Below are 56,026 nucleotides of genomic sequence, written 5' to 3' on the forward strand. Positions count from 1 at the left end.
AACCGAGGCAATTTTGTCATCGAGGTTATACAGCACCATCGCCTGTTCTAAATCACCCTGCGCCTCACTCTGCAGGCGATCGCGCTTGCTCGCGACCTCGGCGCCATGCTCATCGAGCAGGACAAAGCGCGGGCTTTTATCAAAGTGCCTGCCGTCGCGCAGCGTCTGCAGGGCGGGAAGGGTGATAGTGACCGACTGCGCCTGAGTGGTGAAAGTGACGATTTGAGGAGCAGAAACCCAGTGGGTTGCCATAGGCGTTTGATTTTCCAGCGTGCGCTCAATGCGGAACAGCAACTGATGTTCCCCGCGCTCCAGTTCCAGGCCATCCGCGCCCTTCAGCAGCGAGCCGGAAATCTTATGTCCATCCAGTACCAGCAGATCAATATCCGGCGATAACTTCAGCGTGGTCGCCTGCACATGGGCAGCGAACAGCACTGTTATCAGTCCGATGATGACCCCGCGTAGCTTCATTGTTTCTCCGGCATGGTGAGTGATGGCTGGTCGTTGAATGTATCAAAGTCTTTCAGTATGACAGTATAGTAACATTTTAACATACTTATTCGTGCTATAAATCATGAAACGCAGCAGACGCTATTTTCCATGCGCTGACCAGGCCACAATTAGCGGCAGGCAGGTTAACCAGGTTAAGGGAGGCAACAATGAGTGATGAGACGATTGCACAAGTGCTGAAAACCACCAAAACTATTGCGCTGGTCGGGGCCAGTGACGATCCCTCGCGCCCCAGCTATGGCGTGATGGGCTATTTACTGGCTCAAGGTTATCAGGTTACGCCGGTCAGCCCGAAGCTGGCAGGGCAGACGCTGCAGGGGCAAAAGGTGTATGCCACGCTGGCAGATATTCCGCATCCGGTGGATATGGTCGATGTGTTTCGCAATGCACAGGCAGCATGGGGCGTGGCGCAGGAGGCGATAGCCATCGGTGCGAAGTCACTGTGGTTGCAGATTGGCGTTATCAACGAGCAGGCGGCCGTGCTGGCGAAAGAGGCGGGTTTGCAGGTGGTAATGGATCGCTGCCCGAAAATAGAGATCCCGCGCCTCGGCCTGACGAAGCAGGCATAAAAAACCCCGCAGCTGCGGGGTTTTATCAGTTTCTCAGGCGGGGAGCGGTCAACTGCTGGCGGATGGATGCCGCAAGCTCGTCCAGCGAGGAGTTATCCGGGTGTTCGCCGGGCAGTTTCCACGACAGCTGCGCTTCAGCCAGATAGGTTTGCACCGTCTGGCCATCATCATCTTCCATCACCACGTGATACCAGGGGGCTGAACGCATAGCATCGCTATCCACGACGTCATCAATGGCGGGTTCTTCCAGTGAATATTCCGGGTCGACATCCACCACTACACCGAGAAAACCGAGCAGCTGATGGCGTACCTGTTGTCCGATACCAAATTTGCTGGCAATCATTATTACCTCCTGAGAAATATTGCTCTTACCTGAAATGGGGGCGCGAGCAACGTTTTCAAGTCACAATACGCGGCAGGCAAAACCTTTCAAATACATCCCTTCAGGATAGCTGGTAATCACCGGGTGATCGGCGGCCTGGCGGAATTGCTCAATAAACTGCACGTCACGCCCCGCATCCACGGCAGCATCCGCGATAAGCTTCTGGAACAGATCGGTGGACATCAGGCCGGAGCAGGAGAAGGTCATCAGCATCCCGTTAGGGTTAAGCAGCTGCATGGCCAGCATATTGATATCTTTGTAGCCACGGCACGCGCCCATCAGCTGATTTTTATTCTCAACGAATTTTGGCGGGTCCATGATGATCAGATCAAACTTCTCGCCTTCATCACGGTAGCGACGCAGCAGCTTGAACACGTCATCGCGCAGGAACTGGGCCTTAGAGAGGTCCAGGCCGTTCAGCTCAACGTTCTGACGCGCCACGTCCAGCGCCGCCTGCGACGTATCTACGCTGATCACTTCAGCGCAGTTACCCATCAGTGCGGACACGGCAAAGCCCCCGGTATATGAGAAGCAGTTCAGCACGCGGCGGCCTTCGGCATAGCGGCGCGTGGCCAGGCGGCTGTCGCGCTGGTCAAGGTAGTAACCGGTTTTGTGCCCGGTCTGGATATCGACCAGCAGCTTCATGCCGTGTTCAGTAATCGGCAGCAGTTCCGGTGGCATCTCCCCCAGCACTAAGCCCTGGGTCAGCTCCAGACCCTCTTTCTTGCGCACGCTGACGTCGGAGCGGTCATAAATGGCGCAGCCCGGATAGCAGGTCTGCAGCGCAGCGATCAGCGCGGCACGCTGATACTCTGCACCGGCGGACAGTAGCTGCAGCACGAGGAAGTTGCCGAAGCGGTCGATGGTCACCCCTGGCAGTCCATCAGACTCACCGGCGATAATACGGTAGCTGTCGAGATTATCACGCTGTGCCAGCCAGTCGCGCAGCTGCTGAGCGGCTTTCAGGCGGCGCACGAAGAAGTCGATATCAATCGATTCATCCGGCTGCCAGCTCCAGACGCGGGCGCGGATCTGTGATTCAGGCGACCAGGCGGCGCGCGCCAGCCATTTACCGCTGCTGTCGCAGACATCAATCGTTTCACCGGAGGAGGCTTTGCCCTCCATCCGGGCAACCGCGCCAGAGAAAACCCATGGATGGCGGCGAAGTAAGGACTTTTCACGTCCCTTGGCAAGAATTAATCGTACGGTCATGTTTTGCTATGCTTACTTTCAGAGAGTCAGGCGATATTGTCCGGTGCCGACCGTCAAAAAGCAATCGGTGATAGGCAGAGGAGGAGAAATGGCAACGATCTGTGTGCGCGTATGGGTTCATGGCAGGGTGCAGGGGGTAGGATTTCGCTACAGCACCCAGCGCGAAGCGAAGCAGCACGGGCTGAGCGGCTATGCTAAAAACCTGGATGACGGCAGTGTGGAGGTGCTGGCGTGCGGTGAACAGTCTGGAGTGGAAGCCCTGTTGGCATGGTTGAAAGCCGGAGGACCACGCAGCGCCAGAGTGGATAAGGTGCTAACTGAACCTCACCACCCCACGCATTTTCCGCAGGGTTTCAGCACCGCTTAGCTTTACAGGCACTTAGCCGGTTTGGGTAAACCGGCAATTTTGGTGGCCTGCTTTGCCGGACCTTTCGGGAACAGGCGGAAGAGATAACGGCTGTTGCCTTTCTCCTCGCCGTACTTCTGCGCCATCGCTTTTACCAGCATGCGCACCGCCGGGGAGGTATTAAACTCCAGATAAAATGCCCGCACGAAGCGCACCACTTCCCAGTGGGCCTCGCTCAGTTCGATGGACTCTTCTGCCGCCAGCGCCAGCGCCAGCGTCTCATTCCAGTCCGCAACTGATTTCAGATAGCCCTGCGCATCGCGCTCAATCTCTTTACCTTCAAACTGCACTCTCTTGCCCCACGCTATTTAACCGGCGCCCAGTTTAGCAAACTTTTAGCGGCAAAAAAAAAGCCCCGCGCTGCGGGGCTTGATGCCAACCGGTCGCGGCTTAGTTATTACGCGACATGCCGAGCAGGCTCAGCAGGCTGACGAAGATGTTATACAGCGACACATACAGGCTCACGGTGGCGCGAATATAGTTGGTTTCGCCGCCGTGAATGATGTTGCTGGTCTCCCACAGGATCGCACCGGCAGAGAACAGAACAAACAGCACGCTGATCGCCAGGTGCAGAGCAGGGATGTTGAGGAACAGGTTGGCGACAACAGCCACCAGCAGCACCACAAAGCCGGCCATCATCATGCCGGAAAGGAATGACATATCCTTGCGCGTGGTCAGCACATAGGCAGAACAGCAGAAGAACACCAGCGCGGTGCCGCCAAGTGCCAGGCCGATCACATCGCCCATGCCGGCAGACAGGAAGCTGTTTAGAATCGGGCCAAGGCTATAACCGAGGAAGCCAGTGAAGGCAAACGCCGCCAGGATGCCGGCCGGGCTGTTAGCCAGACGGTAGGTCAGGAACATCAGGCCGTAAAAACCGACCAGCATCAGGATCAGTCCCGGTGCCGGTAGGGCATATACGGTGCTCAGCGTGGCGGTGAGCGCGGAAAATGCCAGCGTCAGGCCGAGCAGGAAATAGGTGTTGCGCAGAACTTTGTGCGTGCTGAGCAGCGAGCTTTCACGTGTGCTTGAAACGATGCGATCCATAAAACACCTCTTCTGGGTCACTAAAAAATGGCGATGGTAATATAGCAGCGAGAATAAGGAGCACAGCGCAGCGGGGAAAGGCGTTTTACCCTTCTTTACGCGCTAAAACGCTGATTCCGTGAGCAGGCTGGTGATAATCTCAACAAACAGCTGTCGATTGACGTTTTTTCACGCGATTGAAACAAAAGCCACTTTACAAGCTCTACGGGGATGTTTATAGTGCGCCCCATTGTGGAAGCGTGGCCGAGTGGCTGAAGGCACCGGTCTTGAAAACCGGCGACGGGAAACCGTTCTAGAGTTCGAATCTCTACGCTTCCACCACCAAATTCAAACGGGTTAGCGAAAGCTAGCCCGTTTTGCTATGCGCGCAATAAACAGGCCGACCCACGCCTCTCTCTGCTGCTTTCTTATCCATTTTGCTACGCGTTGCTGGTTTTAGCGGCAAACGAACACAAATGCTCACAAAATCAACAAAATAGATAAAAATAGTCTTGGCAAATGCGCAAGCACCCCCTATACTGCGCCCCATCAGTTAGCGAGACACGTCTCAACAGCTGGTACGTGTGGAAGCGTGGCCGAGTGGCTGAAGGCACCGGTCTTGAAAACCGGCGACGGGAAACCGTTCTAGAGTTCGAATCTCTACGCTTCCACCATCAAATTCAGAACCCCGGGCTTAAAAGTCCGGGGTTTTTTGTTTAGCGCATTCCAGCCAGTCCGTGCTCCACGGTGGCCAGATAGATGCAGAAGTAATCTTTAACCATCTCGATAAACGTTGGTGACAACGTCAGGTCATTGGCACCCTCTTCGATCTTCAGCAAGCCAATCTCTTCAGCGGCCTGCAGGCAGCGCCGGATATGCGAGCGGGAAACGCCGCAGCAGAATGCCGATTTCAAAATATTGAACTTGATGGTCAGGCTCTGCTGCTTAATGGTTTCCAGATAAAGATTAAACATCATCATATGCCCGCCGTCGCGGCTGAGAAACTCAGCGCTGCCGGGCACCATATCGTGGATAAAGAGACGGTTAAGCGTGATCTCCGCATAAGTGCGGAAAAATTCAGGCACGAAATTTTTGTGCTGCTGATAAAATTCAAGGTCAAAAGAGTCGGTCAGCATCGCGCAGGGGATAATCATGGTGTTGATCATACGCTGCGTTTCTGCCAGCGCCTTCGGCGTTGGCTTATAATTCAGTTTGCGCTTATCTTCACTGTCGCGATAAACCTCCAGTCTTCCTCCCACCCGCAGAAAAAGCAGGAATGAATCCAGAGAGTTACTGCTGAAAAGATCGTTACTGATACAAAAGCGTTTTACATCTTTAAAGGTACTGCTTTTACGAATGTAGTAGATGCCGAGTATTGCCGATCCGACAATAAATCGATTCGCTTTAAATAGCGTTTTGAAGTAAAGCGGATTAGTTAAGTACAGCTTAAGTAAAAGCTCATAATGACACTGGATCGCGTCATTGAGTTCCCCTCGTGCTTTGTACTCTTCAGCTTTGCATTTTAGCTTTTTTTCTAATTCTGGCTTCTTTTTGCTTATAAAAGGCATATATCACTTTCTTAGTTATATTATCTTCCGTGGTGTAAGAATTATCTTATTTTGCTATTTCGACTCTGTCAACCGAAGTGGGGTTTTTTTACTTATTTTAACATGACTAAGTGTTAATAGTAGCCGTAAAACATTTGTATTACATGCACTTAAGTTGCGTAAGATCTTTCTTAATTGCCAATATTTCTGGCTGGGTAATCTTAGGCCTTCGTAACATATTGTTTTTGATCTGATTTAAATTAACAACAAAAATGGACAGTGACTTGGGTAGTGGACTGATTAGTATTGCCTCGCTTTTAAAGGAATACCGGGGATGAGGTGGTCGATTATTGTAATTAATAACCGACGGCACTTTCATGACGAGGCTCATTCTTTCAGTTAAATATCAGTCAAGGACAATTAAATGGAAATCAAAAAAATCACCGCTGTTGCACTGTTCGCTTTGGCCACTACTGGCGTCGCTCATGCAGCCGATCAGGGCAACGGTAAAGTCACCTTTTACGGTTCAATCGTCAATGCTCCCTGCTCAATCGCACCAGGTGTGGACGATCAAAAAATTCCATTGGGTCAGGTCTCTAATTCGGACCTGGCGAACGGTGGCGAGCAGAAAGCCGTCGACTTCACCATCGATCTGCAGAACTGTGACGATGCAACCAAGCACACGGTAACCGCGACCTTCACCGGTATGGCGGGCGTTGATGGCCGTCTCGGTATCACCGGGGAAGCGAAAGGCGCCAGTATTTTACTGCGCGACGGCAGCGGTAAGAAAATCGAGCTGGGCACGCCAACCACCGCGCAGACGTTAAACGGTAACGCGAACACGCTGCAGTTTACCGCCGCCCTGAAGGGTGATGGCACCAAAGATGCGCCAGTTGAGATTGGCACCGGTGCATTTACAGCAGTTACTAACTTTACACTGGCCTATCAGTAATTCACCTCCGCCAGATAAATAACAGAGCGCCTGCAATAGCAGGCGCTATTTATCGCCCGTTGAGCATCAACCAGTGACGATTTGTGGGACCATGGGAAAAATGACCTTTACAATCAAATCGCCAGCATTCCTGGTTATTTCCATTTTTCTGGCGCTAAGTTCAACTTTGAATAGGGTTCATGCTGAAGATATTCAGTTTAACACCGATCTTTTAGACGTCGACGATCGTAATAATATTGACGTCACTAATTTTGCGCGCAAAGGCTACATTATGCCTGGCCGCTATACCCTTAATGTCCGGCTGAACGGTGACGCACTGGGCGACCGCAGCGTGGATTTTTACACCCCAAAAGAGCATCCCGATGAGAGCCTTCCCTGCCTGACACCGCAGCTGGTGGATGAACTGGGTCTGAAATCGGCGGCGACCGATGCCCTTAAATGGTGGCACGGCGGTGAATGTCTGGCAACCAGCAGCCTGGCAGGAACGCTGGTGCGCGGCGAGCTGGCTAACTCGACGCTGTCGATCAGTATGCCGCAGGAGTTTTTGCAGTATCAGTCCGCCAACTGGGACCCGCCCTCGCGCTGGGATAACGGCATTCCCGGGCTGCTGTTTGACTACAACTTCAATACCCAGGCGCGCTTTAACGCCCACTCCGGCGACCAGCGCAGCCTGAGCGGCTCCGGTGTCGCGGGTGCCAATGCCGGCCCCTGGCGTTTGCGTGCTGACTGGCAGGGGCGGCGCGACAGCCAGCGTGGTGAAACGCGCAGCAGCTTTGACTGGACGCGCTATTACGCCTACCGCGCGCTGCCGCAGCTGGGGGCCAAGCTGACGCTGGGCGAGGATTATCTGGTCTCCGATATTTTTGACAGCTTTCGCTTTGCTGGCGCCAGCGTGGTAACCGACAGCAATATGCTGCCGCCCAACCTGCGCGGTTATGCACCGGAAGTGACGGGCGTCGCCCGTACCAATGCCCGCGTGGTGGTGATGCATCAGGGCCGCGTGCTCTATCAGTCCCAGGTCGCTGCCGGACCATTTCGCATTCAGGATATTGATGATTCAGTGATTGGCGAACTGGATGTGCGGGTGGAGGAAGAAGACGGCACGGTGCAGACCTTCACGCTCAATACCGCCACGGTGCCTTATCTGACGCGCCCGGGACAGGTACGCTACAAAATGGCGCTGGGCCGACCGGTAAACTGGCAGCACGCGGCCAACGGACCGGAATTTGCCAGCGCGGAGTTCTCGTGGGGAGTCAACAACGGCTGGTCGCTGTACGGCGGCGCAATTGGCAGCGATAAATACCAGGCGCTGGCCGGCGGTATCGGTCGCGATCTGCTGGCATTTGGCGCGATGTCGTTTGACGTCACGCACTCAATGGCGCAGCTGGCGACGGGGGAGTCGCGCGCGGGAAATTCCTATCGCCTGAGCTACTCAAAGCGTTTTGATGATTACGGCAGCCAGGTGACCTTTGCCGGTTATCGCTTCTCTGAAAGCCAGTTTATGACCATGGACGAGTTCCTGGATGCGCAATCGCAGCGGGACCGCACCAGCAACAGCCGCGAGATGTATATGGTAACCCTGGCACAGGATATCCGCCCGCTGGCCGCCAGCGTGCAGCTGAGCTATAACCGGCAAACCTGGTGGGACAAGCCCGATACGGAACGTTTTAGCCTGGCCATGTCACGCTATTTTGATCTGATGGAGTGGCGCAATCTCAGCCTTTCGCTCTCCGCCTGGCGCAACCGGGATAATCAGAGCAGTGACAAAGGGCTCTATTTATCGCTCTCGCTACCTTTTGGCGACAATAAGACCATCAGCTACAGCGGTTCAACCGGGCGTGATAACAACACTCAGCAGGTCAATTATTATCAGCGGCTGAATAATAGCGACAGCTATAGCCTGAGCGCCGGCAGCAGTAATAACAGTGCTGCGATGGCGGGATATTACATTCATGAAGGTAATGCCGGCCAGATGACCGCCAGTGCCAATATTCAGCCGGGTAATTATCAGGCGTTTGGCGCCACGATGAAAGGGGGCATAAGTGCCACAACTGAGGGCATGGCGCTACACCGCCAGAATAGTCCTGGCGGCACGCGCTTATTACTGGATACCGACGGCGTGGCGGATATTCCGGTGAAATCAACTTCAGGCACGGCCCGCAGTAATCGCTTTGGCAAAATGGTTATTTCCGATGTCAGCAGCTATTACCGCAACCAGGTAGGCATTGATATTAACCGATTACCTGAAAATGCCGAAGTCACCTCCTCAATGGTGCGGGTAACCCTGACCGAGGGGGCCATCGGCTACCGGCACTTTTCCGTGCTGGCAGGGCAGAAGGCTATGGCGGTTATCCGCCTGGCTGATGGGAGCTTTCCGCCTTTTGGTGCGCAGGTATTTAACGCGCGCCAGCAGGAAGTGGGGCTGGTCGCTGATGGTGGCAGTGTGTACCTCAGCGGGCTGCAGTCCGGGCAACAGATGTCAGTGCACTGGGATGGAAAAACGCAGTGCACGCTGACGCTACCGCAGCTGGATTCAGCATCGCTGGCGAACCTGCTGCTGCCTTGCTTCAAAGCCGTAGCTAAAAACACCGAACTTTCGCAGGCTGCAAAATAAAGGAACAGTAAATGAAATCATTAATCAAGCCGGCTGCGCTAAAAACCATCGCGGCCACCACTCTGTTTATCTCCTCATTCTCATGGGGCGCTATCGCACTGGACCGCACGCGCATTATTATGGATGCCGATAATCCCTCCGTCAGCCTGACTGTCACCAATGAGAGTCAGCGTTTACCCTATCTGGCGCAGGGGTGGCTGGAAAACGAGCATGGAGAGAAAATAACCACGCCCTTAACTGTCTTGCCACCGGTTCAGCGCATTGAGCCGGGCGAAAAAAGCCAGGTTAAAATCCAGTCGCTTCCCAGCGCTAATTTACTGGCGCAGGATAAAGAGACACTTTTTTATTTCAATCTGCGCGAGATCCCACCGCGCGCCGATAAGCCGAATACTTTGCAAGTGGCGCTGCAAACCAAAATAAAGCTGTTTTACCGCCCGGCATCGCTGCAGCTGTCACCAGGTGCCTATGCCAATCCGGTACAGCTGCAGGTCAGACTGACGCGCGTTGGCGATGATTACCGTATTGAAAATCCGACGGGATACTACATCACCTTCGTCGGAGCCAGCCGCCATGAGGGGGAAGAGTCGGTCCGCGGGTTTGCGCCGCTGATGGTCGGCCCGCGGCAGAATGTGATGCTGGGCGGCAGCGCGGCCGCGCTGGGAGATGCCCCGGTGCTGCAGTACGTTAATGATTTTGGCGGACGCGTCGCGCTGCACTTCCGTTGTCAGGCGGGCAGCTGCAGGGCAGTGGCTAAATCATGAGGCGGGCACTGGTTCTGCTGCTGGTACTGCTGCTGCCGATGAAAGCGCTGGCATTTGCCTGTATTGATAAGCGTGATGGTAAACCGTTTAACGCCGTGGGGCAGCGCAATATTGACATCACCGTCAATCTGTCACCAGAGATTATTATTGGCGACGTGGTGGTGTTTGATCTCGCCAATTACTTTACCTGTAAAAATGAGCTTCCCAACAGTTACGTCGACTATATGCGCCTTAACTCGGGGACCTATCAAACTTCGCTGGATGAGTCATTCAGCAGCGGACTGGAGGTTAACGGCACCCGCTATCTTAATCCGATCAACTCGCCGATTACCGTATTCGAGCTGCGCGACGGCAACTGGCACGATCTGCAGGTAAAAGCCTTTTACCAGTTAAAGAACAGCCCGGGGCGCGGCGTGTTTATCAAGGCCGGGACGGTGGTCGCCAGCATGCAGATGTACAAATGGAGTGCGCCAGCGGGCGGGGTGTTTACCGCCAACTGGCGCATTCTTGCCGCCAACGATGCCTATTACACCGCCGGCACCTGCGAGATCAACAACAGCCAGGACATTAATATCGATTTTGGCTTTGTCGCCCGCAATCAGCTGACGCAAAGCGCCAGTCTCAGTCCGTTCAGGCAGCAGGTGAATATTCCCTATCGGTGTAAAGACACCAGTGACTGGGCGGTGAAGCTGACGCTGTCGGCGGATGCCAGCAGCTTCTCCTCGCAGGCAATCAAAACCACCAACCCCGATTTGGGGGTAGAGCTGTACCACAACGGCCAGCTGATCAAGCCTTTCGACAGCATCAATAGCCGTATCGTAAACGGTATCGGCAGCGACGATTTCACCTTTGCTCTGGTGAGGTCGGGCAATGCTCAGGTGGCGACCGGCGAGTTTAACGCCACCGCGATATTAGTGATGAGCCTGCAGTAGGGGCCGGAACGCTGGAACAAGGATGCACTATGACCGACCGTGCTTATATTACCGTCATGATGTTGGACAGTGACCGCTATTTTCAGGAGGGCGTAGTGCAGGTGCTGAAGAATCAGCTGCCGCACACGGTGGTCAGGCACAGCGCACAACTTCAGGGCAACGTCGATCTGCTGATCGCCGGGTGTGACGCGGTTTCGCTCTGTGCCGCGCAGCATTTCGCCGCAAGCATGTCGCCGCACGGCCAGCTGATCACCATCACCGATACCGCGCAACAGCGCTGGCAGTCGTTACCGCCCCTGCTGCAGGCCTGCCCGCAGTGGCTGTTGCATCGTCGCCAGTCGGAGGCCCAGCTGGCAGCGCTTTTGCGCCGGGTTATGCCGCCCGATACCCGGCTTATCATGATAGTCGACCCGCGTGCGCACAGTGAAGAGAAGCTGACGCCGCGGGAAAAAATGCTGATTGAACTGCTGCGCGTTAATGCGACACCGCACCAGATAGCAAGGTGTATGGCGCTGCATCCGAAAACGGTCAGCACCTATAAACGGTCGGTAATGCACAAGCTGGGGATGCAGAAGAATCTGGAGCTGTATCACTGGTTACTTTATTCATAAGGATGCAAATCATGAGCGGATACAGGCAGTGGCTGTGGGCCATCATGCTGGCGGCGAGCGGCGCCGTGGCGGCGGATAACAGTAATGGGTTCGGTAAAATTAATATGCGCGGGGTGGTGATCGATGCGCCCTGTTCGCTTGCACCGGAGTCGGCCAGCCTGGAAGTGGACTTCGGCCAGCTGAGCAGCGCCGCGCTGCGTAACGGGCGTGAATCTCAATCCGAAGAGTTCGTGCTCATTTTGCAACGCTGTTCCAGCATGCTGAAAAATCAGGTACGCGTCACCTTTCAGGGGACCGCCTATTCAGACGGCCTGTTTGCAGTCGGCAGCGGCAACGAATCGATCGGACTGGTGCTGCGCGACCGTAATGGGCAATCGGTATTAAATAACCAGCCGGTTGCCTGGCAGCGCATTAATGATGGCGATAATAAGCTGGTTTTTTCTGCGGCAGTGAAAGGGCGCGCGGCCACCATCGATACGGGGAATTTTCAGGCCCAGGTATTATTCCTGGTTGAGTACAACTGAAGCTGAATAAAAGCGCTGATCACCGTGCTTAACGTCTTCTGTTTTGCCCGACATCCTGCTATTTTCTTGCGAGGTGGTGATGATTAGAGCATTCCTAAAAACATCCTGTTTCTTTTCAATCCCCTGAAGCCACTAAACCGCCGGGGTCAGAGTCTGCTATATTCTCAATATCAATGACTAAACCCAGTCTCTGGCCTTATCTTGAGAGCGGTGGTGGTGAGTCAGCGCAGCGCGCTGCTCTTCTTTCTGCGCTGCAGGTTTTTGCCGGCCGGTAAGTTCACCCTTTGAATCAATGGAATAAATAGATGATCAACAAGTTCAGTCTCTGCGCGTTAGCGGTTTACTCCGCACTCTCCGGTGCTTCTGCCTGGGCTGCCGACGGCGATTATCAGCTGGAACAGGTGCTGATGATGAGCCGCCATAACCTGCGCGCCCCGCTGGCAGATAACGGCAGCGTACTGGCGCAGGTCACTAAAAAAGCCTGGCCGAAATGGGAAGTTCCGGGCGGCCAGCTGACCACCAAGGGTGGGGTGCTCGAAGTTTACATGGGGCGTTATACCCGCGAATGGCTGGCGCAGCAGGGGCTGGTGAAAGAGGGCGAATGCCCATCTTCTGACGACATTTACGCTTATGCCAACAGCCTGCAGCGCACCGTTGCCACCGCGCAGTTCTTTATTACCGGCGCTTTCCCGGGCTGTGATATTCCGGTTTCGCATCAGGATGAGATGGGCAGCATGGACCCGGTATTTAATCCGGTGATCACCAACGACAGTGAAGAGTTCAACAAGCAGGCGCTGGCGGCAATCAATGCCGAAGGCGAAAAGCTGGCCCTGAAGCCGGCCTTCCAGCGTCTGGAAAAAATCATCGATTACAAAAACTCCGCGGCTTGCAACGGTAAGAAGCAGTGCGACCTTTCCAGCACCAATCAGAACCAGTTCAGCGCTGATAATGGCAAAGAGCCAAATGTTTCCGGCCCGCTGAAGGTGGGTAACTCGCTGGTGGATGCATTCACGCTGCAGTATTACGAAGGTTTCCCAATGGAGCAGGTGGCCTGGGGGCAGATAAAAACGCCTGAGCAGTGGCAGGAGCTGGCCGCGATTAAAAATGGTTATCAGGATGCGCTGTTCACCTCCCCGGCCGTCGCGCACGAAGTCGCCGCGCCGCTGGTGGACTACATTCGCAGCATGCTGGTCGACCAGGATAAAGCCAGCGCGCCTAAAGTGACGCTGATGGTGGGGCACGACTCTAACATTGCTTCACTGCTGACCGCTTTGGATTTCAAACCGTATGACCTGCCGGGCCAGAATGAGCAGACGCCAATCGGTGGCATGGTGCAGTTCCAGCGCTGGCACGACAAGAAAAATGACAAGGAGCTGGTCAAAGTGGAGTACGTCTACCAGACATCCGGCCAGCTGCGTGATGCAGAGCCGCTGTCGCTGGACAATCCACCGAAGCGCGTCACGCTGCAGATGGCCGGATGCCCGACCGATGCCAACGGCTTCTGCTCGTGGGATAAGTTTACCGAAGTGCTGAACACGGCACTGCAGGGCACGCCGCTGCAGGTGGCTACCCCGGCTCCCGCTGCTGCTGCGCCTGCTGCCGATGCCAAACCGGCCGACGAGAAAGCCGTAGTAAACAAAGCCCTGGCCGATAAAGCGGCCGCGGATAAGGCCGCAGCGGAAAAGGCAGCGCAGGCGAAAGCATCAGCTGAAAAAGCAGCGGCAGACAAAGCCGCTGCGGAAAAGGCCGCGAAAGAGAAGGCCGCAGCCGACAAAGCTGCTGCCGACAAGGCAACGGCGGATAAAGCCGCCAGTGACAAAGCCACGGCAGAGAAAACCTCCCCTGGCGCGGCAGAGACTAAACCCGCCCCGGCGGCGGCCCCTGCGGCCAAGTGATGTAGCCGAGAGTGTGACAACAGGCCAGCAGCTGATGCTGGCCTTTTTTTTTCTCCGCTGGGCAAATGCTGCCGCCAGCGGTTAGGCATTTAACGTCTCTCCTCAGTGTAAGCAGCGATATACCCTGATTTTCTTGTTCATCCGGTGCTTTGGCACCCGACTTAACGAATCAGGAGACGCATTCAATGACCCGTTCAACCAGCTATGGTGAGATTCAGCCTGGCGAGCACAAAACGCTTATCCCAGGCGTAACGCTCTCTGACTCTCATTGCTCTTCCCGCTTACTTCTCCTCACCTTCAACGAAGAGGTCACTCAGGCTTTTCTACAGGCAGCGCGCACCTTGCCGGTTCAGGCGCTGGAGTACAAATCGATGTTGCGCTTTCACCTTGGCAAACTGCTGGACGACCTCTGCGGCAATCAGCTGCGGTCGCTGCTGAGTCGCACCCTGCAGTCGCGCGAGCAGGGGGCACTGTTAATCAATGCGCAGGGGTTGATCAGCGTTGACCGGGCAGAGGAGATGGTCCGTCTGGCCACGGCGATCGCGCATCTGATTGGCCGCGCAAATTTCGACTCGATGAGCGGACAGTACTACGCACGCTTTGTGGTGAAAAACAGCGACGATTCCGACAGCTACCTGCGTCAGCCGCACAAGCCGCTGGAGCTGCATAATGACGGCACCTACGTGGATGAACCGACGGATTTTGTGCTGATGATGAAAATCGACGAGCAAAATATGCAGGGCGGTGAGTCGATTCTGCTGCACCTTGATGACTGGGCGCAGCTCGACAGCTGGTTCAGCCATCCGCTGGCGCGGCGTACGATGCGCTGGTCGGCACCGCCCAGTAAAAATACGCCGCACAGCGTTTACCACCCGGTATTTGGCGTGGACGAACGCGGCCGGCCGGTGATGCGCTACATTGACCAGTTTGTTCAGCCAAAAGATTTTACCGAGGGCAACTGGCTGACCGCGCTGTCGGACTCGCTGGAAAACAGCGGAGGTAAAATCTACGTTCCGGTGCCGGTGGGCAGCATGCTGTTGATCAACAATCACTTCTGGCTGCACGGGCGCGATAAATTCCTGCCGCATCCGGCGTTACGGCGCGAGCTGCTGCGCCAGCGCGGTTACTTCACACCGGTGCTGTAATCGTCGGGCAGGGAGGGCTGCGCACAATGTATGATTTCGTGATTGTTGGCGGGGGCATTATCGGGATGTCGACGGCTATGCAGCTGATGACCGCCTATCCGGATGCGCGGATAGCGGTGCTGGAGAAGGAGACCGGGCCAGCCCAGCACCAGACCGGTCACAACAGTGGCGTGATCCACGCGGGGGTCTATTACACGCCGGGCAGCCTGAAGGCGCGCTTCTGCCTGGCCGGCAATCAGGCGACCAGGAAATTCTGCTCACGCCATCAAATTCCCTGGCAGGCGTGTGGAAAAATAGTTGTCGCCACAACGCCGCTTGAGATGGATCGCATGGCAACCCTGTGGAAGCGTTCGGCGGCAAACGGGCTGCAGCGGGAGTGGCTGAATGCAGAACAGCTGCAAGAGAGGGAGCCAAATATTGTTGGCCTCGGCGGCATTCTGGTGCCCGCCAGCAGTATTGTTGACTACCGTCAGGTCACGGTTACGATGGCTGAGATATTCACCCGCCGGGGCGGTGAAATTATCTATCAGGCTGAGGTCACAGCGCTGCATGAGGAGAGGCAAAGCGTGGCCATCACCACGGCGCGCAGCGAGTTCAGCTCACGCTATCTGATCGCCTGCTCAGGGCTGATGGCCGATCGGCTGGTGGCTATGCTGGGGATCGATGCGGGCTTTATCATCTGTCCGTTCCGCGGCGAATATTTCCGTCTTGCCAGCCAGCACAACCAGATTGTTAACCATCTTATCTATCCGGTGCCCGACCCTGCGGTGCCGTTTCTCGGCGTTCACCTGACGCGGACGATTGAGGGTAGCGTCACCGTCGGCCCCAATGCGGTGCTGGCCATGCAGCGGGAAGGCTATCACAAACTTGATTTCAGCTGGCGCGATGTCCGGCAAATGGCGGCCTATCCGGGAATGCGCAAAATGCTGCGCAGGCACTTTCAGGCGGGCGTGCAGGAGATGAAAAATTCACTCTACAAAAGTGGCTATTTGCGGCTGGTGCAGCGCTATTGCCCCACTCTACAACAGCAGGACCTGCTGCCGCATCCGGCGGGCGTGCGCGCCCAGGCAGTCACGCGTGAAGGGGAGCTTATCGACGACTTTCTGTTCGTCAGCACTGCCCGCACCCTTCACGTCTGCAACGCGCCGTCGCCTGCTGCCACCTCAGCCCTGCCGATCGGCGAGCATATCGTCAGCCGGATTAAGGCGCTGGTGGGGTAGCCGCAGCATCGCGATCAGTGCGGAGAGCAGCGGCCGTTGTTCAGCGCTGTTCCAGACGCAGAGCGAGGGTAACAGCAGCGAACTCTGCGGCAGCGGGCAATAGCTGACGCCGGCCATCGCGGTAAAACGCAGGCTGGCGGGGACCAGTGCGATACCGCAACCGCGCGCCACCAGCGCCACGACGCCCAGCCAGTGGCGTGCCTCCCAGCGCGTGTCGGGCTCAATATCTGCGGCCAGCAATACTGACTGAATGCGGTCGTAATAACGCGGGGAAAATCGGCGCGCGAAGAGGATAAATGGCTCCTCTTTGAGCTGGTTGAGCGCCAGCTCACCGGCAGCAGCCAGCGGATGCTGCACCGGTAAGCAGAGTGCCAGCCTGTCGTGGGAAAAACGCAGTGAGGAGAGGCCTGCGGGCAGGGGGGATGTATGAATAAACCCCACGTCCAGGCTGCCGTGAGCCAGCTCGCTTAGCTGGTTGCAGGTATTGAGCTCGCGCATACTCAGCTGCATCCCCGCGTGGCGCTGCTGAAACTGCTGCATCAGCTCGGGCAGTCCCTGATAGAGCAGCGCGCCGACATAACCGATACGCAGATGGCCGGTCACCCCGTGCGCCACGTTTTGCACCTCAAGTAGCATGCTTTCCATCCGGTCCAGCAGCGCCTGGGCCGCAGGGATCAGCGCCTTACCTGCGGCAGTTAGCCGCACCTGCTGGTGGCTGCGTTCAAACAATTTTGCCCCGATTGACTCCTCCAGCTGGCGAATGCTGACGCTCAGCGGCGGCTGTGAAATAGCCAGACGCAGGGCGGCACGGCCAAAATGCAGCTCCTCGGCCAGCACCAGAAAATAGTGTAAACGACGGGTATCCATGAGCGGCAGTTCACTCCTCCGGTGGCGACATCATCTGAATACAGTATCAGCCGATACAGCGTCGGTATTGGACAAAGCTGCGCCATTTGCCAACAGTGGTCCTCAGACAACGCAATGGAGGTCACATGTCTCTCTTCAATTCTCAAGCGGAAAACATTCCGGATCGTCACGACGTCAATCTGTTTACCAGCGACACCACGCTTCAGGCTCTCCTGCCGCTTTATCTCTCTGACGCACTGCGCAAACAGCTGCATGCCCGGCTGCAAACGCTGGGGGCACTGGCCGGGGGGCGGCTGAATGCACTTGCCGAGAGCGCCGATAAAAATCCACCGCAGCTGAAGATGCGCAGCCGCACCGGCAACGACCGGCAGAGCATCATCAAGCACCCGGCGTATAGCGAAATGGAACAGCTTGCTTTTGGTGACTTTGCCATGGCGGCGCTCTCACACCGCGCCGATCTTCCCGGCTGGCCGGGGCCCTGCCCGCCGCTGGTGAAATACCTGTTTACCTATCTGTTCGTGCAGGCCGAATTTGGTCTGATGTGCCCGGTTTCAATGACCGACTCGCTGGCGCGCACGCTGAAAAAGTTTGGCTCGCCGATGCTGACGCAGCGTTATCTGCCGCGCCTGACCTCCCTGGATGCCGCAACGCGCCTGCAGGGAGCGATGTTTATGACCGAGCAGGACGCAGGTTCTGATATTGCCGCCACCACCGCGCTGGCGGTGCCAGCGCAAGATCACTATCTGCTGTATGGCGAAAAGTGGTTCTGCTCGAACCCTGACGCCGGGCTGGCGATGGTGCTGGCACGTATTGAGGGCGCTCCCGGGGGGATAAAAGGGGTGTCGCTGTTTCTGCTGCCGCGCACGCTGGAGGGGGGAGCCGCCAACGCCTACCGAATTCTGCGGCTGAAAGATAAGTTGGGCACGCGCTCGATGGCCAGCGGAGAGATCCGGCTGGAAGGTGCCCAGGCCTGGCTGGTGGGTGAGGCAGGTCGTGGCTTTGTACAGATGGCGGATATGATTAACAACTCGCGTCTGTCAAACGGCGTGCGCTCCGCCGGGCTGATGCAGCGGGCGGTCAGCGAAGCGTTCTACATCGCCCGGCAGCGGCGTGCCTTCGGCAAAACGCTGATTGAGCAGCCGCTGATGCGACGCCAGCTGCTAAAAATTTTACTGCCTTGTGAGCAGGCGCGCAGCATGGTGCTGCAGAGCGCAGAGATACTGCGCCGGGCTGACGGCGGTGATAAACAGGCTTACGCGCTGCTGCGTATTCTGACGCCGCTGATTAAGTTTCGCGCCTGCCGCGATGCGCGTAAGGTCACCGCAGATGCCATGGAGGTGCGCGGCGGCTGCGGTTATATCGAAGAGTGGGGCGACCCACGCCTGTTCAGGGATGCGCAGCTTGGCTCGATCTGGGAAGGGACCAGCAACATTGTGGCGCTGGACGTGCGGCGCGCCATTCTGCGGGAGCAGTCGCTGGAGGCGCTGGCGCCCTGGCTGGCGCACTACCTGTCTGAGGCAAAGCTGGGCAGCGAGCTGCAGCAGCAGTTTGCCGCAGCGCAGGAACAGGTGTGGGCGCTGGCCGCAGCGAGCGCTCAACCCGAGGGCACGGCGCTGGCCCGTGCCGCAGCCAGCGGACTCTATCATTTCATCAGTGCGGTCATCATGGCGTGGGAGAGCCAGCAGGCCGGGCTGCCGGCCAGACGCCAGCTTGCCCAGCTAATCCTTATTCATAAGCTGCTGCCGCATAACCCGCTGGGCCGTGATGCAGCGATGGCGCCTGAGGTTGAAGCGCAGCTGCTGGCCGACGTCGGCGATGCCGGGCGGGAGCAATAGCCATGACGGCGTTAACCACAGGTTCACTGGCGGGGATCCGCGTTATCGATCTCTCGCGCGTGCTGGGGGGGCCCTGGTGCGGCCAGCTGCTGGGCGATCACGGTGCCGACGTGATAAAAGTCGAGCCGCCGCAGGGCGATGAAACCCGCCGCTGGGGGCCGCCTTTCAAACAGGGGGTGGCGGCGTACTACCTGGGTCTTAACCGCAATAAACGCAGCGGTCCGTCTCTGGATTTATCGCAGCAGAGCGGGCGCGAAACGCTGTTTGAGCTGCTGGCCGATGCGGATGTGCTGATTGAAAACTTCAAGGCCGGCACGATGGAGAGGTGGGGAATAGGCTATGAGAGCCTGGCAAGGCGCTTTCCGCGCCTGATCCACTGCCGCGTGTCGGGTTTTGGTGGCGATGGTCCGCTCGGCGGATTAGTCGGCTATGACGCCGCGCTACAGGCGATGAGCGGCATAATGAGCGTCAACGGCGAAGCAGACAGCGGTGGCGTACGCGTCGGGATACCGATAGTCGACCAGTCTGCCGGGATGAATGCGGCCATCGGTATTCTGCTGGCGCTGTTTGAGCGCACCCGCAGCGGGCTGGGGCAGTTTATTGAAGCCAGCCTGTATGATACCGCGCTCTCGATGCTGCATCCCTATTCGACTAACTGGCTCACCAGCCAGCAGCCGCCGCAGCGCAGCGGCAATGCCCATATCAGCGTCTATCCCTATGACGTTTTCCCAACGGGTGGCGTGGCGGTATTTATTGGCGCAGGCAACGACAGGCAGTTTCACACGCTGTGTGAATGCCTGCAGGCGCCCGAACTGGCAGGCGATGAGCGCTTTGCTACCCCTGCCGCGCGCTCGGTAAACCGGCGGCAGCTGCGCACTTTACTGATTGCGCAGCTGGCTGGCTATGACGGAGCCGAATTTTCAGAGCAGCTGCTAAGGGCGGGGGTGCCCAGCGCGCCGCTGCTCACGGTTGATGCCGCCCTGTCACATCCGCACACCCTCCACCGTAAGATGATCATCCGTATCGGTGACGGCTATTGTGGCGTCGCCTCGCCGATTAAGCTCAGCCGCACCCCGGCCAGCTATCGCCTGGCGCCGCCGATAAAGGCGTAAGCTAATGATAACGGGAGGTAAGCGACCATGAAAAACAACCGTCAGCAGCCACGCGGGCGTGTGGGAATAGCGCTGGCGCGTCAGGGGACGATTTTGATCGCCACCCTAGATAATCCACCGGTCAACGCCATCAGCGCAGCGGTGCGCACTGCGCTTCAGGCGCTACTGCTGCAGCTGAGTCACGATGATGAGATTGCGGCACTGCTGCTGCTGGGTCGCGGTGGCCACTTTTCGGCAGGAGCCGACATTCGGGAATTTGGTCAGGCCCGCCCGCCGCCCGCACTGCGCGATCTCTGCGACCAGCTGGAAGCCAGCGATAAGCTGGTGGTGGCGGCAATTTCCGGCAACGCACTTGGCGGCGGGCTGGAGCTGGCGATGGCGGCCCACTATCGGCTGGCACTGCCCGACGCGCGTCTGGGGCTGCCGGAAATCAGGCTCGGCCTGCTGCCCGGCGCCGGGGGCAGCCAGCGCAGCGTGCGGCTGACAGGCGTCAAGGCGGCGCTCGACATGATGCTCGGCGGTGATCTGCTCTCGGGTGAACAGGCGCTGGCGATCGGGCTGGTAGATCGCCTGGGGCACAATGCGCGTGAAGATGGCCTGACATGGACCCGCGAACTGCTGGCGGCAGGCGGGGAAGTGCGCCGTAGCGCGACGACAAGCGCCAGAGCAGAGAGCCGCGAGTCGGTGCAGGCAGCGCTCAGCGCCGCGCGTGCGAAGCTGGCGCTACAGTTCAGGGGGCTGTTCTCTCCCGCGCTGATTATTGACTGCGTGGAGGCGGCCAGCCGCAGTACATTTGCCGCGGGCTGTCGCTTCGAAGCGGCACAGTTTCAGCGCTGCCTCTTCAGCCCTCAGCACCGCGCGCTGGTGCACATTTTTCTGGCGGAGAAAAGAGCAGCAAAGTTTCCTCTGCCGCCGGGGGTTACGCCAGCAAGCTTCAGCGCTGCGGGGGTAATTGGCGGGGGAACGATGGGGGCGGGTATCGCGGTGGTGATGCTGAACGCCGGTCTGCAGGTCACTCTGGTTGAGCGTGACGCGCTGAGCCTGGAGGGCGGGCTGGCACGCATCAGGGGCTATTTCCAGCGCCAGATCGCGAAAATGCGGCTGACGCCAGGCGAAGTGCAGAGCCGGCTGGCGCGACTGCAGGGGACGCTTGAGCTGAGCGCGTTGCAACCTGCCGATCTGGTTGTCGAAGCGGTGACGGAAGATCTGGCCGTTAAACAGGCGCTGTTTCGCCAGTTAGCCGTTCACTGCCGCGCCGATGCGCTGCTGGCCAGCAATAGCTCCTACCTCTCTATTACCCAGATAGCCGCGGGAACCGCCTGCGCCAGCCACAGCCTGGGGCTGCATTTCTTTTCTCCCGCGCCGGTCATGCGGCTGCTGGAGGTGATCGCCCCGGAGAGCGTCCCACAGCGTATTGTTGCCAGTGCGTTCAGTCTGGCACGGCGGCTGGGCAAAATAGCGGTGCGCAGCGGCATCTGCGATGGCTTTATCGGCAACCGTATTATGTCTGTGACTCGCCGGGCTGCCGAGGCCATGCTGGTGGAGGGGGCCTCACCGTATGAGATTGACAGCGCGCTGCGCGGCTTTGGCTTTGCTATGGGGCCGTTTGAAACCAGCGATCTGGCCGGTGGTGACATCGGCTGGGCCACGCGCAGGCGGCGCGCGGCGACCCGCGATGCGCGCGAGCGCTATGTCAGCATTGCCGACCGCCTGTGCGAACAGGGATGGCTGGGGCAAAAAACCGGGCGCGGGTGGTATCGCTACGCTGCGGGCGAGAAAAACGGGCTACCTGACCCTGAAGTGCTGGCCGTGGTTGATGCCGAGCGCCGCCGGGCAAATATTGTGCCGCGCAGCTTCAGCCCGCCTGAGATTGTTCGACGCTACCTGCTGGCAATGATCAATGAGGGGGCAAAAGTGGTGGAAGAGGGCATCGCCCGCTGTCCGGGAGATGTGGATGTGGTCATGGTCGCGGGCTTTGGCTTCCCCCGCTATCGGGGCGGCCCGCTGTTTTACGCCGACACCCTTGGGCTGGACCGGGTAGTGCGTGATTTAACCCGATTTGCGGAGGAAGAACCCCACTTCTGGCGTCCCGCAGCACTGCTGTTGCAGCGGGCCAAACAGGGCCGGCCCATTTCTCAGGCCTGACCGGGGTAAAAAAAAAGCCGACATTATGTCGGCTTGACGTTTACTGATGAGGAGAGGTTATTCGTCGTTACTGACCACCACCAGTTTCTGATTCACAAACTCTTTAATGCCAAGGTCGGAGAGCTCGCGGCCATAGCCGGAACGCTTAACGCCACCAAATGGCAGCTCGGCTGCAGTGTTACTTGCCGAGTTGATATAAACCATGCCGGTCTCGATGCGCGAGGCCAGCGCCTTGGCACGCGGGATATCGCGGCTGAATACCGCACCGCCCAGACCGTAGTGGGAGTCATTGGCCAGCTTCACCACTTCATCGTCATCTTTCACCACGTAGACCTGCGCCACCGGGCCAAAGAACTCTTCGAAGTAGGCCGGATTGTCACGCGTAATGCCGGTCAGAATGGTCGGCTGGTAGAAGCAGCCTTCACCCGCTACCGGTGCGCCACCCAGCAGCACCGTGGCACCTTTAGCTTTCGCCTGTTCAACCTGCTTCTGCAGGCGATCGCGGGCATCGGCTGATGAGAGCGGGCCGAGGGTGGTGCTGGCGTCAAGCGGATCGCCGATTTTTACATCCTTAAACGCCGCGCTTAGCTTCTCGATAAAGCTATCGGCCACTTTTTCATGCACCAGGAAGCGTTTAGCAGCGGTACAGACCTGGCCACAGTTGCTGAGACGCGCGCCAACCCCGGCCTTCACCGCTTTGTCCAGATCGCAGTCGTCAAGCACCACGAAGACGTCGTTACCGCCCAGTTCAAGGGTGGTTTTCTTCAGATATTTACCGGCCTGCTGCGCCACGGCGCTACCGGCACGTTCAGAACCGGTCAGCGCGGCACCCTGCACGCGATCGTCGGCAATCAGCGTGGCAATCTGATCGTTGCTGGCAAACAGGTTGGTCCAGGCCCCGGCAGGCGCGCCGGCTTCTGTTACCAGCTCCTCAAACAGCGTGGCGCAGTGCGGCACGTTAGGGGCATGCTTCGCCAGCACCGGGTTACCCGCTGCCAGGTTAGGCGCCAGTACGCGCATCAGCTGGTAGAACGGGAAGTTCCACGGCTCAACCGCCACCAGAACACCGATCGGATGATTTTCTACCCAGGCTTCACCCAGTTCACTCGGGTAGCGGGTGGGGGCGAGAAAGCGCTCGGCATTCTCGGCATAATAACGGGCGATCTGCGCGCAGAGTTCGACTTCGCCTTTGCTCTGGGCGATCAGTTTGCCCATTTCAATGCTGGCGGTCTTAGCCAGTTCGTCGACGCGGCTGTCGATCAGGTCAGCCAGCTTTTTTAGCACCTGCAAACGCGGCTGGATCGGACCTTTTGACCATGCTGAATGATAGAGCTGGTCCGCAGTCGCCAGCGCTTTTTCGACGTCGCTGTCGCTGTGGGAAGGCCAGGATTTAATGAGCTCATTACTTGCAGGATTGATTGTCTGATAGGACATAGAAACTTTCCTCTGTCAGTAAGCAGCCGGATTCTGGCTGTCAGTGAAACGTGGGATCAAGCGTAGTAGAGAAAACAGGGGATGTTCAGTTATCGGATGAGTCCTACGCGTGAAAGGGCGGGTAAGACCCGCCCTGATATCGTTAAACGTTCCTGCGCTCAACCACTTTGCTGTCCCAGGTCAGAACGTCCTGATCCGTTTTTTCGAAGGCGCGAATAAGGACTTCGTCGCTACCCTGCTGCTCCCAGATCTGCTCAGCGAGCTTTTCATCGTAATTTGCCACTTCGAAAATAGCCTCAGCAATCTCCTTAGAGGTATTACGGACGGATGCAAATTCCCCGACGTGATGTTCTTTCGATTTCTGCGTTAGCATATTGCTCTCCTGTGGTTGAGATTATCCGTTTAGTTTTACTGCCAGCCCGGCAACGTACTCACCCTGATAGCGGGCAATGTTCAGCTCTTCGGCACTGGGTTGACGTGAACCATCGCCTCCGGCAATGGTGGTAGCACCGTAGGGCGTTCCTCCGCGCACCTGCGAAATATCAAACAGCTCTTTGGTGCCGTATCCGATGGGGACAATCACCATGCCGTGGTGGGCAAGGGTCGTCCAGGTTGAAGTGATGGTCTGTTCCTGACCGCCGCCGGTGCCGGTGGAGGCAAACACGCTGGCAAGCTTGCCGTACAGCGCGCCCGATGCCCACAGCCCGCCGGTTCGGTCAAGGAAGCTGCGCATCTGCCCGGCCATATTGCCGAAGCGGGTAGGCGTGCCAAGCAGAATGGCATCATACTGCGCCAGTTCATCCGGGGTGGCTTCCTCGGCAGCCTGCCCGGTTTTGCCGCCCACCTCGGCGAAGCGGGTGGCATCCATGGTCTCCGGTACGCGCTTGATAGTGACTTCGGCGCCGGAAACGCGTTTTGCGCCTTCGGCGACGGCCTGCGCCATGGTCTCAATGTGGCCGTACATTGAGTAATAGAGCACTAAAATCTTTGCCATTTTGCGACTCCCTGATTAACGCTGAGAAGCGATCGTTTGTCCGATTTGTCAGTATAGAAGATGCCCTGTCTTATGCCCGCCGTCTGAACAATATTTGCTCACCCACCGCCCGTTTAGCTTATTATTTCGCATTATTCATTAATGAAAATTGAAGGGTAAATCAGGCTGTTCGCGGCAATCGGGCGTCATCAGAACCGCGTTTGTCACGACATTCCGCTTAATACACTATGCTTAACAGCGCGGCGGGCATCGTGGCCTGTACGCGAAACAGCCGGCGGCAGCATCAGCGGTCGGTGCAATTCAGTATGATGTCTTAACTATTCGGAGGTAAGAAATGGCCGAACATCGTGGTGGATCTGGAAATTTCGCTGAGAACCGTGAAAGAGCATCAGAAGCAGGGCGGAAGGGCGGAAAAGTGAGCGGGGGCAACTTCAAAAATGACCCGCAGCGTGCCTCCCTTGCAGGGGAAAAAGGTGGCCGCAACAGCCGCGGCAGCAGAAGCAAAACGGAAGAGCACTGATCTATCCCACCCGCAGCCCGCCGCCGGGCTCGCCCGGCGGCTCATCCTTACGTTGACAATAACGGCACTTGATTCCGTAAAGCGAACCCCGCACACTGACGCCAAATTTTCAGCTGGGCGCACCATGTCTGCTTTTCTCTCTCGTTATAAATTCGCCGTCAACCCGCAGGAAGGGGTGCTGATCCTCATTACCATGATTTGGGGCGGGACCTTTCTTGCCGTGCATCATGCAATGACCGTCAGCGGGCCGTTCTTTTTTATTGGCGTACGCTTTGCAACGGCCGCGCTGCTGCTGGGGGCGATCTGCTGGCGCGTGCTGCGCGGGGTGACCTGGTATGAGATCAAAGCCGGTGCGCTGATAGGCCTGGCGATTGGCTGCGGCTACGGCCTGCAAACCTACGGCATGCAGACCATCTCCAGCAGTAAATCGGCGTTTATTACCGCGCTGTATGTGCCGCTGGTTCCGCTACTGCAGTGGATGTTTCTCGGCAGAATGCCGGGGCTGATGTCGTGGGTGGGCATCGTCCTGGCGTTTAGCGGCCTGCTGCTGCTGGCCGGGCCGGACGGCGGCGAACTGGCGTTTAATGCGGGGGAGATTGCCACGCTGCTCAGCACGCTGGCCATCGCCGCCGAAATCATTTTGATCAGCGCCAGTGCCGGCAAGGTGAACGTCCAGCGCGTCACGGTGATCCAGCTGGCTGCCGCGTCGCTGTTTGGCTTTCTGATGATGGTGCCCAACGGAGAGTCGCTGCCGCCGTTCAGCCCGTACCTGCTGTACAGCGCGGTCGGGTTGGGGGTCGCCAGCGCGTTGATTCAGGTCACGATGAACTGGGCGCAGCGCAGCGTATCGCCAACGCGTGCCACGGTGATTTATGCCGGTGAACCGGTGTGGGCAGGGATTGTTGGGCGTATTGCCGGGGAGCGCCTGCCCGCCGTTGCGCTGCTGGGCGGGGCACTGATTGTGTTGGGCGTATTAATCAGCGAGTTGAAGCTGAAAAAACGCAATAAATCGGCGCATAATAAGCCCGCGTAACAGCGGGCGAGGCATGCCTCGTCCCCCCCCAAAAAAATCGTAGGGGTCGGGCATGCCCGACCCGCAGCCAACGACGCTAAAGGTCCTGACGTACCACGCTGTTGCCGCTTAAGGCCGCAGCGCGCTTATGGCTCAGAATGGCGTTCAGCAGGATAGCGCCAAAGGTTGCCGTACCGATCCCACCCAGCGTGAAGCTGCCAATTTTCAACGCGAAATCCCCGGCGCCCAGCACCAGCGTCACCGCCACCATAATCAGGTTGCCATTCTGGCTCAGATCGACCCTGTTCTGCACCCAGATACGTGCGCCCGCCACGGCTATCAGACCAAATACCACAATCGATGCTCCGCCGATCACCGGGCCGGGAATGGTATGGATCAGCGCGCCAAATTTCGGCGAGAAGCCAAGCACCATCGCAATCATCGCCGCCGCAACAAATACCAGCGTCGAATAGACTTTGGTCACCGCCATCACCCCGATATTCTCTGCGTAGGTCGTTACGCCGCTGCCGCCGACGCCGCCGGACAGCATGGTCGCCAGACCGTCGCCGACAAAGGCACGCCCCATATACGGGTCAAGATTGCGCCCGGTCATGCCCGCCACGGCTTTAAGGTGTCCGAGGTTTTCCGCCACCAAAATTACCGCCACGGGTGCAATCATCACCATCGCCTGGCTGCTGAAGGTGGGAGAGGTGACCAGCGGCAGGCCGAACCACGGTGCGTGGGCCAGCAGGCTGAAGTCGACCGGTTTGCCAAAGCCAAAGCCGTTGGTCAGCACCGCATATATCGCCCAGGCAACGATAAGCCCAACGAGGATCAGCAGGCGCTGCACCATGCCGCGGGTAAATACTGCCACCACGCCGATGCACAGCACCGTCATCACCGCCATCCAGCTGTCAAACATCGAGGCCGACACGCCGCGCACGGCAATCGGCGCCAGGTTGAGGCCAATCGCCATCACCACTGCGCCAGTGACCACCGGCGGCATCATCTTCTCAATCCAGCGCGTGCCGGCTTTCATCACCACGACCCCAATCAGGGTGTAGAGCAGGCCGCAGGCGATAATCCCGCCCAGCGCAACGCTGAGATTGGGGTTCAGCCCCTGGCCATTGAATCCGGTAACGGCAATCACCACCCCCACAAAAGCGGCGCTGGAGCCGAGATAGCTCGGCACGCGGCCGCCCGTTACCAGGAAGAACAGCAGCGTACCTACCCCGGACATCAGAATAGACAGGTTGGGATCCAGCCCCATCAGCAGCGGCATCAATACCGTCGCACCAAACATCGCCACCGCGTGCTGCAGACCCATAATCACCGTCTGCCCTAAGGGCAGGGCTTCATCCGGTGCAACGATACCCGTGGAGGATGCCGTTGTTTTCGACCATTTGGGAAACCAGGAAGCTGCCATCGTTATCTCCAGAGTGTGAGCACTGCGTGAAAAATCAGAAACTGCGTGGGGGTAGTGGGTGATAGCCGCGATCGAACCAGATCAGGCCATGGCTGCTGTCGTTGATGACCAGCGCCTGCGCCTCGCATACCAGAATGTCATGGGTGCCGACGCTCATCGTCTGCGTGACGAGGCAGTCAAACGAGATCAGCGCGCCGCTGAGGATCGGCGATCCGGTGACGCCCGTCGTCCAGTCGGCGGCAACAAAGCGCTCGGCCATTGGCGTTTTACCGCCGAACAGGTTGGACAACGCCTCATGCCCGGCGGCCAGCGTATTGACGCACAGCTGGCGGTTCTGGCGGAAAGCGTCATACACCGAGGCGGAACGGTTCAGGCATACCAGCAGTGTTGGCGGCGAATCGGTGACGCTGCACACCGCCGAAGCGGTAAACCCGGCACGGCCGCCAGCCCCGTCGGTGGTGATAATATTGACCGCCGCGCCGAGGCGGGCCATCGCATTGCGAAACTGCTGTTTGTCCACCAGCGTATCGGGGACGGGAATTTTCAGGGCTTCAGACATAACGGCTCCATTTCGGCGGTATTGGCGGCCAGGCTCTTATCTTGCAGCCAGCTCATCAGCAGGTGATTAAACGTTGTACTGTCTGTGACGCTCATGGCATGGCCACCCCAGTTCATGCGCTGCAGCGTGGCGTCAGGTAGCGCGGCCAGCAGCTGTTCGGAGCAGGTCCAGGGCACCAGCAGATCGTCACGCGCGCACAGCAGCAGCACCGGCTGGTGGATACGCTGCGCCTGCGCGCTGTAATCACAGGCCATCAGTGCATGCAGACGTTTCAGCAGGTTCTCACGCCCCTGAAAATGCGCCGCGTGCAGCGTGTCTTCAGCTTCAATGCGCTCCTGATGCTGCGACAGCCAGTCAGCCGGATAGAGGAACAGCGGCTGAGCCCGCACCCAGGCTTCAACGCCAACGTTGAGCAGCAGATCCTGACGCACGCGGAAGCAGCGACGGGTGTGAGCATCCAGCTGTAGCCAGCCGTTAACCAACACCAGGCGCTGCACGCGTTCGGGGTAGTCGAGCGCCAGCTGCAGCGCCACCATGCCACCCAGCGCGTGACCGATGATGTCGTAGCGCTCGATGCCCTGCGCGCTGAGCGCCTGCGCCAGTTCACTGGCCATATCCTGCATGCTGTAGCCCTCAGGCAGGGTATCCGGGCTGCGGCCGGTGCCGCGCTGGTCATACACCACCACGCGATACGCGGCACGCAGCGCATTCATCTGCGGTAGCCAGAAACTGCCCAGCCCGCCCAGCCCGGCGGAAAGTACCACGGTCGCGGCGCCGGCATCGTCGCGGCCTGAAAGCTCAATATGCATGCGTCACTCCTTATTGAGCGATGTGCGCGACGCTGGCGATCTCAATCAGCGCATCGGGTTTCACCAGCCCGCACTGAATGCAGAAGCGCGCCGGTTTTTCGCCGGGGAAGAACTCGGCATACACCGCGTTAACCGCCGCGTAGTTGCTCCAGTCGGTGATAAAGATCGAGTTAAAGGTCACGTCGTCCATTGTGCCGCCCGCCGTCTCAATCACGCTTTTGATCGTTTCCAGCACGTGACGCGTCTGCGCGGCAGCATCACCGACATGCACCACGTTGTTGTCCTTATCGAATGGCAATGTCCCGGAGACATACACCACGCCGTCGGCCAGCGTTCCCGGCACAAAAGGCGCAATCGGCACGCTGGTGCCCGGTGGGGTGATAATCGTTTTTGGCATGCTCTTGACTCCGTCTCAATAATGCAGTTTTTATGCCGTTTGTTGTGCGGCGGTAGGTTCATGCTGTAATGCGCGACAGAAGCTGCCGACGTCAGAGACCCAGCCAAAGAAGGTTTCGATATTGAAAATCGCCGCCTGCTGGGCAAACAGCGGCCCGGCCTGATAGGTCGCGTCTTCCAGCACGATGCCAAAGTATTCAAGGAAGAAGCCGTCGCGCAGCGTCGACTCCACGCAGACGTTGGTCGCAATGCCGGTAAACACCAGGTGGCGAATTCCGCGGCTGCGCAGCATGCTGTCGAGCGCAGTGTTGAAGAAGCCGCTGTAGCGCGGTTTTGGCAGCACAATATCGCCCGGCTGCGGCGTCAGTTCGTCGACCAGCTCATAATCCCAGCCGCCCTTCGCCAGCAGGGTGCCCTGCAGCTCCGGCTTCTGGCGCATGGTTTTCAGCGCGTTGGATTTGTGCCAGTTCGGTGAGCCGGGGCCACCCGCTTCCACGTACTGATCGTCCCAGCCGTTCTGGAACCAGATAATCTGGATCCCGGCGTCGCGCGCCGCTTTAACCGCCACGTTGATCTGGTCGATCACCGGGCGGGTGGCGGAGACGTCAAAGCCGGCGAGATCGAGATAGCCGCCGGTGGTGGCGTAGGCATTCTGCATATCTACCACGATCAGCGCGGTCTGCTCCGGCGGAAAGACAATCGCTTCCGGGCGAGCGGGCAGGGTAATGGCATTCTGGCTTGAGGCGGTGGTACAGACCACGGCGGGTTTGCTCTTCATTACGCGACCTCCTGAGTAGCATCAATCACATCAAGGCGGCACTGCATCAGCGGCTGGATGCGCTCGCCGAAGTTCTCAATGCCCTGTAGGAAATCATCAAAGGTCAGCAGCACGCCGTGGGTGCCTTCAACCGTTGCTACTTCATCCAGCATGCGCGCGACGCTGGCGTAAGAGCCGACCAACGTGCCCATATTGATATTCACCGCGGAAGTCGGGTCAGCCATCTGGCGCACGTTGGTATCGCTGCCGGATTTCTTATCCTGTTGGCTCTGCGTGGTCAGCCACGCCAGCGCTTGTTCGTCTGCCCCCTCTTTGTAGTGCTCCCATTTCGCCCGCGCCGCCTCGTCGGTTTCATCGGCGATGATCATAAACAGCACATAGGAGCCGACATCGCGCCCTGCGGCATCGGCCGCCGTTTTCATCCGCGCAGCGGTCGGGGCGAAAGCGGTCGGCGTATTCACCCCTTTACCGAAGCAGAAGTTGTAATCGGCGTGCTTCGCGGAGAAGTCCATGCCCGCATCGCTCTGTCCGGCGCAGATCACCTTCATCGGCTTCTGCGGCTGCGGGCTGAGGCGGCAGTCGTTCATGGTAAAGAACTCACCTTTGAGATCTGACTTACCCGTGCCCCACAGATCGCGCAGCACGCTGACGTATTCGGTCAGATAGTCGTAGCGGCGCGAGAAGTACTCATCGCCCGGCCACAGGCCCATCTGGTCATATTCCGGCTTCTGCCAGCCGGTCACCAGGTTAACGCCGAAGCGTCCGCCGGAAATTGAGTCAATCGTTGAGGCCATGCGCGCCACGATCGCCGGAGGCAGCGTCAGAGTGGCGGCGGTGGCGTATATTTCAATGCGGGAGGTGACGGCGGCCAGCCCGGCCATCAGCGTGAAGGACTCCAGATTGTGGTCCCAGAATTCGGTCTGGCCACCGAAGCCGCGCAGCTTGATCATCGACAGGGCGAAATCAAAGTGATAGTGCTCGGCTTTCTGCACAATGGCTTTGTTCAGTTCGAACGTGGGCATGTACTGCGGTGCGTTGTTGGAGATCAGCCAGCCGTTGTTACCGATAGGGATAAAGACACCAATTTTCATGTGAAATCCTCTGATTAAGCGAAAGATTGACTGCGATACGCTGTGCAGGAATATTGCAAAGGCTGTGCCATAATCAGAAAAGTCATTAAAAACAGCGTGTTGCTTAAAGGTTGTGAAATTGTACTGGAGTGGATGGTCCAAATCAGACCATTTGGTCAAAACTATCTGCACAAAAAGCAGGCAGGCGTGGTCAATATAAGTGCATCCCTCTGATTAGGTATGCTTCGGGCGATTTGATATTATCCCCGCAACCCACATGGATCATGGAGTCACGGTGAATTCGACTGATAAGCCTGCGGCAAAAGCCTCAACCCGCCGTTCCCGCGCGGTAGCCGCCAAGCGCAACGCTATTCTGGCGGCAGCGCTGGAGTTTTTTTCCCAGTTTGGCATCCACGGCACCAGCCTGGATAAAGTGGCTGAACGCGCTGACGTTTCCAAAACCAATCTGCTTTACTATTTCCCGTCGAAAGAAGAGCTGTATATCGCGGTGCTGAAAGATCTGCTGGACGTGTGGCTGGCGCCGCTGCGTGCGCTGCGTGCCGATCAGCATCCGCTGGAGGCGATACGCGACTACATCCGCCTTAAGCTGGAAGTGTCACGCGATCATCCGCAGGCCTCACGTCTGTTCTGTCTGGAGATGCTGCAGGGGGCGCCGCTGCTGAAGGCCGAACTGGCGGGCGATCTCCGTCACCTGGTGGAAGATAAAGCGGCGGTGATTGAGGCATGGGTGGTGCAGGGCAAGCTGGCGGCGGTCCAGCCGCACCATCTGATCTTTATGCTGTGGGCCACCACGCAGCACTATGCCGATTTCTCCACGCAGGTAGAGGCGATAACCGGGCAAACGCTGCAGGATGAGCAGTTCTTTAACCAGACGGTAGAGAACGTGCAGCGCATGGTGATTGAGGGTATTCGCGTACGCTAAACGCAGGCTGAACAGGACAGGTTTATGGATTCCGTTTCACAATTTGTGTTGGGCGCTTCAGTAGCCGTTGCCGTGATGGGGCGCAAAGCACCGGTATGGCAGGCTGCGGCCGTGGGCGCGGCCTGCGGCACGCTGCCGGACCTTGATGTATTTATCGACCACGGCGATGCTATCCGCAATATGACCCTTCACCGTACTGAAAGCCATGCGCTGCTGTGGTTGACCCTGGTTTCGCCGCTGCTGGCCGCGCTGTTTGCCCGCCTTTGCCGCCAGCAGCAGCACTTCGCCCGCTGGTGGGTGGCGGTGTGGCTGGCGCTGATCACTCACCCGCTGCTGGATTTGACCACGGTCTACGGCACCCAGCTGGCGCTGCCATTTACCGATCGGCCGTTTGCCATCGGCAGCATGTTTATTGTCGACCCGCTCTATACGCTGCCGCTGCTGGTGGGAATGGTTGCCGCGCTGGCGTGGCGCGGGGAGCGCGGGCGACGCTGGAATCGCATCGGGCTGAGCCTCAGCTGTGTTTATCTGCTGTGGAGCATGGTCGCGCAGGCGTGGGTGACGCATGAGGTGAAGCAGCAGCTGGCGGCAGACCGCGATGATGTTGAGCAACTGCTGGTCACGCCGACAGCCTTAAATACCCTGCAGTGGCGCGTGGTGGTCATGAGGGAGGGCAGCTATCAGGAGGGGTTCTATTCACTGCTCAGCCCGCACAAACCGCTGGTATTAACCACCCACGATCGCGGTACGGCGCTGTATCAGCAGCTGGCGTCGAACTGGTACGTGCAGCGCGTGGCCTGGTTTAGCCGCGGCTTCTTTGCCATGAAGCAGGTCAATGGCTATATCACCATCACCGATTTGCGGATGGGGGAGGAGCCGGACTACACCTTTACCTTTGATCTCGGTCCGCTGCCGCTTAAAGAGGGGCCTTATAAGCCATCGCGTCTGGCGGTACAGCGCCCACCGCTCGGGCAGGCACTGCATAAACTGTGGTCACGCTTCTAAACCTACCGTGCCGGGCATGATGCCCGGCACGGGCGACAGAGTTACCCTGCCTTACGCTTGCGCAGGAACCAACCCACCGCCAGCATCAGGAACCACAGCGGCGTTACCATCAGCGCCTGGCGCGTATCGGTTTCCAGCGTCAGCAGCACAATGACGAAAGCGAAGAAGGCGATGCAGATCCAGCACATGAATTTGCCCAGCGGCATCTTGTAGCTCGATTCAGCGTGCCGCTGCGGGTACTTCTTACGGTACGCCAGGTATGAGCACAGAATAATGGTCCAGACAAACATAAACAGAATCGCGGATACCGTGGTGACCAGGGTAAACACCGTCATCACGTTCGGGATCAGATAAATCAGCGCAACCCCGCCCAGCAGGCACAGGCAGGAGAAGAACAGCCCGGTGGTCGGCACGGCGCGGCTTGACAGCATGCCGAAACGACGATGGGCCACGCCCTGTTGCGCCAGACCGTACAGCATGCGGCTGGTCGAGAAGATACCGCTGTTCGCCGAGGAGGCTGCCGAGGTCAGTACCACAAAGTTAACGATGCTTGCCGCCGCCGGCAGGCCGATCAGCACAAACATCTCCACGAACGGGCTGCGGTCCGCGACCACCTGATCCCACGGTGTTACCGCCATAATCACCATCAGCGCCAGCACGTAGAACATAATGATACGCAGCGGAATGGCGTTAATTGCACGCGGCAGCACGGTTTTTGGATCGTGCGTTTCAGCGGCAGCGGTGCCGACCAGCTCAATACCCACAAAGGCAAAGACCGCGATCTGGAACCCGGCAAAGAAGCCGCTCAGCCCTTTCGGGAACATTCCGCCGTGATCCCAGATATTGCTCAGGGAAGCGGTGCCGCCGCCCGGAGAAGGGTAGTGCATGGCGACCAGCACGATACCGGTGGCGATCAGCGCAACGATGGCGACGATTTTAATAATCGCAAACCAGAACTCCATTTCGCCAAACAGTTTTACCGTGGCGATATTCAGCGTTAAGAATATCGCGATGCACAGCAGGGCGCTCATCCAGACCGAGAAGTCGGGGAACCACAGCTGGAAGTAGGAGGCAATAGCCACCACATCAGCAATGCCGGTTACCACCCAGCAGAACCAGTAGGTCCAGCCGGTAAAATACCCCGCCCAGGGACCGAGCAGGTCGGCGGCGAAATCGCTAAAGGATTTGTACTCCAGATTGGAGAGCAGCAGCTCGCCCATGGCGCGCATGACAAAGAACAGCATAAAGCCGATGATCATATAGACGAAGATGATTGACGGCCCGGCCAGGCTGATAGTTTTACCCGACCCCATAAACAGACCGGTACCGATCGCACCGCCGATAGCAATCAGCTGAATATGACGATTATGCAGGTTACGCCGGAGTGTATCCGGTCCTTCCTCCGAGACGATTGCCTCTTTTGATTGATCAACCATATTGGGTTTCCTGTCCTGTGGTGATGATGTTTAAGCTCTGATGGCTTTTAATAAATCGATGATGTCGAGGTTAGTGCGGTCAAGAGCTTAACGCAAAAGACCGGAGGATAAAGCAGAAATTGCGGCTAAACTGCGAGAAGCACGCATCGCCTGCTTAAAAACCCGGCGTTGATCTCACCCACACAATAAAAGGGGAGGGAAATGAAGCAATTAATCGCATTTGCACTACTGGCTTTGCTTGGCTGGCTGGCGCTGCCCACCCTGCTAAAAAAACTGCCCGCCGAATGGAATCCCGCTACCCCGCTGGCGGTGACCGACCCGCCCACGCTGGTGACGCGCTACAAGCTGAAGCGGCTGGCAAGTGACGGCGCTGGCTGCCTGGCGGTGCTGCAGCAGGCCGAGAGTGCGGGCTATATCAGCTATACGCGCCCCGACAACCTGCAGGGGCAATGCCCGCTGGTCGACCCGGTGCGTATCACAGGCTTTGGCGAGGTCAAACTCAGCTCAAGCTTTCTCGCCAGCTGCGCGCTGGCGGTGAGCAGCACGATGCTGGTGACCCAGGCCCTGAAACCGCTGGCGCAGAGTGAGTTAGGCTCGCCTCTGGCGCGGATTGACCACCTTGGCAGTTATGCCTGCCGCAATATTTATCATCGTGCGCAAGGGCGGCTGAGCGAGCACGCCAGCGCCGAAGCGTGGGACCTCAGCGCATTTCGCTTGCAAAATGGTCAGCGTATTAGCGTGCTGAATCACTGGCAGGCGAATGATGCCCGCAGTCGCTGGTTGCATCAGGTGTTTGCGCAAAGCTGCGGCCTGTTCGGCAACTCGCTGGGGCCGGAATATAACGCCGCTCACGCCAACCATTTTCATCTGGGCATGCGCGGGTTTAGCCTCTGTCGCTGAGGGCTACCCTGCGAATTTCATCTTTTAACCCCGTTTGATTGTCAGGGTGGGTAAGCGTAAGGCCTTAGTATAAATGTGGATATATCTGATGTTTTTCCCCGCAGGTTAATCTATTGTGTAAAGCCAAATTGGTTAAGGTTAAGGATAATTAACAATGATATCAGTGTGTTTAACTAGTAACCCACAGGAAGTTACTGTTTTTTAACCAAAATACCCTAATTGATCGTGTAAAACTTTTATGTGTAAACGGCAAGGAAAAGGGGGCAAATTTATTGAATATTTATAGGAAAAATCCTATTCTAACGCCATGTGGTGAGGGCGGAGATAAATCTCGCTATCCCGGTTGCAGATCATTTGGTGCTGGCATGCCTGCTTTTTTAACGGCTGCAGAACGCTTTTTCGGGATAATTTCCCCGATAATTTTTAATGCCCCCAGTCATGAATAATGCTGCATTAAGCACGGCTTTAACGCCTGGCGGAACACGCGGGATAGTTAGCTTTTACTCGACGACATTCATTTTTTGCGACCAGTTAGACAATGACAATTATAATTAGGGTATGGAGTTTTACCACTGTCCCGCTGAGGCGTCATGACACCTGAGAACTATTTCAGTTGGCGAACCGAAATGCAATTTGCCTTTAGTCAGGTTGTCAGCAAGGCTGATATTACCCGTACGATTGAACAGCAGATGTCTCATCTGGGATTCGATTTTTATGCATTTTTTATTCGGCACCCCGTTCCTTTTACCCGGCCGAAAACCTTTTTTTTTACTAATTATCCACAGAATTGGGTCGAGTATTATTTGCAGGAGGACTTTGCACAGCTCGATCCGGTTTTGAAAAATTGTCGTGCTCCTGGCAACGTCTGGCCGTGGGACGAAATGGCCGATGCAGCAGGCAGAAAAGTGTTCCTGGCTGCCCGTAAACACGGCATCTATCACGGTATTTCATGTTCGATGATGGCGAAGAATCGATCTATGGGTATCTTGTCGATGTCCTATGCTTGTGAAAGTAAGACTATTCAGTTAACAACTGGACTGGAGCTTCAACTTCAGAACCTGGCCGAACTGAGCCTTGCTGCGCTGATCGAGATGGATGATATCTCGATGACGGCCGCTAAACTGGAATTAAGTGAACGAGAATTGGAGATACTAAAATGGACAGCAGAGGGAAAAACTTCTGCAGAAATATCCTTAATACTCTCAATTTCAAAAAATACGGTGAACTTTCACCAAAAAAACATGCAAAAACGATTTAATGCACCAAACAAAACGCAAATCGCCTCTTACGCTGCAGCAATCGGTTTAATCTGAAAGAGGATGCAACTACTATTTTTGGTAGTTTCGTATTGCTAACCGGTTGTCTACCCTGCGCCCAGGGTGACAACCCTGCCCGTGCCGTCAGGAGCGGCGCTCACGAGGGAATGCGACAGGGGATTATATGAAGATTATCCAGACCAGATTGAAGGACATGCCATCGTCGTTGCTGGCAGAATTAGGAAGTTATCGGTATAGCGTTTTTGCCCGCGGTGAGGGCTGGTCAATTCCTTCACGCCTGAGCACTCCGGGACAGGAGTACGACCGCTATGACCGATCTGATGTGATCTGGTTGATCGCCTGGAAAGCGCAGCATGGTATTTGCGGCTGCGTACGCCTGATGGCGTGGCACAACCCCGATAATAATTCGTCGGAGATGATCGGTGACAGTGAGTCTGACGACAGCGAAATTGTCTGGGAAATGTCGCGCTTTTCCGCCCGGCTTGAGATTGACGCCGAACTGCCACTCAATATTTTATGGCATGCGGTACAGCTGGCGGCGCAGTCCGGCGTGAAATACCTTTACAGCGCGGCAACGCCAATGCTGGAACAGATGTTTGAACAGCATCAGGTGAATTATGAACCCCTCACGCCGGGGATTATCCAGTCAGAGGATAATCTGTTTGCGGTGAAAATCCCGGTGCAGCAGCCTAATCTGGCGGAAAAATTCCACGGGGCGCGGCGTTTTCGTCCTGAGGAAGTGCTGCCCACGCTGGGCGTTTCGGTTAGCTGGGGAGCCCGCGGGCGTTAGTCGCTCAGTGACCCTGCCACTTTGACCACAGCGTGATTAATAACCACGCTGCCGCACACCAGCACACTACGGCTGCCAGTAGCGCCCACGGCAGCCGCATCAAATTGATCAAATACCATAGCGATAGCAGATAGACAAAATAGGGAATGATCGCCCACATCCCGAAAAGGATGGTGGTGCGTAGTGCTTCAACACCGCGTTCACTGGCAACAATATAGTGAGCCAGCAGGGCGAATGTGGGAAACAGCGGGATCAGACCGGCAAGATAGTAATTGCGGGTTTTAGACAGAATGCCAATTAACACCACAACGAAAGCGCCGAGTAATGCTTTGAAAAGTAAGGCCATTGCTTTATTCAGTCAGCGAAAACCTTAAGATGTGACAAAATCACTGAAAAAGCAATGGACCTTTTATGAGCCAGCGTGCGCCAGCGCAAGGGGATTACTGGCGGAACGCGAACTTAATTTGCTTAACGGTGTTGCTAAATACTTCCGCCTGCTGCCGATCTTCGAGATCGGCGATGTAGCGTTCCATCTTGATAATCACTTTCCCGGCATCGGCCTGACCCATTCCCTTCAGCATCAGCGTAACCAGTGCCTTCATACAGGTCACTTCGTTGGCGAGTGCCTGCACTTCTTCGCTGGTTGTAAAGTCAATCTGACTCATGATCTCTCCCAATAGTCATTGAAAACAGCGCACCTGGCAGGTAGACCAGGCACTAAAAGTTGTTAAAAGTATATCACATAATGGTATGAAGGAATCCCCTGCGCGGGACGCTTAAGATTAAACTGAACTCATCACTCAGGCAGCGGTGATTAACATTGATGGCAGAATAGGATGGCGAATCGGCTGCCGCATAAAAAGAGTGAGCTATTATTTTTTCAAAATTTAAACTATTGCCGGATAAATCTATCTATTTGTAATATATGTGATAATTTACTATGATTTGAATCTGTTATTGATGGAGCGAGTTATCTGGCCCTGATAGTTGTGCTAATACAGTGGCAATGTTGTTGGATTTTCGCGCGAATAAAATGCGCTGGATAATTATTTTTTCTGCGCTATGTATCATTATTTCTGTTCTAACACTGCTGGAAAAGTAGTAACATAATGGCCCTGCCAATGTCTCTACTGTCACCCGCCTCAGCCATCTAGGGAGCCTCTTTTGATAAGCGTATTTCTTGTTGATGACCACGAACTGGTACGTGCAGGTATTCGTCGCATCCTGGAAGATATCAAAGGTATCCAGGTCGTCGGCGAAGCCAACTGCGGTGAGGATGCGGTAAAGTGGTGCCGTAGCAACAGTGCCGACGTGGTGCTGATGGATATGAACATGCCCGGCATTGGCGGCCTTGAGGCCACGCGTAAGATTGTGCGCTACGCCCCGGACAGCAAAATCATCATGCTGACCATCTATACGGAGAACCCGCTGCCGGCGAAAGTCATGCAGGCTGGGGCTTCCGGCTACCTGAGCAAAGGTGCCGCGCCGCAGGAAGTGGTCAGCGCGATACGCTCCGTGAATGCCGGGCAGCGCTATATTGCTTCAGATATTGCTCAACAGATGGCGTTAAGCCAGCTTGAACCGCAAAAAGCGGAATCACCCTTCAGCTGTTTGTCGGAACGCGAATTGCAGATTATGCTGATGATTACCAAAGGCCAGAAAGTGACGGAAATTTCCGAACAGCTTAACCTGAGCCCGAAAACCGTTAACAGCTATCGCTACCGCATGTTCAGCAAACTTAACATTAGTGGTGACGTAGAGTTAACGCACCTGGCCATTCGTCATGGCCTGTACAATGCGGAGCCGTTAATCAGTAGTGAGTGATCTGTTTGATGCTAAATCTTTCCTGAAAACCGTCACCAGTCAGCCTGGTGTCTACCGGATGTATGATGCCGGCGGCACAGTCATCTATGTCGGTAAAGCGAAGGATCTTAAAAAGCGCCTGACCAGCTATTTTCGCGGCAATCTCGCCAGCCGGAAAACCGAAGCGCTGGTGGCACAAATTCAGCAAATTGATGTGACGGTAACGCACACCGAAACCGAAGCGTTACTGCTTGAGCACAACTACATCAAGCTCTACCAGCCGCGCTATAACGTGCTGCTGCGTGACGATAAATCCTATCCTTATATCTTCCTGAGTGCGGATACCCATCCACGCCTTGCCAGCCACCGCGGCGCCAAGCATGCGAAAGGGGAGTACTTTGGTCCTTTTCCCAATGGTTATGCGGTACGCGAAACGCTGTCGCTGTTGCAAAAAGTCTTTCCTGTACGCCAGTGCGAAAACAGCGTTTACCGCAATCGCACGCGTCCCTGCCTGCAGTATCAGATTGGTCGCTGCCTCGGGCCATGCGTCGCAGGACTGGTTTCGGAAGAGGAATACGCGCAGCAAATTAATTACGTCCGGCTGTTCCTGTCCGGTAAAGATGATCAGGTGCTCAACCAGCTGGTGGGACGGATGGAAAACGCCAGCCGCGATCTGCGCTTTGAAGAAGCGGCCAGGCTGCGCGATCAAATTCAGGCCGTGCGCCGGGTTACCGAGAAGCAGTTTGTCTCTAACCAGGGCGACGACCTTGATGTGATTGGCGTGGCATTTGACTCGGGCATGGCCTGCCTGCATGTGCTGTTTATCCGCCAGGGGAAAGTGCTGGGCAGCCGCAGCTATTTCCCGAAAGTGCCGGGCGGCACCGATCTGTCAGAAGTGGTGCAAACCTTTGTCGGTCAGTTCTACCTGCAGGGGAGCCAGGCGCGCACGCTGCCAGGAGATATTCTGCTGGACTTTACGCTGCCGGAAAAAGATCTGCTGGCGGAGTCGCTGACCGAACTGGCAGGGCGGCGCGTGTCGATTCAGAGCAAACCGCGCGGCGATCGCGCCCGCTACCTGAAGCTGGCCCGCACCAATGCGGCCACTGCGCTGGTGACGCGTCTGGCGCAGCACTCCACCATCCATCAACGGCTGGCTGCGCTGGCGCAGACCCTGGAGCTGCCGCCAATCCGTCGTATGGAGTGTTTCGATATCAGCCATACCATGGGCGAGCAGACCGTTGCTTCCTGTGTGGTGTTCGATGCTAACGGGCCGCTGCGCAGTGAGTATCGTCGTTACAATATTACGGGAATTACCCCGGGTGATGACTACGCGGCAATGAATCAGGTGCTGCGCCGCCGCTATGGCAAAGCGATTGAAGAGAGCAAAATCCCGGATGTGATCCTGATCGATGGCGGGAAAGGCCAGCTGGCGCAGGCGAAAACAGTGTTTGCCGAGCTGGATGTTCCCTGGGATAAAAATCGCCCGCTGCTGCTCGGCGTCGCGAAAGGGAGCGATCGTCGGGCAGGGCTGGAAACGCTGTTCCTCGAGCCGGAAGGTGAGGGCTTTGCTCTGCCGGCGGACTCCCCGGCGCTGCATGTTATCCAGCATATTCGTGATGACTCTCACAATCACGCAATTACGGGTCATCGTAATAAACGGGCAAAAGTGAAGAACACCAGCGCACTGGAAACCATCGAAGGCATCGGCCCGAAACGGCGCCAGTCGCTACTTAAGTACATGGGGGGCCTGCAACCGCTGATTAATGCCTCGGTTGAGGAGATCGCCAGCGTCCCGGGAATATCGCACGCGCTGGCGGAAAAAATCTTCCATGCGCTGAAACACTAAGCATTGCAACACCCGGGGCAATGTAGCAACATAGGGACAAATTCTACTCTGTCCAGACAGTTAGCGTAATTATGCCATTTAATATTCCGACCTTACTTACCCTGTTTCGTGTAGTGTTAATCCCATTCTTTGTGCTGGCGTTTTATCTGCCATTTCAATGGGCTCCGCTCGCCTGTGCGCTGATTTTCATTTTCGCTGCGGTGACTGACTGGTTCGATGGTTATCTGGCGCGCCGCTGGAAACAGACCACGCAGTTCGGCGCCTTCCTCGACCCGGTAGCGGATAAAGTGATGGTAGCAATGGCGCTGGTGCTGGTGGCGGAATATTTCCATGCCTGGTGGATTACGCTGCCTGCCGCCACCATGATTGCCCGCGAGATTATCATTTCTGCTCTGCGCGAGTGGATGGCTGAAATCGGTAAACGCAATAGCGTGGCCGTATCCTGGATCGGTAAAGTGAAAACCACGGCGCAGATGCTGGCGCTGTTTGCTCTGTTATGGCATCCAAATGATGTGATTGAAGGCGTCGGCGTCGCCGCTTTATATATCGCAGCGGTGCTCACTTTCTGGTCAATGTTCCAGTATCTCAGTGCGGCGCGCGGCGATCTGCTCGAACGGTGATCGAAGCGGTTCAAAAAGCAGCAAACAGATGCTTTGTGAGGATAATTTTATTGACTCGCCTGGTGAGAACAGTAGAATGCAACGCATCGAAAGGCAGCATGGTCTGCCAGAAGATAAAGCAAGTCAGAGAGTTAACTTAACTTTCTGATTGCTAAGCGGGAATAGCTCAGTTGGTAGAGCACGACCTTGCCAAGGTCGGGGTCGCGAGTTCGAGTCTCGTTTCCCGCTCCAAATTTAGTCAGCAGAGATGAAGCTCTGATGACAGAAAAGAATAAAAGGCGCGTTGGCAGAGTGGCCATGCTACGGATTGCAAATCCGTCTACCTCGGTTCGACTCCGGGACGCGCCTCCACTTTACACCCAAGCCCGGGTGGTGAAATCGGTAGACACAAGGGATTTAAAATCCCTCGGCTTATGGCTGTGTGGGTTCAAGTCCCACCCCGGGCACCATCTTCGAACTACCGATTAAAACGAATAAAAACAAGCTGTAAGCAATGTCGTAACCGCCCCTGAAAGGCGGTTTTTTTATGCCTGAAATTCCTCTTTCCCACTATTTCTGCTTTGCCCACGTTAATAACGGGCGACTGGCGCAGTGGCTAAGAATTATCTAAACTCTCTGGCAGTAGCTTCCATTCTTTATCTGAGCGTGCTTATAATTGCCGGATAATTTTAGTTAGATCTCTAATCATCAGGCATCGATACATTGAACTCCCAGGAACTAAACTTTTCCCGTTTACTGCATCTGACGGCTCATGCCTGGCGTCAGGCGATCGACCGTCGTATGAAAGACAACGGGTTGAGCATGAGTAGCTGGATGGCCGTCGCCACCATTGCCATTCAGGATCAACCCATGAGTCAGAAAGAACTGGCGCAGGCGCTGGGGCTGGAAGATGCCAGCGTAGTCCCGCTGATCGATCGGCTGGTGAAGCAGCAGCTGGTTGAGCGCGTTCAGCCTGCGGAAGATCGGCGTAAGCGGCTGCTGCACGTCACCCCAAAAGGGGAGCTGCTCTATCAGCGTTTAAGAACGGAAGCCGACGCGCTGCGTAATGAACTGCTGTCAGGGGTTAATCCCGCCGAGCTGGCGGTCACCGAACGCGTACTGCAACAACTGCTGGCGGCAACTGAGGTGAAGTAGGGTGCGTCGCAATAAATCCAATCCTTATGCACCGGTTGAGTGGGCGCCCGGTGAAAAACCGATGCTGCCTGGCTCCCCCTCCACGCCAGTTCATCCCACGCATAAACGTATTGCTTTTGGTATCGTTGGCCTGCTGATCTGTATCACCGGGGCGTTGAGTAATGCGCTGGTAACGGCGAATCTGACCAATTTACAGGGCGTATTCGGTGCTTATAACAACGAAATTGCCTGGCTTCCCGCCGTCTATGTGATGGGCAATATCTCGATCAACCTGCTACTGGTCAAGTTTCGCCAGCAGTTCGGCCTGCGCGTGTTTACTGAAGCCTTCCTTGTCCTGTATGTGCTGGTGGCGTTTTTCCATCTGCTGGTCAACGATCTCAGCTCGGCAATTATCGTGCGTGCCGCGCACGGCATGGTGGGCGCGGCGCTCAGCTCGCTGGGAATTTACTATCAGGTGCAGGCATGGCCCGCAAAGCACCGGCTGAAAGCGCTGGCGATTGGCCTTGGCGCATCCCAACTGGCGATCCCCCTGGCGCGCCTGTTCTCCACCGAGCTGCTGCAGCTTGACGAGTGGCGCGGACTCTACCTGTTTGAGCTTGGCCTGGCACTGATGGCGCTGGGCGCGGTATTAATCCTTAAGCTACCGCCCGGTGAGCGGACCAAAGTTTTTGAGAAAAAAGATTTTCTCACCTTCTTCCTGATGGCACCCGGTATGGCACTGTTCTGCGGCGTGCTGTCGCTCGGGCGTATCGAATGGTGGACCAGCACGCCGTGGCTGGGGATCTGTCTGGCGCTGGGGCTGGTGCTGGTCACCGCCGCAGTGCTGGTGGAGCACAACCGCAGCAACCCGCTTATTAATACGCGCTGGCTGGGCAGCGGGGCGATATTCCGTCTCGGTATTGTGATGATCCTGCTGCGTATCATGCTGGCTGAACAGAACACCGGGGCGATTGGCTATCTGCAGCAGCTGGGGATCCAGAATGACCAGATGCAGGGGCTGGCGCTGGCGATCCTCGCCGGTGTCGCCGCCGGGATCGTCTGCAGCGCGCTGACCATCAATCCGCAGCATCTTAGCTGGCCGATTGTCATGTCGCTGATTATTGTGATGGTCGCCTCGTTGATGGATGCGCAGTCCAGCCCGCTGACCCGTGCCAATAATATGTACTTCAGCCAGTTTCTGCTGGGTTTCAGCACCTCATTCTTTATTGCACCGGCCATGCTGCTGGGCGTGGGTAGCGTGGTGACGCAGCCGAAAAATTTGGTCAGTTTTGTGGTGCTGTTCGGCATGAGCCAGAACCTGGGGGGCCTGATGGGTTCCGCGCTGTTAGGGACCTTCCAGACGTGGCGTGAGAAATATCACTCCAGCCTGCTGGGCGATCAGCTCTCCCTGCTCGATCCGAATGTCACCGATCGGCTGGCGCAGTACAGCAATCTGTTCACCAGCCTGCTGGGCGACAGTACGCTGCGCGGCGCAGAAGGCACCTTGCAGCTGCAAACCGTTGCCACCCTGCAGGCCAATGTGCTGGCGTATAACGATGTTTACATTCTGACCGCTGTGATGGCAGGGGTCACTTTACTCTGGGTGTTATGGCGGCTGTCGCGCCTGCGCTACCTCAACTGGCAGCAGGCGAAACGCGAAGCGGAAGCGGAACAGCGAGCTATGCAAAATACTAATATTGCGAATGTAGGTAACTAATGAGTCAACAGGACCAGCAGCTCCAGGAGCGCCAACGAAATAACAAGCTGCGTATTGTCTCCATTGCCCTTGGCTCCGGCATCGCGCTGGTCGGGGTGCTGGTAATCCTTTATGCCTGGCAATTGCCGCCTTTCACCAGTGAGACGCAGTCAACGGAAAACGCCTACGTGCGCGGCCAGGTGACCTTTATCAGTCCGCAGGTGAGCGGCTATATCACCTCGGTGGACGTGCTGGACTTCCAGCCGGTACATCGCGGTGACGTGCTGATGACCATTGATGACCGCATCTATAAGCAGCATGTGCATCAGTCCCTCGCCCAGCTGGAGATGAAAAAGGCCGCGCTGGCCAACAACCTGCAGCAGCGTCGCAGTGCTGAAGCGGTGATCAAGCGCAATGAAGCGGCACTGATCAATGCCAAAGCTCAGGCGGTGAAAGGCGGGCTGGATCTTAAGCGGGTAGAGAACCTGGTGGCGGATGGTTCGCTGTCGCTGCGCGAGCGTGATGCATCGCGCGCCAGCAACAGCCAGACGCTGGCCGACGTGCAGCAGGCGCAGGCCACGCTGGAAGTGTCGAAGCAGGATCTGCAAACGGTGATTGTTAACCGCGCCTCGCTGGAGGCGGACGTCGCCAGTGCCCAGGCGGCGCTGGAACTGGCGCAGATCGACCTGGACAACACCAAAATTATTGCCCCACGCGACGGGCAGCTGGGGCAGATTGCCGTGCGCGAGGGCGCATATGTCTCCGCCGGGACGCGCCTGACGTCGCTGGTCCCGCAGCAGATGTGGGTGATCGCCAATATGAAAGAGACGCAGATGGCGCGGGTTAAACCGGGCCTGCCGGTGGTGTTTACCGTTGATGCTCTCGATGGCGAGCGCTTCAGCGGCGAGGTTGAGTTTATCTCACCGGCGGCAGGTTCCGAATTCAGCGCGATCTCACCGGATAATGCTACCGGTAACTTTGTCAAAATCGCCCAGCGTATTCCGGTGCGTATCAAAATCACCAGCGATAACGCGACCCACCTGCGACCGGGCATGTCGGTGGAGGTGAATATCGATACCGCAGCCAAACCACGCGACGGGGAGCAGCAATGATGGCGGCCAGACAAACGCTGCTGGCGATCATGATGACGGCAGCCCTGGCCGGGTGCGCCACCCAGGTGGAAAAAGCGCCTTCCTCGTTGCCCATTCCCGCGCAGTGGCGCAGCCAGGTCGGGCCGGGTGCAGCGGTGGAAGCCAGCTGGTGGCGGGCGTTTAACGATCCCTCTCTCAATCAGCTGGTTGAGCAGGCGCTGCGCAACAACCCGGATATTCTCACCGCCCGCTCGCGTGTCGATCAGTACCGCGCCCAGCTGCGCGGAGCAGAGGGGGATGACTTCCCGACGCTGGATGCTGGCGTGGCGGCGACGCGCGCGCGCGCTATCTCAGCGGTGACCGGTCAGCCTTATCAATATTCGGTATTCCAGGGGCTGCTGCAGGCTAACTACAATGTCGATTTGTGGGGTGAGCGCAGCAGCAGCGTCGATGCGGCGAAAGCCTCGCTGGCGGCACAGCAGGCAGCGGCCAGCGCCGCAGAGCTGACGATTGCCAGCTCGGTGGCATCCGGCTATATGACGCTGGTGTCGCTGGATGAGCAGCTGCGCGTGACCGAGGCGACGCTGGCCACGCGTGCCAACTCGCTGAAGCTGGCGCAGCGCCAGTATGAAACCGGCTATACCTCTAAACTGGAGTGGGTGCAGTCGCAGTCTGAATACCAGACGGCGAAAGCGCAGATCCCGCTACTGCAGCATCAGATCGCCCAGCAGGAGAATGCGCTCAGCATCCTCGTTGGCATGAACCCGCGCCAGATCGCGCGGCAGAACCACTTCGAGCACCTGGCGCCGCAGACGCTGCCGTCGGTGATGCCATCGCACCTGCTGCAGCGCCGCCCGGATATTGTGCAGGCCGAGCGCCAGCTGCTGGCCGCCGATGCCTCACTGCAATCCTCGCGCGCCGCGCTGCTGCCATCGCTTAACCTGACGGCGAGCGGTACCCTGCAGAGTTCCATCCTGCACGATCTGGTCAGCGATCCGTTCCGTCTGTGGAGTATTGGCGGCAGCGTGCTGGCCCCGATACTCAATCGCGAAGCGCTGACGGCGCAGGTCGATGTTTCGATGGCAACGCGCAATCAGGCGCTGTACAGCTATGAGAAAGTGGTGCGTAGCGCGTTTAGCGAAGTGAATGACGATTTGGATGCCATCGCCCGTTACCGCGAGCAGCTTGGCGAACTGCAGGCGCAGGAGAAGGTGGTGCAGGAAGCACTGCGCATTGCCAGCAACCGCTACCAGAATGGTTACGCTTCCTATCTTGATGAGCTGGACGCACAGCGCACGCTGTTCAGTACCCAGCTCAGCGTGGTGCAGGCAAAAAACAACCTGCTGCTGGCGCAGATCGATCTGTATCGCGCACTGGGCGGCGGCTGGCAGCCTGAATAATTGCCGGGGTCGGGCATGCCCGACCCGCTTTACCCGCCTCTGCTAACCAACAGCTTTAGCTCGCCCGTGGGCTTGCGCCGCGCGTTTGCTGGTCAATGAGAGCAGCTATTGCTTAGGATTTTACCGGGGGAAGTATAAGTGAAAGTTGATAATCATTTGCTCTGACTGTTCACGGCTAAAGCACTGTTTTGCCTGATTCTGCATACCAATACGCTATATCTTATTCCCTTTTCAACAGCCTGAAATCAATTTATTACGTTAAACAACTGCGCCATTGTGCTACTATTTAGCGCGATAATCAGACAGTTTCTTTCTGCTGGCAAGGTCACCCTTGTGCCTGCGACAAGCTGAGTTTTCGTTAGAATTCCTTATTTTTATTCATGAAATGGATGTCTTTCATATTTTTACTGGCGCCTTTACAGGAACGTTTTGCCGGTATGCTGTGGCTGATAATGAAAAACCGTTCTAAACCCGACCCTGAAAAAGAGAGCCGGGTCCCGTTAGATGATGCACAGTTTGCGATTGTCGTGCTGGCAATCACCTCTTTTACCCTGATCATTTTCGTGCTGACTATCACGCTGTGGATGTCCTGACAGGCTCCTGCTTCAGTTTGATCTGCTGGCTGCGTAACGCCAGGGCAAACGGCTCATTAACGGTGCGGTTGCCGTTGGCATCCGGCAGGCCAAACAGCCCGGCGGGTGAACGGCGGTCATCGTCCCAGGCGGGATAGTCGACCAGCGGATAGATCGATACCCCCTCCAGCGCTACCCCGGCCTCCAGTGCCAGCGCAACCTCCTGACTGACCCGGTTAAACCAGTCCGCACATTTACCGATCTCTGCCCCGGTTTCAGCTATCAGCAATGGGCGTTGATAACGTTGCCAAACTTGCTGTAAAAGATGATGCAGCGGCAGGTAGTCGGGGTGATGGGGTTCCAGCGGGTCACCATTGTGGAACCACTCATTGTCCGGGTACCAGGTGAATCCGATAATATCCAGTAACTCCTCTGAACCTCCCAACTCCGCCGCGCTGCGTCCACTGATCCAGTCCCAGACTTCAAACTGTGCCTGATGCTGCTGCAGTGCCTGCTGCTTTGCGCTGCTGGAATAACCGGAAGCCGCAACATGGACCAGCGGGTCGGTAATGACGAAACGCACTCCGGGCAGCTCTTCACGCATTGCGCGCATGGCGGCGATACTGGCTGCAACCAGCTGACGCTTCAGCTCAATACGGCGCCCGGTAACAAAGGGGTTAAACCAGGCGATATCGGCGCCTGCCCACGACCAGAAAGAGATTTGATTCATCGGGCTGATAAAGGGGGCGGCCTGTCCTCGTGCGCGCAGCAGGCAGGCAAAAGCGCGGGCGAAGGCGGCAAAGCGCTCAACAAATTCTGGCTGCCAGATATCCAGCCAGTCCGGCCAGCCAAAGTGCGCCAGCTCCCAGATCATTTCGATATGGTATTTTTCGGCTGCTTCCAGCTGCGGCAAGAAACTCTGCCAGTTATATTCACCTGCCTGTTTTTCAACCAGATACCAGCGTGCGCCATCGCGCGCTGTCAGTAGCTGATGCTGCTGTAACAGGGCATAATCTTTCTCCAGCAGGGTATCATGTCCGCTGCTGAGCATCAGATCCGCACGTTTCCCCGGGGTGCGGCAGGCGGTGGAGCAGGCAAAACTGCCCTGATAAAAGCTGTTAAACAGGCTGGCCTGGTGGCGTTTCTGATTGTGCTGGCTGCCAACATGCATGATGCTCTCCTGGTCACTGGGACTGTCGCAGGGCGATGGGCTAAGTCTAGACTATATGTCTGGTCAGACGGGGAGAGATCGTCGGAAGATACCGGATGAACAACCGTAAACCTGTTAAGGATAGTTGATGACCGACACGCTTCACTCGCCGCAGGAAGAGAGCCTGGCCGGCACGCGACTGGCTCATGCCATTACGCCTCTGGTTGAACAACATCCTGAGCACAGCGGGGTCTATCCGCTGGCGGAGGGGCTGGATGCATTTGCAGCACGCTATCTGCTGATTTCTCTGGCGGAGTGCACGCTGGATATCCAGTACTACATCTGGCAGAACGATATGTCAGGCCGGTTGCTGTTCAGCGCCCTGCTGGAGGCGGCCGCACGCGGGGTAAAAGTGCGCCTGCTGCTGGACGACAACAACACCATGGGGCTGGATAAGACGCTGAGCGAGCTGAATCGCCATGAGAATATTGAAGTGCGTCTGTTTAACCCGTTCTCATTTCGCAGCCTGCGCATGCTCGGCTATCTGACCGATTTTGCCCGCCTGAATCGCCGCATGCACAACAAGAGTTTTACCGTGGATGGCATGGCGACCATTGTGGGCGGGCGCAATGTCGGCGACGAATATTTCGGTGCCGGTGACGAACCGCTGTTCTCCGATCTCGACGTGCTGGCCGTCGGCCCGGTCGTGCATGATGTAGCGCTGGATTTCGACCGCTACTGGCAGAGCCGCGCCGTGGCTCCCCTTAACAGCGTGGTGGAGGATGAGCAGAGCAGCCCTTCAGCCGTGGTGCTGCCCGAGGAGTGGCGCGCCAGCGAGCAGGTGGTGCGCTATCTCGATCGGGTTGAAGCCTCCAGCTTCGTTAGCCAGTTGGAGAGCCGCAGCCTGCCGTTTACCTGGGCTGATACCCGCCTGCTGAGTGATGACCCGCGCAAAGGGCTGGGCCGTGCCCGCAGCAGTACGCTGCTGCCTCAGCGTTTGCTGGAGGTTATTGGCCAGCCGCAGCAGCAGTTCGATATCATCTCGGCCTATTTTGTACCGACCCGGGCAGGGGTGGCGCAGCTGCTGCGGCTGGTGCGCAAAGGCGTCAAAATCTCGATTTTGACCAACTCGCTGGCGGCGAACGATGTCTCTATCGTGCACGCGGGCTATGCCAAATGGCGCAAGAAGCTGCTGCGCCACGGCATTCACCTGTATGAGCTGAAGCCGCACATGGCTGCACGTGAGCCGAGCCACGACCGTGGCCTGACGGGGAATTCCGGTTCCAGCCTGCACGCCAAAACGTTCAGCGTCGATAATCAAAAAGTCTTTATCGGATCGTTTAACTTCGACCCACGCTCCGCCGTGCTGAACACCGAAATGGGGCTGGTCATTGAGAATGAGGGCCTGGCAACGCGAATTCATCAGCGCTTTATCAGCAGCATGCGCGAACGGGCCTGGACGCTGCGTCTGGATAAATGGGGGCGGGTAAACTGGGTGGAATACCCGGGGGAGGGGGCGAATGAGGTGGTACACAAGCACGAGCCGCGCACCCGGCTGATGCAGCGGATCCTGGTGCGGCTGGTGTGGCGTTTACCGATTGAGTGGCTGCTGTAGGGGCCGGGCAGGCCCGATCCGGGGCGAGCCGGGCCATCGGCCCGACCACACCCGATGACTCAGTTTGCTATGTGCGCTGTGGCTTGCCAGAAAACAGGAAGCGCAGCAGCGGAATGCGCAGGTGGATCTCATACAGCAGGAAAGAAATCCCGAAGACAAATAGCAGCCCGGCGAAAAAGCCCAGCGTGTTACTGCCAATCACCGGCACAAAAAGGATGCCGTAGATAATGGTTAACGGATGGTGGACCAGATAAATAAACAGCGATGCATTCACCAGGTAGGTGACGCGCGGCGAGTGGGAGTTCAGCAGGCGATGCCCAAGGGAGAACACCACGTTAACCATCCACAGCCCCATCAGCATCGATACCAGGGTATCAATCTCATACAGCCAGCCTTCACCCTTGTTCCAGGTTTGGTTAGCCACATAGGCAGCGAAGGCCAGTGCCGAACCGACAAAGGTCCAGGGCACCGGGCGCACAAACAGCGCTTTAATCGCCGGGTACTTAAAGGCCATTCCACCCAGCATAAAGAACGGCAGGTAAACCAGGGTTTGCATCACGGCCATATTGAACAGGGCATCACCCAGGATCTGCGGCGCAAAGATAAACATCAGGCGGCGGAAAATACCCCAGGCGAGGCCGCAAAGCAGGATCCACAGCGTTAATTTCCCCCAGGTTAGCTCGGAATAGTCTGTTTTTTCCCGCTGGCTATCGCGCAAAATACGGAACAGCCAGTAGCCCGCCACAGTCAGTATTACCAGAACCAGCAGAAACCACAGGTGTGAAATCAGATCCCAAACCAGCGCGTTGTACTTTTGATAGGGCGTTAATTTGCTCCAGTCGCCAATCTTACTGGTCCACTCCTTCAGCAGGAAAAACTGCGGCAGGGTGATGAGCGGGATCGCGGTCAGCATTGGGATGCCAACCCGCTCCAGGCGCACCTTCAGCCAGTCTGACGGGCGGTAGCGTAGGAATAGCATGTAGGAGAAATAGCCTGAAATGACGAAGAACACCTGCATGCGAAACGCATGGATAAAATCATTAAACAGGGTGAGCCATTCAGAAGGGTGCAGGCTGTTTACTGACCACGTCTGAGTGGAATAAATGAGCGAAACATGGAATGGCACACCTAATAACATCAGATAGGCGCGAATAGAGTCGAGAAAATATTCTCTTGGCTGCGTTTTTTTAGTCATAAATGTCCGATATTCAACATGTTAATGTCCTGATTCACCCTGAACCAGACTAAAGTTTAGCGCTTACTTTAATAGTTGAAACCCGGGTATACTATCAGCCAAATCTGTTTCCGTTAACCGCTTGAGAATAGGGCGCTTAACACGATCGGATTCATGGAACAAAAACGTGGTCAGGCTGTCGGAATGCTGGATTATCCTTTAAGATGGATGCAATTGATTTAAGCACCCGAAAGGGGGGGAAGTGCGGAATAAAATGAACAATAAACCAGAACTGATGAAATTGCGCTGGCTTGGCGCAGCAGTTTTGCTTTCAATGTATGCCAACACCAGTTGGGCGTTTAACATTGATGATGTGGCAAAACAGGCGCAGGAGTTAGCCGGGAAAGGCTTCGAAGCGCCTAAGAGTAACCTGCCATCACAGCTGCGTGATATGAAATATGCTGACTATCAGCAGATCCAGTTCAATCACGATAAAGCGTACTGGAGCAATCTTAAGACCCCTTTCAAACTTGAGTTCTACCATCAGGGAATGTATTTCGATACCCCGGTGAAACTCAATGAAGTCACGGCGACCAGCGTGCGTGAGATCAAGTACTCCCCGGACTATTTCAACTTCGGCAACGTTAAGCACGACCCTGATACCGTCAAAAACCTCGGGTTTGCTGGCTTCAAGGTGCTTTACCCGCTGAACAGTAAAGATAAGAAAGACGAAATCACCAGCTTCCTCGGCGCGAGCTACTTCCGCGTTATCGGTGCCGGTCAGGTTTACGGTCTCTCTGCCCGCGGCCTGGCCATTGATACTGCGCTGCCGTCCGGGGAAGAGTTCCCGCGCTTTAAGCAGTTCTGGATTGAACGGCCTAAACCCCAGGATAAACATCTGGTCATTTATGCGCTGCTGGATTCACCACGTGCGACCGGTGCTTACCGTTTCCTGATCACCCCGGGTAAAGACAGCACGGTCGACGTGCAGTCTAAGGTTTACCTGCGTGACAAAGTGGGCAAGCTGGGCGTGGCCCCACTGACCAGCATGTACCTGTTTGGCGCCAACCAGCCATCGCCAGTGCCAAACTATCGTCCGGCGCTGCATGATTCTAACGGTCTGTCGATTCACGCCGGAAACGGTGAGTGGATCTGGCGTCCGCTGAACAATCCAAAACACCTGGCTGTCAGCACCTTCACCGTGGAAAACCCACGTGGTTTCGGTCTGCTGCAGCGGGGGCGCGATTTCGATAAATATCAGGATCTCGACGATCGCTACGATATGCGTCCAAGCGGCTGGATTGAGCCGAAAGGCGACTGGGGTAAAGGCCGCGTAGAGCTGGTTGAGATCCCAACGTCCGACGAGACCAACGATAACATCGTGGCGTTCTGGACCCCGGAAAGTCTGCCAGAGCCAGGAAAAGTGATGAACTTCTCCTACCGCCTGCACTTCACGCGTGACGAAAGCGCGCTGCATTCACCGGAAACGGCGTATGTGAAAAGCACCCTGCGTTCAACCGGTGATGTGAAGCAGTCGAACCTGGTGCGTCAGCCTGATGGCACCGTGGCATTTATCGTCGACTTCGTTGGCCCGGAAATGAGCAAGCTGCCGCAAAACACCCCAGTGACCTCTCAGGTCAGCATCGGTAACAACGGTGAGCTGGTGGAAAACAGCGTGCGCTATAACCCGGTCACCAAAGGCTGGCGTCTGGTGCTGCGCGTGCGCGTAAAAGACAACAAACAGCCGACGGAAATGCGTGCTGCACTGGTTAACGGTGACAAAACGCTGACTGAAACCTGGAGCAATCAGCTGCCTGCCAATGAATAAGTCTACCGTAATACCCGATGAGTATATCGACGCGCTGCCCCTCTCCGCCGAGCGGAAAGGGGAGCTGCGCTCGGCACTGCCGCCTGAATCTGACGACGCCTTTGGCCAGCTGCATCACCTGCTGGCCGAAGAGGGTCCGGTTGAAACGCGTGCCGATGACGCGCCGCAGGAGTCGGTAAAAACACGCGTCGAACAGAGCTGGCCGGATTCCGTTGATGACGGCAAGCAGTTCGACAAAGATGCGCTGGACCGCACCACGCTGAAAGCGATGCCGAAGCATACCCGCTCTTCCATGTACCCGGAAGAGTGGCGTACCAACCCGGTGGCGCGCGCGTGGGATTCCGTGCGTGGCCGTAAAACCACCCCGCGTTTTGCCAGCCGCGAAGAGCAGAAAAGTGAAGATAAGTGGCGCCATGTTGGCTCCATCCGCCGTTATATTCTGCTGTTCCTCTCTGTTTTCCAGACGGTTGTCGCCACCTGGTATATGAAGACCATTCTGCCTTACCAGGGCTGGGCGCTGATCGACCCAATGGAGATGATCAACCAGAACTGGCAGCAGTCGGTGCTGCAGATCCTGCCTTACGTGCTGCAGACCGGGATCCTGTTCCTGTTTGCCGTGTTGTTCCTGTGGGTCTCCGCCGGTTTCTGGACCGCGCTGATGGGCTTCCTGCAGCTGTTGATCGGTAAGGATAAGTACAGCATCTCCTACCTGACCAACGGTGACGAGCCGATCAACCCGGATCACCGCACCGCGCTGATCATGCCGATCTGTAATGAAGACGTTGAGCGCGTGTTCGCCGGCCTGCGTGCGACCTGGGAATCCGTGGTGCGTACCGGTGAGCAGGACAATTATGACGTCTACATCCTCAGCGACAGTTACAACCCTGATATCTGCATGGCCGAGCAAAAGGCGTGGATGGAGCTGGTACGTGATGTCGGCGGGGAAGGGCGCATTTTCTACCGCCGCCGCCGCCGTCGCGTAAAACGTAAATCCGGTAACATCGATGACTTCTGCCGCCGCTGGGGTAGCCAGTACAGCTACATGGTGGTGCTGGATGCGGATAGCGTTATGAGCGGCGAGTGTCTCAACGGGCTGGTGCGTATGATGGAAGCGAACCCGAAAGCGGGTATCATCCAGTCTTCGCCGAAAGCATCCGGGATGGATACGCTGTATGCTCGCTGCCAGCAGTTTGCTACCCGCGTTTACGGCCCGCTGTTTACCGCTGGTCTGCACTTCTGGCAGCTGGGCGAGTCGCACTACTGGGGCCATAACGCCATTATCCGCGTTAAGCCGTTCATTGAGCACTGTGCGCTGGCACCGCTGCCGGGTGAAGGCTCATTCGCCGGTTCAATCCTGTCGCATGACTTTGTGGAAGCTGCACTGATGCGTCGTGCGGGCTGGGGCGTGTGGATCGCTTACGATCTGCCGGGTTCTTATGAAGAGCTGCCGCCAAACCTGCTGGATGAACTGAAGCGTGACCGTCGCTGGTGCCACGGTAACCTGATGAACTTCCGTCTGTTCCTGGTAAAAGGCATGCACCCGGTGCACCGTGCAGTGTTCCTGACCGGCGTGATGTCTTACCTGTCTGCTCCACTGTGGTTTATGTTCCTGGCGCTGTCGACCGCGCTGCAGGTGGTGCATACGCTGATGGAGCCGCAGTACTTCCTGCAGCCGCGCCAATTGTTCCCGGTGTGGCCGCAGTGGCGCCCTGAACTGGCGATAGCGCTGTTCTCAACCACCTTAGTGCTGCTGTTCCTGCCGAAGCTGCTGAGCATCGTGCTGGTGTGGTGCAAAGGGGCGAAGCCTTACGGCGGAGCGCTGCGCGTGCTGGCCTCCCTGTTCCTGGAGATGCTGTTCTCGGTGCTGCTGGCGCCGGTGCGCATGCTGTTCCACACCGTATTCGTGGTCAGCGCGTTTCTTGGCTGGGAAGTGGTGTGGAACTCGCCACAGCGTGATGATGATGCCACACCGTGGAGCGAAGCGTTCAAACGCCACGGCTCGCAGATGCTGTTGGGCCTGGTGTGGGCGGGCGGTATGGGCTGGCTGGACCTGAACTTCCTGTGGTGGCTGTCGCCAATCGTGTTCTCGCTGATCCTGTCGCCGTTTGTCTCGGTGTGGTCAAGCCGTCGCACGCTGGGTCAGGCTTCGAAACGCGGCAAACTGTTCCTGATCCCGGAAGAGTACGATCCGCCGAAGGAGCTGCTGGATACCGACCGTTACGTTGAGCTGAATCGTGAACGTGCGCTGGAGAATGGCTTTATGCACGCCATGTTCCATCCGTCGTTCAACGCACTGGCCAGCGCAATGGCGACCTCGCGTCACCTGAACAGCGATATTCTCGACTATGCCCGCGACCGCCGCATTGAGCAGGCGCTCAGCGAGTCACCCTCTAAACTGGATCGCGATCAGCGCCTGGCGCTGTTCAGTGACCCGGTGACGCTGGCGCGTATGCACTACCGCCTGTGGCAGAATGCGGATAAGTACCACGACTGGTTAGATTATT

Annotated in this window: 52 protein-coding genes, 5 tRNA genes and 1 pseudogene (2 of these 58 running past the window's edge); 37 read left to right on the forward strand and 21 right to left on the reverse strand. The window is 56.9% G+C overall.

Annotation, left to right across the window (positions count from 1 at the left end):
- A protein-coding gene (locus tag ID864_RS00745) for a YccT family protein (protein ID WP_048916485.1) crosses the window boundary here: on the reverse strand, positions 1 to 471 show its 5' portion. 171 nt of this gene lie to the left of the window's left edge; the window shows 471 of its 642 coding nt (coding positions 1-471); the start codon lies at positions 469 to 471; the stop codon falls past the left edge of the window.
- A 188-nt stretch (positions 472 to 659) separates the two neighbouring features.
- Here ID864_RS00745 and ID864_RS00750 point away from each other — a divergent pair, with 188 nt between their 5' ends.
- The gene (locus ID864_RS00750; RefSeq protein ID WP_048916484.1) at positions 660 to 1,079 is read left to right on the forward strand and encodes a CoA-binding protein; all 420 of its coding nucleotides are present in this window, start codon (positions 660 to 662) and stop codon (positions 1,077 to 1,079) included.
- A 25-nt stretch (positions 1,080 to 1,104) separates the two neighbouring features.
- On the opposite strand, the gene hspQ is transcribed toward ID864_RS00750, so the two are convergent.
- A complete protein-coding gene (gene hspQ, locus ID864_RS00755) occupies positions 1,105 to 1,422 on the reverse strand; it encodes a heat shock protein HspQ (protein WP_191149266.1) in 318 nt (105 codons plus the stop codon).
- Between the two features lie 60 nt (positions 1,423 to 1,482).
- Positions 1,483 to 2,673, reverse strand: coding sequence for a 23S rRNA (cytosine(1962)-C(5))-methyltransferase RlmI (rlmI, locus tag ID864_RS00760; protein ID WP_048916482.1), 1,191 nt, complete (start codon positions 2,671 to 2,673; stop codon positions 1,483 to 1,485).
- Between the two features lie 88 nt (positions 2,674 to 2,761).
- On the opposite strand from rlmI, the gene yccX reads away from it, so the two are divergent.
- Positions 2,762 to 3,040: an acylphosphatase gene (gene yccX / locus ID864_RS00765; RefSeq protein ID WP_048916481.1), complete on the forward strand. Its 279-nt coding sequence runs from the start codon at positions 2,762 to 2,764 to the stop codon at positions 3,038 to 3,040.
- A gap of 2 nt (positions 3,041 to 3,042) precedes the next feature.
- Here the strand turns inward: yccX and tusE are convergent, their stop codons facing one another.
- Entirely contained in the window at positions 3,043 to 3,369 is a 327-nt protein-coding gene (gene tusE / locus ID864_RS00770) for a sulfurtransferase TusE (RefSeq protein ID WP_048916480.1), read from the reverse strand.
- 100 nt (positions 3,370 to 3,469) lie between these two features.
- Positions 3,470 to 4,126: an FtsH protease modulator YccA gene (yccA, locus tag ID864_RS00775; protein WP_048916479.1), complete on the reverse strand. Its 657-nt coding sequence runs from the start codon at positions 4,124 to 4,126 to the stop codon at positions 3,470 to 3,472.
- A gap of 233 nt (positions 4,127 to 4,359) precedes the next feature.
- On the opposite strand from yccA, the gene ID864_RS00780 reads away from it, so the two are divergent.
- Positions 4,360 to 4,447 (forward strand) — tRNA-Ser (locus tag ID864_RS00780).
- Positions 4,448 to 4,691: 244 nt separating this feature from the next.
- Positions 4,692 to 4,779 (forward strand) — tRNA-Ser (locus tag ID864_RS00785).
- Positions 4,780 to 4,821: 42 nt separating this feature from the next.
- Here ID864_RS00785 and ID864_RS00790 read toward each other — a convergent pair.
- Positions 4,822 to 5,673 (reverse strand): hypothetical protein, encoded by an 852-nt coding sequence (locus tag ID864_RS00790; RefSeq protein ID WP_048916478.1) that lies wholly within the window; start codon positions 5,671 to 5,673, stop codon positions 4,822 to 4,824.
- Positions 5,674 to 6,076: 403 nt separating this feature from the next.
- On the opposite strand from ID864_RS00790, the gene ID864_RS00795 reads away from it, so the two are divergent.
- The 9 genes and pseudogenes from ID864_RS00795 to lhgO form a co-directional block, all read left to right on the forward strand.
- Positions 6,077 to 6,604: a fimbrial protein gene (locus ID864_RS00795; RefSeq protein WP_048916477.1), complete on the forward strand. Its 528-nt coding sequence runs from the start codon at positions 6,077 to 6,079 to the stop codon at positions 6,602 to 6,604.
- Between the two features lie 100 nt (positions 6,605 to 6,704).
- Entirely contained in the window at positions 6,705 to 9,218 is a 2,514-nt protein-coding gene (locus ID864_RS00800) for an outer membrane usher protein (protein ID WP_224750356.1), read from the forward strand.
- Positions 9,219 to 9,229: 11 nt separating this feature from the next.
- Entirely contained in the window at positions 9,230 to 9,979 is a 750-nt protein-coding gene (locus tag ID864_RS00805; protein ID WP_048916475.1) for a fimbria/pilus periplasmic chaperone, read from the forward strand.
- Entirely contained in the window at positions 9,976 to 10,911 is a 936-nt protein-coding gene (locus ID864_RS00810) for a fimbrial protein (RefSeq protein WP_048916474.1), read from the forward strand. The genes ID864_RS00805 and ID864_RS00810 overlap by 4 nt, the downstream gene beginning before the upstream one ends.
- A gap of 29 nt (positions 10,912 to 10,940) precedes the next feature.
- On the forward strand, positions 10,941 to 11,522 hold the full coding sequence (locus ID864_RS00815) for a helix-turn-helix transcriptional regulator (protein ID WP_191149268.1): 582 nt from the start codon (positions 10,941 to 10,943) through the stop codon (positions 11,520 to 11,522).
- 11 nt (positions 11,523 to 11,533) lie between these two features.
- On the forward strand, positions 11,534 to 12,046 hold the full coding sequence (locus tag ID864_RS00820) for a fimbrial protein (RefSeq protein ID WP_048916472.1): 513 nt from the start codon (positions 11,534 to 11,536) through the stop codon (positions 12,044 to 12,046).
- Positions 12,047 to 12,351: 305 nt separating this feature from the next.
- Positions 12,352 to 13,941: a bifunctional glucose-1-phosphatase/inositol phosphatase gene (gene agp, locus ID864_RS00825; RefSeq protein WP_191149269.1), complete on the forward strand. Its 1,590-nt coding sequence runs from the start codon at positions 12,352 to 12,354 to the stop codon at positions 13,939 to 13,941.
- Between the two features lie 185 nt (positions 13,942 to 14,126).
- The gene (glaH, locus tag ID864_RS00830) at positions 14,127 to 15,086 is read left to right on the forward strand and encodes a glutarate dioxygenase GlaH (RefSeq protein WP_191149270.1); all 960 of its coding nucleotides are present in this window, start codon (positions 14,127 to 14,129) and stop codon (positions 15,084 to 15,086) included.
- A gap of 26 nt (positions 15,087 to 15,112) precedes the next feature.
- Positions 15,113 to 16,300, forward strand: a pseudogene (gene lhgO / locus ID864_RS00835) (L-2-hydroxyglutarate oxidase); the annotation flags it as partial.
- Here lhgO and ID864_RS00840 read toward each other — a convergent pair.
- Complete coding sequence (locus tag ID864_RS00840) at positions 16,250 to 17,173, reverse strand: LysR family transcriptional regulator (RefSeq protein ID WP_053110435.1); 924 nt, start codon at positions 17,171 to 17,173, stop codon at positions 16,250 to 16,252. The pseudogene lhgO and the gene ID864_RS00840 sit on opposite strands and share 51 nt — an antisense overlap.
- A gap of 125 nt (positions 17,174 to 17,298) precedes the next feature.
- Here ID864_RS00840 and ID864_RS00845 point away from each other — a divergent pair, with 125 nt between their 5' ends.
- Genes ID864_RS00845 through ID864_RS00855 form a run of 3 tightly spaced genes read left to right on the forward strand, consistent with a single transcriptional unit; the run spans position 17,299 to position 22,265 of the window.
- Positions 17,299 to 19,008 (forward strand): acyl-CoA dehydrogenase family protein, encoded by a 1,710-nt coding sequence (locus tag ID864_RS00845; protein ID WP_191149271.1) that lies wholly within the window; start codon positions 17,299 to 17,301, stop codon positions 19,006 to 19,008.
- Between the two features lie 2 nt (positions 19,009 to 19,010).
- The gene (locus ID864_RS00850) at positions 19,011 to 20,120 is read left to right on the forward strand and encodes a CaiB/BaiF CoA transferase family protein (protein WP_048916470.1); all 1,110 of its coding nucleotides are present in this window, start codon (positions 19,011 to 19,013) and stop codon (positions 20,118 to 20,120) included.
- A 27-nt stretch (positions 20,121 to 20,147) separates the two neighbouring features.
- Positions 20,148 to 22,265, forward strand: coding sequence for a 3-hydroxyacyl-CoA dehydrogenase NAD-binding domain-containing protein (locus tag ID864_RS00855; RefSeq protein WP_191149272.1), 2,118 nt, complete (start codon positions 20,148 to 20,150; stop codon positions 22,263 to 22,265).
- Positions 22,266 to 22,322: 57 nt separating this feature from the next.
- Here ID864_RS00855 and ID864_RS00860 read toward each other — a convergent pair whose 3' ends face one another.
- The 3 genes from ID864_RS00860 to wrbA all read right to left on the reverse strand — a co-directional run bounded on the left by ID864_RS00860 (position 22,323) and on the right by wrbA (position 24,693).
- Positions 22,323 to 23,699, reverse strand: a complete 1,377-nt coding sequence (locus ID864_RS00860; RefSeq protein ID WP_048916466.1) for an NAD-dependent succinate-semialdehyde dehydrogenase — start codon at positions 23,697 to 23,699, stop codon at positions 22,323 to 22,325.
- A gap of 142 nt (positions 23,700 to 23,841) precedes the next feature.
- Complete coding sequence (locus ID864_RS00865) at positions 23,842 to 24,072, reverse strand: YccJ family protein (protein WP_048916465.1); 231 nt, start codon at positions 24,070 to 24,072, stop codon at positions 23,842 to 23,844.
- A gap of 21 nt (positions 24,073 to 24,093) precedes the next feature.
- Positions 24,094 to 24,693, reverse strand: a complete 600-nt coding sequence (gene wrbA / locus ID864_RS00870; RefSeq protein ID WP_048916464.1) for an NAD(P)H:quinone oxidoreductase — start codon at positions 24,691 to 24,693, stop codon at positions 24,094 to 24,096.
- Positions 24,694 to 25,027: 334 nt separating this feature from the next.
- On the opposite strand from wrbA, the gene ID864_RS00875 reads away from it, so the two are divergent.
- On the forward strand, positions 25,028 to 25,213 hold the full coding sequence (locus tag ID864_RS00875; protein WP_048916463.1) for a con-10 family general stress protein: 186 nt from the start codon (positions 25,028 to 25,030) through the stop codon (positions 25,211 to 25,213).
- Between the two features lie 124 nt (positions 25,214 to 25,337).
- On the forward strand, positions 25,338 to 26,246 hold the full coding sequence (locus tag ID864_RS00880; protein ID WP_191149273.1) for a DMT family transporter: 909 nt from the start codon (positions 25,338 to 25,340) through the stop codon (positions 26,244 to 26,246).
- Positions 26,247 to 26,322: 76 nt separating this feature from the next.
- On the opposite strand, the gene rutG is transcribed toward ID864_RS00880, so the two are convergent.
- Genes rutG through rutA form a run of 6 tightly spaced genes read right to left on the reverse strand, consistent with a single transcriptional unit; the run spans position 26,323 to position 31,284 of the window.
- Positions 26,323 to 27,651, reverse strand: a complete 1,329-nt coding sequence (rutG, locus tag ID864_RS00885; protein WP_099753388.1) for a pyrimidine utilization transport protein G — start codon at positions 27,649 to 27,651, stop codon at positions 26,323 to 26,325.
- Positions 27,652 to 27,685: 34 nt separating this feature from the next.
- Positions 27,686 to 28,210, reverse strand: coding sequence for an NADH-dependent FMN reductase RutF (rutF, locus tag ID864_RS00890; protein ID WP_048916460.1), 525 nt, complete (start codon positions 28,208 to 28,210; stop codon positions 27,686 to 27,688).
- Positions 28,195 to 29,019, reverse strand: coding sequence for a pyrimidine utilization protein D (rutD, locus tag ID864_RS00895; protein ID WP_048916459.1), 825 nt, complete (start codon positions 29,017 to 29,019; stop codon positions 28,195 to 28,197). Before rutD ends, rutF begins: the two co-directional genes overlap by 16 nt.
- A 10-nt stretch (positions 29,020 to 29,029) precedes the next feature.
- Positions 29,030 to 29,416, reverse strand: coding sequence for a pyrimidine utilization protein C (rutC, locus tag ID864_RS00900; protein WP_048916458.1), 387 nt, complete (start codon positions 29,414 to 29,416; stop codon positions 29,030 to 29,032).
- A 30-nt stretch (positions 29,417 to 29,446) separates the two neighbouring features.
- Positions 29,447 to 30,193: a pyrimidine utilization protein B gene (gene rutB / locus ID864_RS00905; RefSeq protein WP_048916457.1), complete on the reverse strand. Its 747-nt coding sequence runs from the start codon at positions 30,191 to 30,193 to the stop codon at positions 29,447 to 29,449.
- Positions 30,193 to 31,284 (reverse strand): pyrimidine utilization protein A, encoded by a 1,092-nt coding sequence (gene rutA / locus ID864_RS00910; protein ID WP_048916456.1) that lies wholly within the window; start codon positions 31,282 to 31,284, stop codon positions 30,193 to 30,195. Before rutA ends, rutB begins: the two co-directional genes overlap by 1 nt.
- Positions 31,285 to 31,540: 256 nt before the next feature.
- Here rutA and rutR point away from each other — a divergent pair, with 256 nt between their 5' ends.
- Complete coding sequence (gene rutR / locus ID864_RS00915) at positions 31,541 to 32,206, forward strand: HTH-type transcriptional regulator RutR (RefSeq protein WP_048916455.1); 666 nt, start codon at positions 31,541 to 31,543, stop codon at positions 32,204 to 32,206.
- Positions 32,207 to 32,230: 24 nt separating this feature from the next.
- On the forward strand, positions 32,231 to 33,211 hold the full coding sequence (locus ID864_RS00920) for a metal-dependent hydrolase (RefSeq protein ID WP_191149274.1): 981 nt from the start codon (positions 32,231 to 32,233) through the stop codon (positions 33,209 to 33,211).
- A gap of 41 nt (positions 33,212 to 33,252) precedes the next feature.
- On the opposite strand, the gene cycA is transcribed toward ID864_RS00920, so the two are convergent.
- The gene (gene cycA, locus ID864_RS00925) at positions 33,253 to 34,647 is read right to left on the reverse strand and encodes a D-serine/D-alanine/glycine transporter (RefSeq protein WP_048916453.1); all 1,395 of its coding nucleotides are present in this window, start codon (positions 34,645 to 34,647) and stop codon (positions 33,253 to 33,255) included.
- Between the two features lie 201 nt (positions 34,648 to 34,848).
- Here cycA and ID864_RS00930 point away from each other — a divergent pair, with 201 nt between their 5' ends.
- The 3 genes from ID864_RS00930 (at position 34,849) to ID864_RS00940 (ending at position 37,614) form a co-directional block, all read left to right on the forward strand.
- Positions 34,849 to 35,547, forward strand: a complete 699-nt coding sequence (locus ID864_RS00930) for an extensin-like domain-containing protein (RefSeq protein WP_191149275.1) — start codon at positions 34,849 to 34,851, stop codon at positions 35,545 to 35,547.
- A gap of 590 nt (positions 35,548 to 36,137) precedes the next feature.
- The gene (sdiA, locus tag ID864_RS00935; RefSeq protein WP_048916451.1) at positions 36,138 to 36,860 is read left to right on the forward strand and encodes a transcriptional regulator SdiA; all 723 of its coding nucleotides are present in this window, start codon (positions 36,138 to 36,140) and stop codon (positions 36,858 to 36,860) included.
- Between the two features lie 127 nt (positions 36,861 to 36,987).
- Positions 36,988 to 37,614 (forward strand): acyl-homoserine-lactone synthase, encoded by a 627-nt coding sequence (locus tag ID864_RS00940; RefSeq protein ID WP_191149276.1) that lies wholly within the window; start codon positions 36,988 to 36,990, stop codon positions 37,612 to 37,614.
- A gap of 4 nt (positions 37,615 to 37,618) precedes the next feature.
- Here the strand turns inward: ID864_RS00940 and ID864_RS00945 are convergent, their stop codons facing one another.
- Together ID864_RS00945 and ID864_RS00950 are read right to left on the reverse strand one after the other, a co-directional pair.
- Positions 37,619 to 37,960 (reverse strand): GlpM family protein, encoded by a 342-nt coding sequence (locus tag ID864_RS00945; protein WP_048916450.1) that lies wholly within the window; start codon positions 37,958 to 37,960, stop codon positions 37,619 to 37,621.
- Positions 37,961 to 38,054: 94 nt separating this feature from the next.
- Positions 38,055 to 38,279 (reverse strand): DUF2594 family protein, encoded by a 225-nt coding sequence (locus ID864_RS00950; protein WP_048916449.1) that lies wholly within the window; start codon positions 38,277 to 38,279, stop codon positions 38,055 to 38,057.
- Positions 38,280 to 38,778: 499 nt separating this feature from the next.
- Here ID864_RS00950 and uvrY point away from each other — a divergent pair, with 499 nt between their 5' ends.
- The 11 genes from uvrY to ID864_RS01005 all read left to right on the forward strand — a co-directional run bounded on the left by uvrY (position 38,779) and on the right by ID864_RS01005 (position 47,776).
- Positions 38,779 to 39,438, forward strand: a complete 660-nt coding sequence (gene uvrY / locus ID864_RS00955) for a UvrY/SirA/GacA family response regulator transcription factor (RefSeq protein WP_048916447.1) — start codon at positions 38,779 to 38,781, stop codon at positions 39,436 to 39,438.
- A complete protein-coding gene (gene uvrC / locus ID864_RS00960; protein WP_191149277.1) occupies positions 39,431 to 41,263 on the forward strand; it encodes an excinuclease ABC subunit UvrC in 1,833 nt (610 codons plus the stop codon). The genes uvrY and uvrC overlap by 8 nt, the downstream gene beginning before the upstream one ends.
- A 71-nt stretch (positions 41,264 to 41,334) precedes the next feature.
- Positions 41,335 to 41,883 (forward strand): CDP-diacylglycerol--glycerol-3-phosphate 3-phosphatidyltransferase, encoded by a 549-nt coding sequence (pgsA, locus tag ID864_RS00965; protein WP_048916445.1) that lies wholly within the window; start codon positions 41,335 to 41,337, stop codon positions 41,881 to 41,883.
- Between the two features lie 155 nt (positions 41,884 to 42,038).
- Positions 42,039 to 42,114: transfer RNA gene (locus ID864_RS00970), tRNA-Gly, on the forward strand.
- 46 nt (positions 42,115 to 42,160) lie between these two features.
- A tRNA-Cys gene (locus ID864_RS00975) sits at positions 42,161 to 42,234 on the forward strand.
- A gap of 12 nt (positions 42,235 to 42,246) precedes the next feature.
- Positions 42,247 to 42,332 (forward strand) — tRNA-Leu (locus ID864_RS00980).
- A gap of 253 nt (positions 42,333 to 42,585) precedes the next feature.
- Complete coding sequence (locus ID864_RS00985; protein WP_048916444.1) at positions 42,586 to 43,017, forward strand: MarR family winged helix-turn-helix transcriptional regulator; 432 nt, start codon at positions 42,586 to 42,588, stop codon at positions 43,015 to 43,017.
- A 61-nt stretch (positions 43,018 to 43,078) separates the two neighbouring features.
- Positions 43,079 to 44,713: an MFS transporter gene (locus ID864_RS00990; RefSeq protein WP_048916448.1), complete on the forward strand. Its 1,635-nt coding sequence runs from the start codon at positions 43,079 to 43,081 to the stop codon at positions 44,711 to 44,713.
- Complete coding sequence (locus tag ID864_RS00995; protein WP_099753384.1) at positions 44,713 to 45,804, forward strand: HlyD family secretion protein; 1,092 nt, start codon at positions 44,713 to 44,715, stop codon at positions 45,802 to 45,804. The genes ID864_RS00990 and ID864_RS00995 overlap by 1 nt, the downstream gene beginning before the upstream one ends.
- Positions 45,801 to 47,183, forward strand: coding sequence for an efflux transporter outer membrane subunit (locus ID864_RS01000; RefSeq protein WP_099753383.1), 1,383 nt, complete (start codon positions 45,801 to 45,803; stop codon positions 47,181 to 47,183). The genes ID864_RS00995 and ID864_RS01000 overlap by 4 nt, the downstream gene beginning before the upstream one ends.
- A gap of 389 nt (positions 47,184 to 47,572) precedes the next feature.
- Positions 47,573 to 47,776, forward strand: a complete 204-nt coding sequence (locus ID864_RS01005) for a hypothetical protein (RefSeq protein WP_062818133.1) — start codon at positions 47,573 to 47,575, stop codon at positions 47,774 to 47,776.
- On the opposite strand, the gene ID864_RS01010 is transcribed toward ID864_RS01005, so the two are convergent.
- Complete coding sequence (locus tag ID864_RS01010; protein ID WP_048916439.1) at positions 47,757 to 48,926, reverse strand: hypothetical protein; 1,170 nt, start codon at positions 48,924 to 48,926, stop codon at positions 47,757 to 47,759. The two genes, ID864_RS01005 and ID864_RS01010, sit on opposite strands and share 20 nt — an antisense overlap.
- A gap of 127 nt (positions 48,927 to 49,053) precedes the next feature.
- On the opposite strand from ID864_RS01010, the gene ID864_RS01015 reads away from it, so the two are divergent.
- Positions 49,054 to 50,520 (forward strand): phospholipase D family protein, encoded by a 1,467-nt coding sequence (locus ID864_RS01015; protein ID WP_048916438.1) that lies wholly within the window; start codon positions 49,054 to 49,056, stop codon positions 50,518 to 50,520.
- 67 nt (positions 50,521 to 50,587) lie between these two features.
- On the opposite strand, the gene mdoC is transcribed toward ID864_RS01015, so the two are convergent.
- Positions 50,588 to 51,715: a glucans biosynthesis protein MdoC gene (gene mdoC / locus ID864_RS01020; RefSeq protein ID WP_048916437.1), complete on the reverse strand. Its 1,128-nt coding sequence runs from the start codon at positions 51,713 to 51,715 to the stop codon at positions 50,588 to 50,590.
- 271 nt (positions 51,716 to 51,986) lie between these two features.
- On the opposite strand from mdoC, the gene mdoG reads away from it, so the two are divergent.
- On the forward strand, positions 51,987 to 53,522 hold the full coding sequence (gene mdoG / locus ID864_RS01025; protein ID WP_191149469.1) for a glucans biosynthesis protein MdoG: 1,536 nt from the start codon (positions 51,987 to 51,989) through the stop codon (positions 53,520 to 53,522).
- Positions 53,515 to 56,026: the 5' portion of a glucans biosynthesis glucosyltransferase MdoH gene (gene mdoH, locus ID864_RS01030; RefSeq protein ID WP_048916435.1), read on the forward strand. Its footprint extends 47 nt past the window's final position; only the first 2,512 of its 2,559 coding nucleotides appear in the window; its start codon is at positions 53,515 to 53,517; its stop codon lies beyond the right edge, outside the window. Before mdoG ends, mdoH begins: the two co-directional genes overlap by 8 nt.

The organism is Erwinia aphidicola (assembly GCF_014773485.1).
Taxonomy (GTDB): Bacteria; Pseudomonadota; Gammaproteobacteria; order Enterobacterales; family Enterobacteriaceae; genus Erwinia; species Erwinia aphidicola.

Excerpts from the sequence above, each read along its gene's own strand:
- ID864_RS00750 (WP_048916484.1), top strand. The coding sequence starts at position 660 with ATGAGTGATGAGACGATTGCACAAGTGCTGAAAACCACCAAAACTATT.
- hspQ (WP_191149266.1), bottom strand. The coding sequence starts at position 1,422 with ATGATTGCCAGCAAATTTGGTATCGGACAACAGGTACGCCATCAGCTG.
- rlmI (WP_048916482.1), bottom strand. The coding sequence starts at position 2,673 with ATGACCGTACGATTAATTCTTGCCAAGGGACGTGAAAAGTCCTTACTT.
- yccX (WP_048916481.1), top strand. The coding sequence starts at position 2,762 with ATGGCAACGATCTGTGTGCGCGTATGGGTTCATGGCAGGGTGCAGGGG.
- yccA (WP_048916479.1), bottom strand. The coding sequence starts at position 4,126 with ATGGATCGCATCGTTTCAAGCACACGTGAAAGCTCGCTGCTCAGCACG.
- ID864_RS00790 (WP_048916478.1), bottom strand. The coding sequence starts at position 5,673 with ATGCCTTTTATAAGCAAAAAGAAGCCAGAATTAGAAAAAAAGCTAAAA.
- ID864_RS00795 (WP_048916477.1), top strand. The coding sequence starts at position 6,077 with ATGGAAATCAAAAAAATCACCGCTGTTGCACTGTTCGCTTTGGCCACT.
- ID864_RS00800 (WP_224750356.1), top strand. The coding sequence starts at position 6,705 with ATGACCTTTACAATCAAATCGCCAGCATTCCTGGTTATTTCCATTTTT.
- ID864_RS00805 (WP_048916475.1), top strand. The coding sequence starts at position 9,230 with ATGAAATCATTAATCAAGCCGGCTGCGCTAAAAACCATCGCGGCCACC.
- ID864_RS00810 (WP_048916474.1), top strand. The coding sequence starts at position 9,976 with ATGAGGCGGGCACTGGTTCTGCTGCTGGTACTGCTGCTGCCGATGAAA.
- ID864_RS00815 (WP_191149268.1), top strand. The coding sequence starts at position 10,941 with ATGACCGACCGTGCTTATATTACCGTCATGATGTTGGACAGTGACCGC.
- ID864_RS00820 (WP_048916472.1), top strand. The coding sequence starts at position 11,534 with ATGAGCGGATACAGGCAGTGGCTGTGGGCCATCATGCTGGCGGCGAGC.
- agp (WP_191149269.1), top strand. The coding sequence starts at position 12,352 with ATGATCAACAAGTTCAGTCTCTGCGCGTTAGCGGTTTACTCCGCACTC.
- glaH (WP_191149270.1), top strand. The coding sequence starts at position 14,127 with ATGACCCGTTCAACCAGCTATGGTGAGATTCAGCCTGGCGAGCACAAA.
- ID864_RS00840 (WP_053110435.1), bottom strand. The coding sequence starts at position 17,173 with ATGGATACCCGTCGTTTACACTATTTTCTGGTGCTGGCCGAGGAGCTG.
- ID864_RS00845 (WP_191149271.1), top strand. The coding sequence starts at position 17,299 with ATGTCTCTCTTCAATTCTCAAGCGGAAAACATTCCGGATCGTCACGAC.
- ID864_RS00850 (WP_048916470.1), top strand. The coding sequence starts at position 19,011 with ATGACGGCGTTAACCACAGGTTCACTGGCGGGGATCCGCGTTATCGAT.
- ID864_RS00855 (WP_191149272.1), top strand. The coding sequence starts at position 20,148 with ATGAAAAACAACCGTCAGCAGCCACGCGGGCGTGTGGGAATAGCGCTG.
- ID864_RS00860 (WP_048916466.1), bottom strand. The coding sequence starts at position 23,699 with ATGTCCTATCAGACAATCAATCCTGCAAGTAATGAGCTCATTAAATCC.
- ID864_RS00865 (WP_048916465.1), bottom strand. The coding sequence starts at position 24,072 with ATGCTAACGCAGAAATCGAAAGAACATCACGTCGGGGAATTTGCATCC.
- wrbA (WP_048916464.1), bottom strand. The coding sequence starts at position 24,693 with ATGGCAAAGATTTTAGTGCTCTATTACTCAATGTACGGCCACATTGAG.
- ID864_RS00875 (WP_048916463.1), top strand. The coding sequence starts at position 25,028 with ATGGCCGAACATCGTGGTGGATCTGGAAATTTCGCTGAGAACCGTGAA.
- ID864_RS00880 (WP_191149273.1), top strand. The coding sequence starts at position 25,338 with ATGTCTGCTTTTCTCTCTCGTTATAAATTCGCCGTCAACCCGCAGGAA.
- rutG (WP_099753388.1), bottom strand. The coding sequence starts at position 27,651 with ATGGCAGCTTCCTGGTTTCCCAAATGGTCGAAAACAACGGCATCCTCC.
- rutF (WP_048916460.1), bottom strand. The coding sequence starts at position 28,210 with ATGTCTGAAGCCCTGAAAATTCCCGTCCCCGATACGCTGGTGGACAAA.
- rutD (WP_048916459.1), bottom strand. The coding sequence starts at position 29,019 with ATGCATATTGAGCTTTCAGGCCGCGACGATGCCGGCGCCGCGACCGTG.
- rutC (WP_048916458.1), bottom strand. The coding sequence starts at position 29,416 with ATGCCAAAAACGATTATCACCCCACCGGGCACCAGCGTGCCGATTGCG.
- rutB (WP_048916457.1), bottom strand. The coding sequence starts at position 30,193 with ATGAAGAGCAAACCCGCCGTGGTCTGTACCACCGCCTCAAGCCAGAAT.
- rutA (WP_048916456.1), bottom strand. The coding sequence starts at position 31,284 with ATGAAAATTGGTGTCTTTATCCCTATCGGTAACAACGGCTGGCTGATC.
- rutR (WP_048916455.1), top strand. The coding sequence starts at position 31,541 with ATGGATCATGGAGTCACGGTGAATTCGACTGATAAGCCTGCGGCAAAA.
- ID864_RS00920 (WP_191149274.1), top strand. The coding sequence starts at position 32,231 with ATGGATTCCGTTTCACAATTTGTGTTGGGCGCTTCAGTAGCCGTTGCC.
- cycA (WP_048916453.1), bottom strand. The coding sequence starts at position 34,647 with ATGGTTGATCAATCAAAAGAGGCAATCGTCTCGGAGGAAGGACCGGAT.
- ID864_RS00930 (WP_191149275.1), top strand. The coding sequence starts at position 34,849 with ATGAAGCAATTAATCGCATTTGCACTACTGGCTTTGCTTGGCTGGCTG.
- sdiA (WP_048916451.1), top strand. The coding sequence starts at position 36,138 with ATGACACCTGAGAACTATTTCAGTTGGCGAACCGAAATGCAATTTGCC.
- ID864_RS00940 (WP_191149276.1), top strand. The coding sequence starts at position 36,988 with ATGAAGATTATCCAGACCAGATTGAAGGACATGCCATCGTCGTTGCTG.
- ID864_RS00945 (WP_048916450.1), bottom strand. The coding sequence starts at position 37,960 with ATGGCCTTACTTTTCAAAGCATTACTCGGCGCTTTCGTTGTGGTGTTA.
- ID864_RS00950 (WP_048916449.1), bottom strand. The coding sequence starts at position 38,279 with ATGAGTCAGATTGACTTTACAACCAGCGAAGAAGTGCAGGCACTCGCC.
- pgsA (WP_048916445.1), top strand. The coding sequence starts at position 41,335 with ATGCCATTTAATATTCCGACCTTACTTACCCTGTTTCGTGTAGTGTTA.
- ID864_RS00990 (WP_048916448.1), top strand. The coding sequence starts at position 43,079 with ATGCTGCCTGGCTCCCCCTCCACGCCAGTTCATCCCACGCATAAACGT.
- ID864_RS00995 (WP_099753384.1), top strand. The coding sequence starts at position 44,713 with ATGAGTCAACAGGACCAGCAGCTCCAGGAGCGCCAACGAAATAACAAG.
- ID864_RS01000 (WP_099753383.1), top strand. The coding sequence starts at position 45,801 with ATGATGGCGGCCAGACAAACGCTGCTGGCGATCATGATGACGGCAGCC.
- ID864_RS01005 (WP_062818133.1), top strand. The coding sequence starts at position 47,573 with ATGTCTTTCATATTTTTACTGGCGCCTTTACAGGAACGTTTTGCCGGT.
- ID864_RS01010 (WP_048916439.1), bottom strand. The coding sequence starts at position 48,926 with ATGCATGTTGGCAGCCAGCACAATCAGAAACGCCACCAGGCCAGCCTG.
- ID864_RS01015 (WP_048916438.1), top strand. The coding sequence starts at position 49,054 with ATGACCGACACGCTTCACTCGCCGCAGGAAGAGAGCCTGGCCGGCACG.
- mdoC (WP_048916437.1), bottom strand. The coding sequence starts at position 51,715 with ATGACTAAAAAAACGCAGCCAAGAGAATATTTTCTCGACTCTATTCGC.